Genomic DNA, 57,159 nt, shown 5'->3' on the forward strand with positions numbered 1-57,159 from the left:
ACCGGCGGCGTGCACCCGGGATCGTCCGGCGGCAACTCCGGGTCGTACTCACACACCGGCGGCGTGCACCCGGGATCGTCCGGCGGCAACTCCGGGTCGTACTCACACACCGGCGGCGCCACACACCCCTGCGGGCGGGTCGCGCTCGCACTCCGTCCCGCGTGGCTGTCGGTCTGCTGCCCGACATCGTCGAACCAACGGGTCATGCCGGATGAATACGAGTCGTTGACGACGTCGAACGCGAGGGTGTGGGTGCGAATGAACGCCTGACTGTCGGGGATGGCCGTGTCGAACCCGCCGTTCTCGATGGACCATCGCGCACCGCGCGCCGCGTCGGACCGAATCGTGTACGTCGCCGTCCAGCCGTCACGTACACACTCGGTGCTGACCGTGATCTCCGGGTGGTGTGCGCTCGCCACCTGGGGAGCGACGAGGGTGATCGTCAACCCGCTCAGAATGATCGCCAACGCCGCGACGATCCGCCGCAACAACGCGCGTTGCATCAAAGTACCCACTTCCGTTCGCCGTTCGAAGACACAGAAAGTGAAGGTCTTGGGGCCGCCGCCCCATTCGCCGCCTTCGCCGCCTGCAGCTCACCAGATCTAAGAGCCCCGGCGCACGCAAATCATGCGAATCTGGTTACAGATCCGTGACGATCGAGCGAACCCCGGTCCCACGAATGGTAGCCGGCGCCGCTGGGTCGCGCCCAAGCGGGGCGCGTCAGACGTAGCGGCGGACGGCGATGATGACGTTCTTCGACGGCAGCGGAGCCGTGATGACGGCGTTGCGGGTACGGCTGGCGTGCACCCAGCTCCGCGAGTCGATCGCCATCCCGACGTGGTCGATCGTGCCGTCCCAGTCGTCGTCGAGGAAGACGAGGTCGCCGGCCTGGATCGATCCGCTCCAGAAGTCGACGGCGGAGCCCTGGGTGGCCTGGGTCGCGGCATGGTGCACGAGCTCGACTCCGACCTGCGCGTAGGCGGTCAAGGTGAGGCCTGAACAGTCGAACGTCGCCGGACCCTTCGTGAAGAACACGTACGGCTTGCCGACCTGGGCGAGGGCGTACTGGAGCGCGCGACCTGCCGGGCTCGATGCCGCCTGTTCGGGCACGGCCGGCGCCGGTGCGCCCGCGGCCGCCGACGCGCCGACGGGGAGCTGGATCTCCTGTCCCGGCATGATCAAGCTGTCGACCGTCATCTCGTTGACGGCGAGCAGGGCGGCGAGACGAACGCCGTACCGTTGGGCGATGCCGACCAGCGTGTCGCCCGAAACCACGGTGTGCGCCCGCCCGCTGGGTGCGGCGGCCTCGGCGACGTCGGGGATCACGAGTGCCTGACCGGGCATGATGAGGCTCGATGCCTCGAGCCCATTGGCGGCGAGGAGCGACCGCAGCGTCACACCGTGCTCGAGTGCGATGCCCCCCAGCGTGTCGCCCTCGACGACCGTGTACGTCGTCGCCTCGGCGGCGACGGATGACGAGACACCTGCGACGGCGCCGGCGCCGATGACGGCGGCGAGCGAGACGGTGCGGAGGGTTCTGGTCCAACGTGCCACGAAAGACCTATCGGCACCGACGACGAAACTACGCAGCTGCAATTCGCGTTTGGACTGGCCGTCGTGGCCCGGACGCCGGTCCACGACCTGACAGAGTCGGAATGACATGAAGTCGTTCGGCCTGTTCTTCAGCTACTTCGCGGCGTCGATGCAGCGGCGCAACCTGCGCTTCCTCGTCGGCCTGCTCGCCGTCTTCGCCGCCCTGGTGGCGGTCTTCACCGTCGTCTTCCACCTCATCATGGACTACGAGGACCAGTCGCACAGCTGGGCGACGGGCGTCTATTGGACCTTGGTCACGATGACCACGCTCGGGTTCGGCGACATCACGTTCCAATCCGACCTCGGTCGCCTGTTCTCGGTCGTCGTCCTCCTCAGCGGCTCGCTTTTCCTCCTCGTCCTGCTCCCGTTCGCCTTCATCCAGTTCGTGTTCACGCCGTGGATGGCGATGCGGGAAGCCGCACGAGCGCCGCGGCAACTTCCCGAGGACACCAGCGGCCATGTCATCCTCACCATGCTCGGCGCCATCGAGGAGACGCTGATCCGACGAGCCGTTCACGCCGGCGTGCCGTACGTCGTGATCGCCGGCGCGCTCGAAGAGGCGCTCCAGCTGCACGACCGCGGCTACAGCGTGCTGTTCGGTGAGGTCGACCACCCCGACACGTACGCCTCGGCCCGCGTCAACAATGCCGCGCTCGTCGTCGCCACGCGGGGCGACATGGCCAACACCAACATCACCTTCACGGTCCGCGAACTGGCGCCCGGCGTGCCGATCGTGGCCACGGCCAACGACGTCGCGGCGATCGACAACCTCGAGCTGGCCGGCGCCGACAAGGTGCTGCGGCTCGGTGACATGCTCGGCGAGTCGATGGCCGACCGGGCGTTGCACCCGGGTCGCGCCCACGTCATCGGGCGCTTCGCCGGCCTCCGGATCGCCGAGGCCACGACCGCCGGTACCGACCTCGTCGGGAGCACGCTCGCCGCCGTACGGCTGCGCGAGCAGACGGGGACCGGCGTGCTCGGCGTGTGGCAGCGGGGCAGGTACACCACCGCCCTGGCCGACACCGTGCTCGGAGAGTCCGACCTGCTGCTCCTCGCCGGCACGCCGGAGCAGCTGGCCCGCTACGACGCGGCACACGCTCCGCCGCCGACCGAGCCGGCCGGCACCATCATCATCGGCGGCGGACGGGTGGGCCGCGCCGCCGGCGCCCTCCTCGCCGAGGCGGGCGTGGAGTACCGCATCGTCGAGCAGCGACCGGAACGCATCCGCGACCCCGACACGTACGTGCTCGGCGACGCGTCGGAGCTCGACGTGCTCGAGCGGGCGGGGATCGCCGACGCCGCCACGGTGATCGTGACCACCCACGACGACGACGTGAACGTGTACCTGTCGATCTACTGCCGGCGGCTGCGCGACGACCTTCGCATCATCGCCCGGGCGATCCACGACCGCAACGTCAGCACGCTGTATCGCGCCGGGGCCGACTCGGTCCTGTCGTACGCGTCGATCGGCGCCACGGCGATCTGGAACCACCTGTATCCGAACGACCTCGTGCTGCTCGCCGACGGTCTCAGCGCCTTCCGCCGCCCCACACCGCCGGCCCTCGCCGGGCGCACGCTCGCCGACAGCAACCTCGGCCGCGACACCGGCTGCAACCTCGTCGGGATCCGTCTCGACAGCGAGGTGATCGGCAACCCGGAACCATCCACGGTGCTGCCGGCGAACGGCGAGCTCGTGCTCATCGGCGATGCCGACGCCGAAGCCCGGTTCTCGGCGCGGTATCCACCACCCCGCCGCCGGTGGAGCAATCCCATCCGCAGCCGCACTCGCTGACGGCCGCTGACGGCCGCGGGGCGAGCTCATCCGAGTATGGAGGGTCCCGGATCGGGACCCTCCATACTCGGATGACGTTCAGTACTCGGATGGGCGAACGGTGGTCAGGACTCGCTGGTCTCGGAGCTGTCGGTGGCGACGGTGTCGGCCGCATCCGACGAGTCGGTCGCATCCGACGAGCCGGACTCCCCAGCTGCGGTCTCGGCGGTGATCAGCTCGCCCTCGACCGTGATGATCTGGCTGGCCGGAGCCTCGCCGGCCGAGCACGCCTCGATCGTCTCGACGGCGGTCGCCGCGATGCCGGGCCAGTCCTGGCGCACGGTGGCCACCCAGTTCTCGCCCTTGGCCACCTCGGCGACGGCGAAGTCCTGACCGTCGACGCCCGTGACGATCACCTCGGTCCGGCCGGTCTCCTGCGTCGCCTGGAAGGCGCCGAGCGCCGACGCGTCCCACGCCACCCAGATGCCGTCGATCTCGCCCTCGGGGTACTTCGACAGCAGGTCCTGCACCGTGGTCTTGGCGAAGCCGGTGGAGTCGGCGGGGTCGCCCTGGATGTCCTCGATGATCTCGATGCCGGCCTCCTCGAACAGCGCGCGGGCGGCCTGAGCCCGCAGGCGCACCGGCTCGAACGGGTCGAAGTGGATGATGACGATCCGGCCCTCGCCGCCGATGGCATCGATCATGACCTGGGCGCTCGTCTCGCCGAGGAACTCGTTGTCCGACGTGATGTTGGCCGTGATGCCGTCGGCCGCCCCGGCGTCGAGGCCGAAGACGGGGATCTGGGCGCTGGTGGTCGCGGCCAGGCCGGCGCCGAACTCGAGCGGGTCGCCCATGCCGAGGACGATCGCGTCGGCACCCTGAGCGAGAGCGTTCTCCATCTCGCTGTTGACCGCGGCCAGGTCGCCACGGGTGTCGACCATGGTCACGTTGAATCCCGCCGCCTCGGCGTCGCCGGTGAACGCGTCGACGACCTCCTTGGTGGCCGGCTGGTCGGAGTAGTACGGCGAGACGATGGCGATGTCGGTGATCTCGTTCTGGCACACGGCGGGGTCGACGGCCCCACCGCCGGCGGCGGCCGTGTCCGACGGCTCCGTGCCCGCTGCCGCGCCGGTCGCTCCGGCGACCGTGGCGAGGGCGAGAACGGCGAACGGTGCGGTGGTCCGCACGATCGAACGGCGAGTGGTCATGTCAGTTCTCCCTGAGAAGTCGAAAGTTCAGTCGTCAAAGTGCAATCGATCAAGGTGCAATCGATAGAGGTGTGTCGATGTGTGCGCCGCCGTCCCAGCCGTCCATCCAACGGGTTCAGACGATCGGCTCCCCCCGGGCCCGGCTGGACTCGGCCAGCGAAGTCAGGAGCGGCGACATCGTAGGCACCAGGGCGTCGAAAATAGAAGCGATGTGGTCATGAATCGACCGGCGGACCGTGTCGGGTGCCGTCGGCGCGCCGACCGGCTGGATGGTCACCGTGTCCACACCGAGGGCGACGTGCGCGGCGGTGACCGCCCCCAGCACCGCCGCGTGCTCGACTGCGACGGGGGTGACGAGACACCCGGTGACGTCGGCGATCGCCTGACGAAGGGCCGGCGAACGCGACGCGCCGCCGCACACGACGAGTTCGTCGCTGCCCGGCGCCACCTGCCCGAGGAGGTCGCGCACGGCATGGGCGAGACCTTCCACCACGGCGGCCGCGATGGTGGCCGTGGTCGTGGCCCGACGGGCACCGACGAGCATCCCGGTGGCCTCCGGCACTCCCCTGGCCCCGTCGAGGTAGGGCACGAACAGCACACCCTCGGCAGCCGCGCACGTGGACGCCGCCATCGCCTCGAGATCGGCGATGGCGGCGCCGCCCAAGAGCTGCTCGCGGGCCCAGTCGAGGGCGGCTCCGGCGACCGACATCTGCGCAGCCGCCATCCACGAGTCCGGGCCGAGGCCAGGCAGCACGATCACGCCGGCGGTCCGCCGCGGCACCGCGGTCGATGCGGCGACCCATCCCGACGAGCCGAGGTACGCGTAGGGCCGCTCCAACGCCAACCCGCACACGCCGATCGTGGTCGCCGCGGCGTCACCGTTGGCGTGCACCACCGGGGTCCCCACGGCCACGCCGAGGGCCGCCGCACCGGCCGCCGACACCTCGCCGGCCACGTCGGTCGCGGCGACCAACGACGGCAGGGGCACGCCGAGACGTTCGACGACGGGCGGCCACCACCGCCCGGCATCGACGTCGTACAGGCCGGTGGTGGCGGCCGTGCTCGGATCGCACGCGGCGACGCCGGTCAGCCGCATGACCACGAATCCGGCCGCGCCGAACAGCACCCGCCGGGTTCGCTCCGCCACGTCGGGCTCATGGGTGGTCAGCCAACGCCACTTCGCCGCAACATGAGACGGGTCGGGCGCCGCGCCGATCGCCGTGTCCCACGCCGGCCCCAGGTCGGAGACCAGAGCGGCGTGCTCGACGGTTGCCCGTACGTCGCTGTAGAGGATCGCCGGTCGGGTGGCGGCACCGGAGGCGTCGACGCACACGAGATCCTGCATCTGGCCGGTCACGGCGACGGCGTCGACGCCGATCGAGCCCGGCCCGCACCCGACGCTGCCGGCGACGGCGGCGGCGGCCCTCCGGGTGGCCGCCCACCAGTCCTCCGGGTCCTGCTCGGCCCATCCGGGGTGCGGGCTGCTCAGGAGGTAGGACTCCTCGGCGGCGGCCACGACGTCGCCGTCGTCGACGAGCGCCACCTTGACCGCCGACGTGCCGACGTCGACGGCGAGCACGCGTGTCATCGGGTGCTCATCGAGACGTCCGAAGGCGGGACACGGCGAGCGGCAGCACGGCGAGGAGGATGGCGAAACCGAGGATCACGGTCTGCAGGTAGGAGTTGATGCTGGTGTAGTTCAGGCCGTTCTCGAGGACGCGCAGGAGCACGACGCCGAGCATCGTCCCGGGAAGGTTGGGCAGCCCGTTGCGGAACATCGCCATGCCGAGGAACACGGCGGCGATCGACGTCAGCATCCACGGGTTCGGCGCCGTCAGGTTGGCGGTGGCGTTGTTCGCCGACTGGAGGATCCCGGCCGCGGCAGCGGTGACGCCGCAGATGGCGAACGCCAGCAGCCGCATCCGGGGCACGTTGATGCCGGCGTAGCGGGCAGCGTCGGGGTTGCCGCCGACGGCGTACATCTTGCGGCCGAGCGGGGTCTGGTCGAGCAGGAACCAGATCACGGCGGCGACGGCGAGGGCGAAGAGCACGCGGTTGGGGATGCCGAGCACCTGACCGCGTGCGACGGCGGCGAAGTTGTCCTGCACCAGGCTGTACACGGGAGACCCGTCGACGCGGAACGACGCCACATTGGCGAAGATCAACGACGTCGCCAGCGTGGCGATGAAGGCGAGGATGCCGAGACGGGCCACGAGCAGGCCGTTGAACACACCGCCGAGCAGGCCGATGAACAGGCCGAGGAGGATGGCGAGCAGCACGTTGGACGGGTCGTGCGGGTCGCCGTCGAGGGTGGTGGTCGACACGAGCACGCCGGTCGACACGGATGCGAGCGCGGCCAGTCCGCTCACCGAGAGGTCGAACTCGCCGACGACCATCACGACCGTCTGGCCGGCGGCGACGATGCCGACGAACGCCACCGCACCGAGGACGTTGTTGACGAGATTGACCTTCGACAGGTAGCGGTCGCCGTACAGGGCGCCGAAGATGGCGACCATCGCGAGGAGGGCGAGCGGTCCCGCGAACGGCCGCAGTCGGGTGAGAGTCATGAGGCCTTTCTGCCGTAGCAGGCGAGGAGGAGGTCGTGTTCGGTGGTGGTGGCGGTGGCGAACGTGCCCGTCGAGGCGCCCTCGTGCATGACGAGGATGCGATGGGTCAGACCGAGCAGCTCGGGCAGCTCCGAGCTCACCACGACGACAGCGGCGCCGGCGGCGGCGCGCTCCTCGATCAACCGGTAGATCTGGCTCTTGGTGGCCACGTCGACGCCGCGCGTGGGCTCGTCGAGCAGCAGCACGTCCGGGTGGAGAGCGAGGAACTTGGCCAGCACGACCTTCTGCTGGTTGCCGCCCGAGAGCGTGAGCACCGGCTGAGTGAGCGACCGGTAGCGCAGGTCGAGCTGCTCGGCGAGGCGAGTGGCGTGGCGGCGGCTCCGCGCCCGTGACATCACCGCACCGGCGAGGCGCCCGGCACCGCCCCGACCGGCGCCGTACGTGTGCCGGGCCACGGTGGTGAGGTTGACGTTGCGCTCGATGTCGCTCGGCACGAGACCCGACGTCCTGCGTTCCTGGGGCACGAGCGCCACGCCTCGGCGGTGTCCGGCGCGCACACTGCGCGGGGCGAGCGGTTCCCCGTGGAGGTCGATCGTCCCTCCGGCACGGGGTTGCACACCGGCGATCATGCGCAGGATCTCGCTGCGACCCGAGCCGGCCAGACCGGCGATGCCGAGCACCTCCCCGGCGCGCACCTCGAAACCGACGTCGGTGACGCGCGGCCCCGAGAGCCGTTCCACGCGGAGCACGACGTCGCCTGGCTCGGCCGCCTTGGGCGGAAAGATCGCGTCGATCGGCCGGCCGGCCATGGCCGCGACGAGACCGTCGACGCTGGCATCGGCGATATCACCCTCGGCGACGAGTTGACCGTTGCGCATCACCGAGTAGGTGTCGCACACCTCGAGCACCTCCTCGAGCCGGTGCGACACGTACAAGATGGCCACCCCGAGGGCCCGCATGCGTCGCATGGCATCGAACAGGAGGCGGGACTCGGCGTCGGTGAGGGCCGCCGTGGGTTCGTCGAGGATGAGCAGCCGGCTGTCGTGCGACAGGGCCCGGGCGAGCGCCGTCATCGTCCGCCCGACCGGGCTCAGCGAGGACACGTCGGCCCTGACGTCGATCGTCACGCCGAGGTCGTCGAACAGCTTGCGGGCGCGGGCGTGCAGAGCGCGCCAGCGGATGGCACCGAGGCGGGTGGGCACGTCGTGGCCGAGCAGTGCGTTCTCGGCGACGGACAATCCGGGGACGATGGACAGCTCCTGGTACAGCGTCGAGATGCCGTGGGCCATCGCCGAGCGCGGATCGTCGAGGTGCAGGGGATCGCCGTCGATCTCGACGTGGGCGTCGTCGGGCCGCACGACGCCGGAGAGGATCTTGATCACCGTCGACTTGCCGGCGCCGTTCTCGCCGAGCAGGGCGCGCACCTCGCCGGCCTCGATCGTCAGGTCGACACCGTCGACCACCGTCACTCCCCCGTACGACTTGGTCAGCCCGCGGGCGACCAGACGCGGCGGAGCCGCGCTCATCACGCCGCTCGCCACGGAAGGATCCACCGCCGACATCGCTGACTAGTTTGGTCGGGGTTTCGGACAATCGCGAAAGTCGGTGCCGAACTCCGCGCGGGCGGACACCCGACCGACCGGTAGAGGCCCGAACCAACAACGGCATGCATGGCCGGAACACACGACCCGGCCTACATGGCCGGAACGCACGACCCGGCCTACATGGCCGGAACGCACGACCCGGCCTGCGTGGCCTGAACGCAAATCAACAGAGAGGCGAACAAGGACATGGCGGCGTACTGCGGCATCGACGTCGGCACGCAGGGTTCCAAGGCGGGCGTGTATCTCGACGACGGGACGTGCGTGGGCGAGGGGTACGCCGAGCACGCCTTCCACCACCTCCGCCCCGGCTGGGTGGAGATGGACCCCCACCAGATCGTCGACGCCACCGTCACCGCCGTCGGCCGGGCGGTGACCGCGGCGGCCGGCGCCGGCGTCGCCGCGACGGGCGTCGCCGCGGTGGCGCTGTCGGGGATCCTGTGCGGCCCGGTGTTCGTGGACGACGACTGGCAGCCGGTGCGCCCGCTGATCCCCTTCCTCGACGTCCGGGCGACCGACGAGGTGGCCTGGCTGGCCAACGACGTCGAGCCGCGCTGGGTGACCGAGTCGGCCAACGCCACGCTCGACACCTACGTGATGCCGGCGGTGTACGAGTGGATCCGCCGCCACGAGCCCGACGTGAGCCGGCGCATCCGCAAGGTTCTGTCGCTGGCGCCGTTTGTCGGCGGCTGCCTCGCCGGACTGTCGGCGCGGGACGCCTACACCGATCCCTCGCACCTGTCGGGCTGGATCATCGGCTGGGATGCCGCCGCGGGCCGTCCGTCGCCGGCCCAGCTCGACAGCCTCGGCATCCCGCTCGACCTCGCCCCGGAGGTCCGCGCGCCATGGGACGTGATCGGCACGCTGACGCCCGCAATGGCCACGCGCACCGGTCTGGCAGCCGGTACGCCGGTCTGTGCCGGGGCCGGCGACGTGATGCAGTCCAACCTCGGCGCCGGCCTCACCAGGCCGGGTCTGGCGAGCGATGTCGCCGGAACGGCGTCGATCCTCACCGTCGGCGTGACGGCACCCACCCCGGCGATCACCGCCGTGCCGGGGATGCTGTACTCCCTGGCCACGATCCCCGGCCAGGGCCTCTACTGGGGCTACGTGAAGGCCGGTGGCCTGTCGCTGCGCTGGTTCCGCGACAACGTGCTCGGCCGGGTCGGCGACGACGCGATGTACGTGGAGGGCGATGGCCTCGCCGCCGACGTCGGACCCGGCGCCGACGGCGTGCTCTTCACGCCGTACCTGTCGGGCGGCAATCCCGACAACCCCGACGCCGCCGGCATGTTCCTCGGCATGACCGCGGCGACGACGCTCGGCACGCTGTGGCGCTCGATGCTCGAGGCGATCGCGTTCGAGTACGCCGACTTCCTCGAGGTCTTCGCCGCCAACGGCATCGACGTCACCGAGGTCCGGGCGGTCGGTGGCGGTGCCCGCAGCCCACTGTGGAACCAGATCAAGACCGACGTCGTCGGCGTGCCGTGGCGGGTCCCGTCCCGCCAGGACGGTGCCGTGCTCGCCGACGCGGCCGTCGCCGCCATCGCCGCCGGCGGTGGTGCGGGCGACGAGTTGTCACGCGTCGTCACGTCGTGGGTGGACACCGGCGGAGCCGGCGGGGGCGCCGTCGACCCGGTGGCCCACGCCCGCTACCGGCAGGTGCGTGACGCCCGCCGCTCCCTCCTCACCGGGCCGCTGCGCGAGTCCTTCGCCACCCTCGCCCCATTGCGCACGGCGTGACCGTTCCGCCCTTCTCCGGTGGTTTGGCGCCGACCGGCGCCGACGGGGCACAGTGAAGCGATGTCACTGAAGGCCGTCGTGCTCGACATCGAGGGCACCACCTCGTCCACCGGGTTCGTCCACGAGACGCTCTACCCCTACAGCGCCGAGCGCTTCGCCAACTGGATCGCCGCCCACGCCGACGATCCCGACGTCGCCGCCCAGGTCGATGCCGTCCGGGAGCTCGCCGGCGAGCCCGACGCCGACCTCGACCGGGTCGTGTGGTGGCTCCACCACTGGCTGTCGCGCGATGAGAAGATCACCCCGCTCAAGGCCTTCCAGGGCTGGATCTGGGCCGAGGGGTTCGCCGCCGGCGAACTCGTCTCGCACTTCTTCGATGACTCGATCCCGGCGATGCGCCGCTGGCACGCCGCCGGGCTCGTGCTCTACATCTTCTCCTCGGGCTCGGTGAGCGCGCAGAAGGCGTGGTTCGGCAATTCGCCCGACGGCGACCTGCTGCCGCTGCTCACCGACCACTTCGACACCGAGAACACCGGGCCCAAGCGGCAGGCGTCGTCGTACGAGGCGATCTCGACATCGATCGGCGTGGCGCCGTGCGAGACGGTGTTCCTCTCCGACCTCGTCGCCGAGCTCGACGCCGCCAGGGAGGCGGGCTGGCACACGGTGGGGGTCCGGCGGACTGGTGACCAGTACTACGACCAGGGCGTCGGCGACCACCTCGCGATCCACTCGTTCGACGAGCTCGACCTGTCCGGTGACGCCCCCGCCGCTCGCTGACCGCTACGACCTCGTCGTCGTCGGCGCCGGCATCACCGGCGTGCAGGTCGCACGCGAGGCCAGCCTGCGCGGGTTCGGAGTGCTCTTGGTCGACAAGGGCGACTTCGGGTCGGGGACGAGCTCGGCGACCACCAAATACCTGCACGGCGGCATCCGCTACCTCGAGCAGTACGACGTCGCCGTCGTCCGGGAGAGCCTTCGAGAACGACGCATCGCCGCCCTCGCCGCGCCGCACCTGGTGCGCCGTACCCGCTTCCTCCTTCCCGCCTGGTCGTGGTCCAAGCCGGGCGCGCTCAAGCTCGGCGCCGGGGCCGCCCTCTACGACGCCCTGTCCCTCAACCGCAACCGCGACGCGCCGTCCGGCCTCCGCATCGACCGCTCCCGCTGGCTCGGCCGCGACGACGTGCTGCGCGCCGTGCCCTGGCTCGAACCTGGCGAGCTGCGCGGCGCGGTGGCGATCACCGAGGTGCTCAACATCCACCCCGAGCGCCTGCTGCTGGAGTTCCTCCGCGACGCGATCGCCCTCGGCGCCACGGCCCGGAACCACACGGAGGTCACCGGCTTCTCCACGCGGCGTCGGGCCGACGGCAGCCTGGAGGTCCGTGGCGTCCAGTTGCGCGGCACCATCGACGGCACCGCCAGCTCCGTCGAGGCCGGAGCGGTCGTCAACGCCGGTGGTCCGTGGATGGGGACGGTGCTCGACCGGCTCGCCGGCGGCGTTCGTCGCTTCGGCCCCACGGTCTCGCCGTCGAAGGGCGTCCACCTCCTCACCCGACCGTCACCGGACGCGACGGCGGTGACCGACGCCGTGATGGCGCGGGCCCGCACCGGTCGGCACGTCGTGGTGTCGCCCTGGATGGGCCGCGAACTGATCGGCCCCACCGACACCCCCGTGGCGGACTCGCCCGACGACGTCGCCGCCGACGACGGCGACGTCGACTCGCTGCTCGACATCGTCAACTCGTGCCGCGCACCATCATCCCGGCTCACGCACGAGGACGTCGACGACGTCACCGTCGGCATCCGTCCCCTCGTCGCCGATCCGTCCGACGGCGACGGGCGCAGGAGCTACACGGCCAGCAGGCGGCATCGGATCTATGACCACACCGAGGACGGCGTCGCCGGACTCTGGTCGATCGCCGGCGGCAAGTGGACCACGGGCCGGGGTATCGCCGAGGACATGGTCGATCGGCTGGCCGGTGCCAGGGCCGGTCGCCGCTCACCGACACGGCGCCGTCCGGCTCCCAGCGCGGCCGGCTGGGCTGCCGAGCCATCGGAGGTGTTCCGCATCGCCTCCGCTCACCGACCCGGCGTCGCGCTCCCCGGCCCGGTCCGCGAGCACCTCGCCCGCCTCTACGGCACCCGCGCCACCGACGTGATCGATCTCGTGGCCGACGAGCCCCGCCTCGCCGAGCCGGTCTCCGACCGCGCCGGTCAGCGTGACATCGCCGCCCAGGTCGTCGTCGCCGTGACCGACGAGGACGCCCGCACGCTTGCCGACATCGTCGACCGACGATTGGTGCTCGGCACGCTCGGTCGTGTCACGATCGACGACCTGCAGCGCGTGGCCGCCGTCGCCGCGCCGCTGCTCGGATGGGCCGGCGACGGAGCCCCGGCCGCGGCTGCCGAGTTCGAACGACGCGAGCGTCGTCGGGCGCGGTGGGCGGCAGTGTCAGGCTGACGCCACCGGGTCGGTCACAGCGGTGCGCCCGGCGCGGCCGCGGGTGGCGCTGCGACCGATGAGCGCACGGATCAGACCGGCCGCCACCGCCGTGCTCACCAGCAGCCAGGCGACCGCCTGGTACACGGGACTGCCGGCGTCGGTGCCGGCGAGCGCCCCGTGCACCACGGCGCACCACACCAGCACGGCGCTCAGCGAGTGGAGACGGCGCCACAGTCGCTTCGGGAGCCGCTTCATGAGGAGCGACGAGACGTGCACGACCACGAGGATCCACATCGCGACGACGCCGAACGTCACGGCGACCGGCCGCCACGTCGAGGCCATCGGCACGAGCACCTCGATCGGCCCGAAATGCACGAAGTCGTCGGCGACGAGGGCGAGCACGTGAATCGCCGTGCCCACCACGACCAGCGAGCTCAGCCACCTGTGCATCGCCAGCAGCCACGCGGGGCGGTCGTGCGGCTTCATCGCTCGCGTCGCCAGCAGCACCCCGAGGACCAAGGCGGCCACGAGCAGCACCAGCGTCATCACGCCCGCAGCCCGCGCCAGATACCACCACACTTGCTCGTTCATCACGAGGCGACCCCGATGCCGCGAGGACACCGCAGGGCGCGCCACGCGGCGTTGGCGACGAGCCGTCCGTCAGCTCGAACGGCGAGCACAGCGGCCTCGCCCACGAGCCGGTCGCGGCTGGCGAACCCGTCGACGAGGATCGCCGTGGCCAGTACCTCCGCATCGGCGGCCGCACGGGTCGCCACCGAGACCTGCACGATGTCCGGAGCCGCGACCCTGCTGACCGGGCACCCGGTGCGTGGGTCGACGACCGGACGGCCGCGGTGCCCGACGCCGCCGGGTGCGGGTCCCGTTCCCGACGTGGCGAGTCCCCCGTCGGCGATCGCCACGTGGTCGATCACTCCGTCCCAGCCGGGAGCTCGCACGGCGATCACGCTTGGGGAGACCACCCGCAGGTCGCCACCGACGACGACACGCACGCCGGTCGCTCCCCAGGCCAGCAGATCGGCCGCCACGAGGTCGGCGGCGAGACCCTTGCCGATTGCTCCGCCATCGAGCTGCACCCCGGCGGGGAGGCGGATGCGCAGGCCGTCGGCGTCGACGATCGTCTCGTCGATCCAGTCCGACCGACCGTTCGTGTGATCGAGCGTGGTCGTCGCCTCGCCGTCCCGCCCGGACCACCACCTTGCCGGGCCCAGGCCGATGACTCCCGTCAGCAGCGTCGGATCGAAGGAACCCGCCGTTGCCCGCACCCCGCTGGCCATCGCGCCGAGCAGCACCACCGTCGACGGGTCGACGACCACCGGTCGACCGTCGGCGCGGTTGAGGCGCGAGATGTCGCTGTGCGGGAGGAATCGGCTCCAACACCGCTCGAGGTGCCGCAGCCGATCGAGAGCGGCGGCGGCGAGCCGGTCGCCGCGGCCGCGAGGGGCCGCCACCGTGATCTGCCCGCGGCAACCCATCACCCGCCCACGAACCGTCGACACCGCTACGCGGCTCGGCTCGAACGTCATCGCGATCGCTCGGTCACGACATCGGCGATCGGCGGTGACGTCGACGAGGCGACAGCGGTCGTCACGGGAACCGGTGCCGAACCGCCGGGCGGGCTGGTGCTCGCCATCACGCTCAACGGGACGGCGGTCGGCGGCGGAACGGCGGATGGGGCGACGGTCGACACGACCCCTGAGCCCGCGGTCGGACCGGGTTCCAGGTCCGCGGGCGGCGGAGACGGCCGGGCGGTGATGCCGAAGTAGCCGACGAGGCCGAACGTGATCACGCCCGACGCCCCGAGCGTGACGTAGCGGGCGACCTCGGCGGGGCGGCGAGTGGCTGGACGGGGACGCGGATCGTCAGTCATCGCCACCGCCGTGACCGCTGCTGCCACTCCCGCTGCCGCTGTCCTCGTCCCCACTGCCCCTGCCACTGCCGCTGCTGCTGTCGTCGTCGCTTGCATCGTCGTCGCCTCTGTCGTCGTCGCTCGTGTCGTCGTCGGTGCGCACGGTCACGACGACGACGCCGCGCACGAGGCTCGCTTCGAATCGCACGTCGCCGCCCGCCGTCGAGCGCAGGCGGATCTCCACCGACGTCGAGTCCTCCTGCTCGGCCCGGTCGACCTCCCATCCCGGGTGCGGCGCGACCGACACGATCGTGAGAACACCACCGGCCGTGTCGAGGATCGCCGTCGCCGCGTCACCGAGACGGAACGTCTGCTGGGTCGTCGATCCCGATGTCGTCGCGCCGGTCCCGACCGGGGCCGTCGTGGTGGTGGAGGGTGCCGCCGTCAGAGGTGTGGTCGGCACGATCGCCGCCGTGGCCGCCGTCGTGGAGGGAGCGGTGGTCGTCGCGCCCGTCTCCACCGGCGGGGCGGTCGGGGCCGGCAGCGTGAGGTCCGCCTCGCCGGGACCGGACGTCGTGGGCGAGACCAGCGGCGCCGTCACGGGAGGTGCTGCGCTCTGCCGCAACACCTCGGAGTTGACCACTGCCGCCGCCGTACCGGCGACCAGCACGCCGCCCACGGAGAGGATCATCGCGAGGCGTGCCTGCATGGCCTCACGGTAGGCAGCCCTGATCCGGCGGTCGGCCAGTGATCATCCAAGATTCGTCCAAGATCTCCGCCGGAGGGCACCCTGCCGGTGATCACGGCGGCGTCGCCGAGCAGAATGAGAGCGTGAAGCTCCTGCTCGTCGAGGACGACCGGGCCATCGCGCGGTCCCTCACCGAGGGCCTGACTGCCGACGGCCACCACGTCGAGCACGTGTCCACCGGTCTGGACGCGATCGCCACGGTCACGCACGGCGACCACCAGATGATCCTGCTCGACCTCGGCCTGCCCGACCTCGACGGCCGCGACGTGTGCCGCGAGATCCGCCGCGTCTCGTCCGTGCCGATCATCATGATCACCGCTCGCGGCGACGAGCTGGATCGGGTGCTCGGCCTCGAGCTCGGGGCCGACGACTACGTCACCAAGCCGTTCAGCATGCGGGAGGTGCTGGCCCGCATCCGGGCCGTCGCCCGCCGAACGATTCCGTCGCCGACCGACTCCACGTCCTCGGCCCCGACGGCCGCAGCAACGCCCGGGACCGAGGAGTCCGTCCAGGCCATCGGGCCGCTTACGATCGACCGGCGGACACGGCGCGTCCACCTCGACGGCACCACCGTCGAGCTCACGGCCAAGGAGTTCGACGTGCTCGCCTGCCTCGCCGACGACCCCGGCGCGGTGCGGACGCGCACCGAGATTCTCGAGCAGGTGTGGGACATGAACTGGTTCGGACCGACGAAGACCGTGGACGCCCACGTCGCCGCCCTCCGCAAGAAGCTCGGCGATCATCGCTGGATCGACGCGGTGCGCGGTGTCGGATTCCGGCTCGAGGTGCCCCCGGGGGTCGACGACGGATCGACGGACTCGACACCGTGAGGTCGCTGTGAGGTGGCGGCTGCTCGCCGCGTTGCTCGGCGTCGTCGCGATCATGCTCGTCGCCCAGGATGTGCCGCTCGTGTCTCACCTCCGTCGCGTCGAGCGCGATCGCGAGCTCACCGACCTCGAACGGGACGCGTTCATCATCGCCGGCCAGGCCGCCACGGCGCTGCGGCTGGCCGACGATCCGGCCGCGGCCGATGACGCCGTCAGCCTGCAGTTCGATGCCCTCGTGGGCTCGATCGAGAACCACACGTCGGTGTTCGATCGCGACGTCGTGGTGGTCGACAGCGACGGCACGGTCGTCGCCAGCGCCGGCGGCGACGAGATCCCGGCCGGTGCCGATCTCAGCGCCGACGCCGACATCGCGGCGGCGCTCGGATTGACGCCGGCGGCGGGAGACGACGACGATGTCGTCTCGGTCGCCGTGCCGGTCCTCGACGGGGCGGCGGCGGTCGGTGCCGTTCGGCTGTCGTCACCGGCGTCGGTCATCGACACCCGGGCGAACCGTCGCGCCCGGGGCCTCGTCTGGGTCGCCGTGATCTCGCTCGGGGCCGCGGTGGTGGTCGGTCTGTTGCTCTCCAGCACCGTCACCCGTCCCCTGCGCCGGCTCCAACGATCGACCGAGCGGGTCTCGTCGGGCGACTTCGACGCCCGCGTCGACGAGTCCGAGGGCCCGGCGGAGATTCGGCAACTGGCCCGTTCGTTCAACGCCATGACCGAACGCATCGCCCGCTCCGTGGAGGAGCAGCGGTCGTTCGCCGGCGACGCGTCGCACCAGCTGCGCACGCCCCTGACGGCGCTCCGGCTGCAGCTGGAACGCACGACGGCCCTCGTCGGCACCGACCCGGACGGCGCCCTGCGGAACCTCGAAGCGGCCGCCGACGAGATCGCCCGGTTGCAGCGGATGATCGACGGTCTCCTCCTGCTCTCCCGGTCCGACGACCACGACACGACCGACCTCGTCGCCGTGCGGGTCGACGAGCTGGTGGCCGAGCGAGTTGCCGTGTGGGGGCCGCTGGCCGAGGAACACGGCGTCGAGGTGACCTCCTGGGTCGCCGGGCCGGCCACGGCGACGGCCCTGCCGGGAGCGGTCGAGCAGATCGTCGACAACTACCTCGACAACGCCATCGCCGTGGCTCCGGAGGGAACGGCCGTCGAGGTGGTCGTCGACGTCGGCACGACACGTGAGCGACCGACGTCGGTGACGGTGCACGTGCTCGACCGTGGCCCGGGTCTGACCGACGACCAGCTCGCCGAGGCGTTCCGCCGCTTCTGGCGGGCACCGGACAACCGCCATGACGGCACGGGCCTCGGACTGGCGATCGTCGCCCAGCTGGCAGCATCGAGCGGCGGAACCGTGGCGCTCGAACGACGCCCGGGCGGCGGCATCGACGCCTGGGTCCGCCTCCCCGCCGCGTAACTGACGGGATGCGCTCGCCCCCGTCGCTCCGAGATAGTGCCAGGCACTATCTCGGAGCGACCTGCCGGGATCATCCCGTCAGGTTGCGGGGCAGGGGGTCAATCGTCGCCGCCATGGTCGTCGTGGTCGTCGTCGCCACCGCCGGGCCCGCGGTCGCCACCGTGATCGTCGATGGTCGTGACGGTGGAACCACCCGACGGTGTCGTGACCACCGTGCTCGAGGTCCGATCGTCGTCATCGTCGTCGCGGTCACCGCCGTGGTCGTCCACGGTCGTCACGGTCGAGCCACTGCCGGGCGTCGTCACCGCCGAACCAACGCCCGGCGTCACTGCCGAACCACCGCCCGGCGTCGTGGCCGCCGGTCCCGAACCCATGCCCGGCGTCGTCACCGACGGGCCGTCGTCGTCCGGGCGAATCGTCGCGACGGGCACGCCATCCACGATCGCCGCATCGAATCGGACCCGATCGATCGGGGACTCGAGCCGGAGCTCGAACGTTCCGTCGTCGTCCTGCTCGAATTCGACGATCGCCCAACCCGGATGCGGTGCGAGGGCGACGACCTGGAGCCGACCGTTCACCGTGTCGACGATCACGGTGGCCGCCTCGCCGATGACGAAGCGTTGCTGCGTCGGTGCTCCGGGCACCGGTTCTCCGACCACGACGGCCTCCCCCGGCAGGGTCAGCACCGGGCCCGGGACCGACGCCGATGTCGGGACCGAGGAGGAGGAGGAGGAGGAACCCGGCGTGGACGAGCCGGTCGACGCCGGCTGGACGATTCCCGGCAACGACGCGGGGAGGCCGGGTGAGGCGGCATTCACCGCCGCCGACGCCGAGCCGGCGGTCAAGACACCGCCGAGAGAGAGGAGCAGGATCGTTCGTGTACGCATGCCGGCGACGGTATGGATCGCCCGTCGCAGCCTCGGCGCACGCAGATCCAAGGAACGTCGAAGTTCCGTCGCAGAGTCTGCGGGCGCGCCCCTCACCGACCCGGGGTCACGGCAGGTCGACGTCGACCCAGACGGCGGCGTGATCGGACGCGGCGTGCCGCGCCGACGTGATCTCGTCGAAGATCGGCCACGAGGGCTTGCGCTTGGTGGTCGGTGCACCCCACAGCCCGTCGCGGAACACCCCGCCCGCCGTGGCCCGCAACGCCAGCTCGGGAGACAGGAAGACGTAGTCGAGCCGGTTGCGCAGCGAGCACGTCTGCCACGACCCCGGCTTGCCTCCAGCGTCGAACACGGAGAGCGAGTAGCAGTCCACGAGCGCCAGGTCCGGCCGGTACAGCGGCTCGAGCGACGGCGCGACGCCATCAGGGGCCGTCGGCCCCTGATTGAGATCGCCGACGATGGCGACGAACCGGGCGCCCGACATGCGCAGCCGCCGGTAGATGTCGACCACCCGCTCGCACTGCCGGCGGCGCAGCGGCCCGGGGTCGCCGTCGGTCCACGACTGCGACTTGAAGTGGTTGACGATCACCCACAGCGGCTCGCCGGTGGGCCCTGTGTCGATCTCGTACACCGGGGCGTCACGCGAGAACAGGCGTCGGTCACGCCGGGCAGGATTGGGATGACCGGTGTCGCGCTCGTCCACGTGCGAGGTCACGCTCCGGATCGGGAACGGGGCCGTCGTGAGCAACCCGACGTCGATGCTGCGGCGGTCGTTGCCGTCGACGATCATCACGTGGCGGAAGCGGTCATGCAGCATCACGGTGTTGAAGTCGACGAGCGCCGGGCGCGCTTCCGCCTCGATCACGGCCAGGACGTCGGGGGCCAGGGTCTCGATGACCTTGGCCGTCATCCGCACGGCCAGTTCGTCGACCGGCTCGACCACCAGCTCCAGCCAGCCGATCCAATCGGCCCGCCCGGTGGCCACGATCTCCATGCCCGTCGCCGCCCTCACGACGAGGAAGTCACCGCGGTTTTCGCGCAGGACGGCGAACGCCGCGTCCTGGTTGCGGTTCAACACGACGCGTCCGTCGGGCGCGGTCACCGCGACGCCCAGCGTGAGGAGGTCGCCGATCATCGCCGCCTTGTCGGCGTCGCTGTACACGAGCTGTTGGGCGAGCCGGTTGAACCGCTCGAACGCCGCCAGCCGCATCGTGCTGTCCGGGGACGCCGGATCGAGCGCGCGGGCCCGAGCGAAGAGGTTCTCCACGTTGAACGACGCCAGTCGCACCTCCGGAGTGTCGCATGACACGCCGCGGGCCGCCTGCGAATTCGGGGTGGGGCTTCGCCGCCGCCCGCACCGCTGGGTATCGTGGGCGGCGAACGAGGGGGAGTAGCTCTCAATCCGTCGGTCGACATGCTGGCTTCGAGGGAAGTCCGGTCGGCGGGCCCGCACGTGCGGGCGAGCGAGACCTTCGGCCGAACGACCTTGCGTCGCGGCCGGGGTCGTTGCTCTGGTCGGGTCGCAATGTCCCGATCAGAAAGCCACACCATGTCGCTACGAGAACTGCTCCGGGCCTTCGGCACGGTGTTCCCGGCCGAGCTGCCGGACAAGACGATGATCGCCACGATCGTCCTCGTCGCGAGGTATCGCCGGCCCCTGTGGGTGTGGGTCGGAGCCGTCGCCGCGTTCTCGGTCCATGTCACTGTCGCCGTCGCTGCGGGCAGCGCGATCGGCCTGCTTCCCGACGCCGTGGTCGACGCCGTCGTCGCGACGCTGTTCGCGGGCGGCGCGGTGATGCTCTTCCGGGCGGCTCGCAACAGCGACGACGAGGCCACCGCCAGAGAGCTCGCCGTGATGGCCACCCCGCGCGCCGCGGTGATCGGTAGCTTCGGCCTCGTCGTCCTCGCCGAGTGGGGCGACCTCACCCAACTCGCCACGGCAGGGCTCGCGGCGCGCAGCGACTCGCCGCTGGCGACGGGAATCGGTGCCCTGCTGGCGCTGGCCTCGGTGGCTGCGCTCGCCGCGACGTTCGGTCGCCAGCTCGTCGCCCGCATCCCGATCAGCAAGATCAACTACATCGCCTCGGCCGTCTTCGCCGGCCTCGCGGTCTGGACGTTGATCGAGCTGATCGCCTGATCGGTGAGTTCAGTGCTCACCGGGACCGAGCTCGATGCTCGGGTCGAACAGCATCATGTGGGGGCCGGCGGGACCCCTGGTGGTGGCCCGCTCGACATCGGTGAAGCTCACCCATGCGCTCCCGTCGGGGTCCGATGCCGTGAGCTCCCCCGACGTCGCCGCCTCGAACAGCCAGATCCCGTAATCGCTGTTGCGCGGCTCACCGAAGTCGGGGTCGTTGTCCCACGGCGTCAGCAACGAGTTCGAGACGTACAGGCGGCTATCGTCCGGGCTCAGGCGCAGCATGTTGGGATGCGGCACGGCCACGGTCGAGCGGAGCTGCGGCTGGAGCGGGTCGCTGATGTCGAACCGCTGCACGGTGTTGCCGAACCAGTTCGACACGTACAGCGACATGCCGTCGTAGGACACGAGCAGGTCGACCGGTAGCTCCAAGCCGTCGTCGGTTCCGAGCACCTCCTGGAACTCGAAGTCTCCGTCTGCGTCGTCGTCGTGGGCGTACCAGACGGTGCTGGTGCCGGGCGTGTTGATGAACGCCCGCCGCACCCCTTCCCCTGGCAGGAAGCGCACTTCGAGGGCACCACTGTTGACGCCCAGGCTGGCGGTCTGGACGACGGTCTCGCTCTGCACGTCCCAGACCGCCACCTCGTCACCGAGGCATGTGGGCTCGATGCCGGCGGCGCAGAGCGCCGGTGACCCGAACGTCGTGCTGATCGCCACCTCGGCGTCGGGCGACATCGCGAAGTCGTACATGAAGGTCGGACCGGCAGTGCCCGCCTGCCGCTCCGGTCCGGGGCCGAAGTAGCCGACGAAGTCGCCCGTACGGTCGTCGATCTCGACGATGCCGCCGGGTTGGGTGGTGTCGTTGGCGGCACCGATCATCGGGGCCAACACCCTGCCGTGCATGGCCATGACGCCGTGGGGAACGGCGTAACCGCTGTCGGCGACGAGATCCTCGTTGACGGCGCCGAGCGTCATCGTCGATCCGTCGCTGCCGATGTCGAAGACGTGGATCCGGTTCGAGAAGAGCCCGGGCACGATGAGCCGGCTCTGATCGGCCGAGTAGCCGAAGTGGTGGAGCTCGTCGCCGACGTTCGGCATGTCGACCCGGTTGACGATCTGGCCGAAGTCGGGGTGTTGTGGGTCGGCGCCGATCACGGCGACGAAGTCGGGATCGTTCTCGCTCTGGGCGATCGTGCTGACGTAGAGAAAGCGCTCGTGTACGGGCTCGCCGTGCGCCGCCGCACGCTGCGTCGCTGCTGCGAGCGCAGCCGGGGCCAGGGCGACCGCTGCCAGCGCCAGGCGGATGGTGGATCGAGTGATGATCATCGTGTGACTCCTCCTTCGTTGCGGCCCCACCGCACGACCTCTCGGTCGATCGACCGATTCAACGAGATTGCACCGGTCCGCTCGATCCGTCAAGCGCTTATTTGGTGCTTGACGGGCCGATCGAGCGCGACCAGACTCGGGTCGGTCGAACGATCGAATCGGAGGCGGCAGAATGGAGACGTGCGTAGCCGAGGCTCGGCACCCGGACACGGCCGCGGTGATCCTCGACGCGGCGCGTCGCTGTCTGCTCGCCGAGGGCTACGCGGCCACGTCCACGCGCAAGGTGGCGAGCGAAGCCGGCGTCCCGCTGTCACAGGTGCACTACCACTTCGGCTCCAAGGGCGGGCTGATGCTCGCGGTGCTCGCGGCCGAGGACCGTCGGCGACTCGACCGTCAGTCGGCGATGTACTCGGCGGCTGAACCGCTGTGGAAGCGCTACGAGCAGGCGTGCGACTTCCTCGAGGACGACCTCGACTCGGGCTACGTGCGCGTGCTCCAGGAGATGATCGCCGCCGGGTGGTCCACGCCGGCGATCGCCGAGAAGGTGCGCGGGATGCAGCAAGGGTGGTTCGACCTGCTCACCGACGTTGCCTCGGAAGCGGCCGAGCGGCTCGGTGGGCTCGGCCCGTTCACACCTCGCGAGGTCGCGACCCTCATCGGCATCGCCTTCATCGGCGGCGAGGCCGAGATGCTGCTCGGCTTCGACCGGCAGCAGATGCCGGTTCGCGCCGCGCTGCGCCGCGTCGGCCAGATGATCCGCGCCCTCGAGGACCGAGCGTGAAGGCCCGTTCCGCCGACGAGTCCGGCGTCGTCGATCGGGACGGCGTGCGCATCCACTGGGACCGCTACGGCGACGGGCCGTCGACGATCCTGCTGCTGCCGACCTGGTCGATCATCCACTCCGAGTTCTGGAAGGCCCAGGTGGGCTACCTCGCTCGGCACCTGCGCGTCGTCACGTTCGACGGCCGCGGTTGCGGTCGTTCCGGCCGGCCGGCCGATCCGGCGGCGTACACCTGCGACGACTTCGCGCTCGACGCGGTCGCCGTGCTCGATGCAGCCGGCGTCGACCGGGCAGTCGCCGTCGGCTTGTCACTCGGAGCCGCGTACGGCGTGGCCCTCGCCGCCGAGCACCCACCTCGGGTGTCCGGACTGGTGGCGATCGGTCCCGGCCTGGCGCTCGCCCCCGGTCACGCCGAGCGCGACGTTCCATTCGACGAAGCGCTCGAGCGCAGCGACGGCTGGGCGAAGGACAACCTCTGGTACTGGCGGCGCGGTCCAGCCGAGTACCTCGACTTCCTCGAGTTCTTCGCCGCCCAGATGTACCCCGAGCCGCACTCGACGAAGGCGATCGAGGACTTCGTCGGCTGGGGCCTCGACGTCGAGCCCGAGACGCTGATCGCCGCCACGACCGGACTGGCTGCCGGACGGCCGGTGGCGCCCCGGTGCTCGCTCGTGCGCTGCCCTGTCCTCGTCGTGCACGGCGACGCCGACCGCATGGTGCCGCTCACCATCGGGCACCGGATGGCCGAGCTGACGGGCGGCCGCCTCGTCACCATCGCCGGTGGCGGACACGGGCCGATGCACCGCGATCCCGTCGTTGTCAACCGACTGATCAAGGACTTCGCCACATCGATCGAACCGGCGACCAGGCGACCCGCGCACCGCACATGGGTGCGCGCCGCCCAGCGCCCGCGTCGGGCGCTCTACCTCTCGTCGTCGATCGGTCTGGGGCACGTGCTGCGCGACGTCGCGATCGCCAACGAGTTGCGGCGTCTCCAGCCCGACCTGCAGATCGACTGGCTCGCTCAGCATCCCGTCACCAGCGTGCTCGTCGACCGGGGCGAGCACGTTCATCCGGCGTCGGCGTGGCTCGCCAACGAATCGGAGCACATGCAGTGCGAGGCGGACGGGGCGGACGAGCACGACCTTCACGTCTTCCAGGCGATCCGCAACATGGACGAGATCCTCGTCAACAACTTCATGGTCTTCAACGACGTGGTGACCGAGGGGCACTACGACGTCGTGATCGGCGACGAGGCGTGGGACGTCGACCACTTCCTCCACGAGAACCCCGAACTGAAGCACTTCGAGTTCGCCTGGATGACCGACTTCGTCGGCTGGCTCCCCATGCCCGACGGCGGTGAGCGGGAGTCGTTCCTCACCGCTGACTACAACGCCGAGATGATCGAGCAGCGCGCGCGGTACCGACGCCTGCGCGATCGCTCGATCTTCGTCGGCGACCCCGACGACATCGTGCCCGACACGTTCGGCCCCGGCTTACCGGCCATCCGCGAGTGGACCGAGGCAAACTTCGAGTTCGCCGGTTACATCACCGGGTTCGAGCAGATGCGGGTTGGCGATCGTGACGCTCTGCGTGACGAGCTCGGCTACCGATCGGACGAGCGCGTCTGCATCGTCACCGTTGGCGGCTCGGGAGTGGGTGGCGATCTCCTGCGCCGCGTGATCGACGCCATTCCGGCGACACGGCGACTCGTCGACGACGTGCGATTCGTGATCGTGTGCGGCCCGCGCATCGACCCGGCCTCGTTGCCGCGGCGCAAGGGAGTGTCGTACCGCTCGTACGTGCCGAACCTCCATCGGCACCTCGCCGCTTGCGACCTCGCCGTCGTGCAGGGCGGACTGACCACGTGCATGGAGCTGACGGCGCACCAACGACCGTTCGTCTACGTGCCGCTTCGCCACCACTTCGAGCAGAACTTCCACGTGCACCACCGGCTTCAGCGCTACGGAGCCGGGCGGCGTTGCGACTACGACGAGGCGTCCGACCCCGACGGGCTGGCCAAGGTGATCGCCGACGAGATCGGTCGGGAGGTCGACTACCTGCCCGTCGACACCTCGGGCGCAGCGCGTGCCGCGGCGTCGATCGCCGAACTGGTGGCCTGATCGTGCGGGCGCGGGCGCCGGATGCATCCGGATTCGTCAGGCGCGGCGACGTCGAGGTGTGGTGGGAACGGTTCGGGATCGGAGATCCGGCACTGTTGTTCATGGGCGCCGACACGATCGTCCACTCGCACATGTGGAAGGCGCAGCTGCCGTGGTTCTCCCGGCGGAATCTCGTGGTGGCGTTCGACCCGGTGGGCAACGGCCGCAGCAGTCGCAGCCTCGATCCAGCTGCCTACGCTGAGAGCGAGGTGCTCGCCTTCGCGCTCGCCGTGCTCGACGCCGCCGGCGTCGGGCAGGCGGTGGCCATCGGGGTCTGCACCGGCGCGGGACTCTCGCTCCAGCTCGCCGCCGGACGGCCCGACCGCGTGTGCGGCGTCGTCGCCATCAACCCCGGGATGCTGCTCGCCCCGATGCAGGAGCACCACGGATGGTCGACGTTCGACGACGTGCTCGCCGACGAGGACGGGTGGCACAAGGAGAACCGCCACTCGTGGGCGCGCGACTGGCCGGGCTACGCCCGCTTCTTCTTCGACCAGATGCTGCCGGAGCCGCACTCCACGAAACAGCACGAGGACGCGGTCGCCTGGGCCTGCTCCACGACCGCCGATGTGATGCTCGCCGGCGAGGAGTGCGGGGCGCCGACGCGTCGCGCTCCGGAGGAGGCGGCGGTGGAGCTGTGCCGCCAGGTCCGGTGCCCGGTCCTGGTGATCAACGGCGACCGCGACATGTGTCAGGACCCAGAGCGCAGCCGCCGCGTCGCCGAACTGACCGGTGGTGATCTCGTCGTGTTCGAAGGCTCCGGGCACCTGCCCCACGCGCGCGACCCGGTCCGCGTCAACCTCGAGATCGACGGCTTCCTGCGCCGGCTTGCGAGCCGTACTAATGGTCTGTCGTCGAGTTGGTGAGGTGGATCGCGCCGCTGGGCTCGTCGCTGGCAAGACGCGAGGACGAAGGATTACACCCAGTCCTTCGAGGACGAGCAACGCAGCCAGCGGCGGATCCAGCAAGCGAGACACCCTTAACAATCCGGCGACAGACCACTAGCTTGGGGTGATGGGCGCCGACCTGCCGGGGGGCACTGGGCTCGATCGACGTGCGGTCGCGTGGGGGCTCGTGGGCGTGGTCATCACCATGGCCGTCACGTTCGTCGGCTCGGACCGGCTGGTCTGGTTCGACGCCGCCCTGATCGGCTACCTGTACGGCGTCATCTTCATGGTGTTCGGCGTGATCTACCGCTACCGGGTGTGGGTCCGCCGGCCGCCGACGGCGATGCTCAACCGCCGCGGATGGGAGGCGTTCCGCCGGCGTCTCGGTCGCAACGTCGCAGCGGCGCCGAGGCTCGTCGCATCGAAGCTCGTCGGCCAGACCTTCATCCGTCATCGCTCGCGGTCGCGATGGGCGGCCCATCAGCTGGTGTTCTGGGGGTGCATCCTCGCCGCCGCAGTGACGTTCCCGCTGACGCTCGGCCTCCTGCACTTCGAGAGCGTGGGCCAGCGCGGGGACCGCTACCAGGTGTTCCTGTCCCGCGTGGGCACGATCGAGTTCGACGCCGAATCCGTGATCGGGTGGTTCATGTACCACGCCCTCGACGTCGCCGCCGTCCTCGTGCTCGCTGGCGTCTTCATCTTCCTCCATCGGCGTCTTCGTGAGCCCGGGGCGCTCGCCACCGAGCGCAGCGGCGACTTCCTCGCTCTGGTCGGGCTCTTCGCCGTCTCGGTCACCGGGCTGTTCCTCACCGTGTCCAGCCTCTGGCTCGACGGCCGGTTCTACGCCGCGCTGAGCACGATCCACGCCCTCACGGTGATCCTCGGGCTGATGTACCTGCCGTTCGGCAAGTTCTTCCACATCTTCCAGCGCCCGGCAAACGTCGGCGTGGCCTACTACAAGCAGGCCAACGAGGAGGGTGCCCAGGCCGTGTGCCGCCGATGCGGCAGGGAGTTCGCCGGGGTGCAGCACGTCGCCGATCTCCAGGTGGTGCTCGCCCAACTCGGCTTCGACTACGGGGCGGACGGCCAGGCCGGAGGTTCCGGCAGCGGCAGCTTTCAGGACACGTGCCCGCGCTGCCGGCGGGCTCAGGTCGCGCTGGCTCAATCGGCTCGGGTGAGCGGGTTCGGCTGATGGCGCGACTCCCGGTGACCGAGGCTGAGCTCGTCGCGCGCTACGGACCGCACCTCAACCAGGCACCGCCGGGCGGCTGGGAGTCCGAGGGCGAGTACGACCGCATCGTCGACACCCACTGCTGCTTCTGCGGTCAACAGTGCGGCATCAGGCTCAAGGTGCGCGACGACGAGGTGACCGGGTTCGAGCCTCGCTACGACTTCCCGTTCAACGAGGGCAAGCTCTGCCCCAAGGGCGTCAAGCGCTACCTCCAGGGCAGCCATCCCGACCGGCTCCTCACGCCGATGCGGCGCGACGAGTCGGCGCCCGGCGGCTTCCGCCCGATCGGCTGGGACGAGGCCCTCGACACCGTCGTCGGCGAGATCCGTCGCATCCAGGACCGCTACGGGCCCGACTCGTTCGCCATGCTGTCGGGCGTCTCGCTGACCAACGAGAAGAGCTACCTCATCGGCAAGTTCGCCCGCCTCGCCCTCGGCACCGCCAACCTCGACTACAACGGCCGCTACTGCATGGTGTCCGCCGGCGCCGGCAACAAGAAGGCACTCGGCATCGACCGCAACCCCAACCCGTGGAGCGACATCCCCCTCGCCGACGTGCTCTGGACCGCCGGCACCAACATCGCCGAGACGTTCCCCATCACCACGAGCTACATCTGGCGGGCCCGCGATCGCGGTGCCCGTCAGATCGTGCAGGACCCGCGAGTCGTCCCGCATGCCCGCACCGCCGATCTCTACCTGCCCGTCCGGCCGGGCACCGACTCGGCCCTGTTCGGCGCCGTGCTGCACCAGCTGATCCGTCACGACTGGCTCGACCACGAGTTCATCGAGCAGCACACCAACGGTTTCGACGAGGCCGCGGCGGCTGTCGCCGACATGACCCCGGCCTGGGCCTCGGGCATCACCGGCGTTCCCGCGGCCCGCATCGAACAGGCGGCCGAGTGGTGGGGCACGGCAGCAACCGGAATGCTCCTGCACGCGCGCGGCATCGAACAGCAGAGCAAGGGCACCGAGAACGTACTCGCCGCCATCAACCTCGGTCTCGCCACCGGCAAGTTCGGCAAGCCCGGCTGTGGCGTGTCGACGATCACCGGACAGGGCAACGGTCAAGGCGGGCGCGAGCACGGCCACAAGTGCGACCAGCTGCCCGGCAACCGAGACATCACCAACCCCGAGCACCGCGCCTACATCGCGTCGGTCTGGGGGTGCGATGTCGACGAGATCCCCGGCAAGGGCGTCCCCGCGCTGGCGATCATCGAGGCGATCCACGAGGGCCGGATCAAGGGACTCCTCACCATCTGCTTCAACCCGGTCGTGTCCTCGCCCGACACCGCGTTCACCCGTGAAGCGCTGAGCAAGCTCGAGTTCATGTCGACCATCGACTTCTTCCTCTCGGAGACGGCCGCGTACGCCGACATCGTGTTGGCCGGCTCACTGCACGAGGAGGACGAAGGCACCTCGACGAGCGGCGAGGGCCGGATCATCAAGATCAACGCCGCCGTCACTCCGCCCGGCGACGCTCGGCGCGACTGGGAGATCCTTCTCGACATCGCCCGCCGCCTCGGTCGCGGCAAGTACTTCGACTACGCCGGCACCCGCGACATCTTCGAGGAGCTCCGCGTCGCCTCGGCCGGCGGCACCGCCGACTACAGCGGCGCCACGTGGGAGCGCGTCGAGGCCGAGCAGGGGCTGTTCTGGCCGGTCACCGGCGACGGCCATCCGGGCACCCCGAGGCTGTACGAGGGCGGCCGGTTCGCCTTTCCCGACGGGCGCGCCCGGTTCAACGCCGTCCCCTACCGGCCCCCGGCCGAGGAGGTCGACGACGAGTACCCGATCTGGCTGACGACCGGGCGCGTGGTCAGCCAGTACCTCTCGGGCACCCAGACGCGCCGCATCGCCGCGCTGGTCGCCCAGTACCCCGAACCCCTCTGCGAGATGCACCCGCGGCTCGCCGACGGTCTCGGCATCGCCGACGGCGACCTCGTCACCGTGTCATCGCGGCGCGGATCGATCACCCTGCCGGCGCGCGTGGTCGCCACGATCCGCCCCGACACCGTCTTCATCCCCTACCACTGGGGCGGCGACCGCGCCGCCAACCAGCTGACCAACCGAGTGGTCGACCCCACGTCGTCGATGCCCGAGTTCAAGGTGGCTGCCGTGAACATCAGGCCGGCGGGTGGCCAGGCCGCCACCGTCGACGAACGCGACCTCGAGATCAGCGACGCCGGCGCGGCGATCAGAACGAGTGGACGACGGGAGGATCGGCAATGACCATCGCGAGGTACGGCATCGACGATCGGCCGATGTTCGTCATCGACCAGAGCCGCTGCATCGGCTGCGAAGCGTGCGTGCAGGCGTGCATGGAGTGCGGCACCCACCGCGGGCGGTCGCTCATCCACCTCGACACCATCGATCGCGCCGAGACCACGCAGACCGCACCGATGGTGTGCATGCACTGCGAGGACCCGACGTGTGCCCAGGTGTGCCCGGCCGACGCGATCAAACAGAACGAGGACGGCGTGGTGCAGTCGGCACTCAAACCCCGCTGCATCGGCTGCTCCAACTGCGTGCTGGCCTGTCCGTTCGGTGTGCCCAAGTACTACGCGCGCGTCGACCAGATGATGAAGTGCGACATGTGCACCGACCGCACGTCCGAGGGGCTGAAGCCGATGTGCGCGTCGGTGTGCCCGAGCGAGGCGCTGTGGTACGGCACCCTCGAGGAGTTCGAGGACCAGCGCACCGGTTCGCTCCTGCGCAACTTCCGATTCGGCCGGCAAGAGGTGCGGACCAAGGTGTTCACGGTCGTCGACGACCTCGATGCGGGACCCGTCGACGTGATGGGCCCGGCCCGGTCGTCGTGGCTCGACGACCCGTTCGGTCTCGAGGCGTCGGGGGACGAGACGTGAGCGGTGTGTGATGACCGAAGAAGTGAGGATCGACCCGCCGACGATGGGGAAGCCGGTCTGGCGGCGCGACTTCCCGTATGAGACAGCGGGCGAGGAAGAGGTCACGCGCCGGGAGTTCGCCCGGTATCTCGTGCTCGGCACCGGCGCCCTGGCCGTCGGCAACGTCGGCCTGGCCGCGTGGACACAGCTGCGCAGCATCAACACCGGTGATCCCCGGTCGATCGTGGCGCTCGCCGACGTCGCGGTCGGTGACACCCACCTGTTCCGCTACCCCTCCGACGCCGACCCGGCCGTGCTGTTGCGCGTCGACGACGAGACGGTGGTGGCCTTCAGCCAGAAGTGCACGCATCTCGGGTGTGTCGTGTACTACGAGGCCGATGCCGAGCGCTGGCACTGCCCCTGTCACGAGGGCAACTTCGAGGCGCTCGACGGCGCCGTCATCTCCGGCCCACCCACCCGACCTCTCGGACGCATCGACGTCGAGGTGCGCGACGACGGGATGATCTGGGCCCTCGGCCGAAGCGACGAGGACTAGCGGTCATGCGAACGTCGCCGAGCAGACACCGATCGTCGTCGGCCGTCGTCGTCTACGTGATCGTGCTGATGGCGATGCAGGTGTTCCTCGTCACCGTCGCCGCCGAGGCGTTCCTCGACGACGACGAGGGCCTGGCCTGGGCCACCGCAGCGGTGTCGGTGGTGCTGTTCGGCGGAGCCGCGGCCTTCCTCCGCCACCTCCGCCCGTGACGATCGACCCGCCCCCGGCGGACCGACCATCGCCGATCGCCACGCTCTTCCCCGGCTACTTCGCCCTGGTGATGTCCACGGGCATCGTCGCGGTCGCCGCGTCGCAGCAGGACATCGACTGGCTGGCCGAGATCCTCTACGTGATCGCCGTCGGTGCCTTCATGGCGCTGGTGGTGCTCCACGTGCTGCGGCTCGCCCGTCACTGGGATCGCTTCGTCGCCGACCTCACCGACCACGCCAAGGGGTTCTCGTTCCTCACCGCCGTCGCCGCCACCAACGTCGTGGCGGCGGCGTCGATCGTCGTCCACCAGTGGTGGGGACTGGCGTGGGGCCTGTGGTGGGCGAGCCTCGGGCTGTGGGCGGGTCTCCTCTACCCCACGCTCATCGCCGTGGTCATCGGGCGATCGAAGCCCGGCCTGGAGACCGGCATCAACGGCACGTGGTTCCTGCTCACGGTGTCGACCGAGTCGATCGCCGTCGTCGCCGGGTTGCTCCTCGCGCGCTCGGGGAGTGACGTGCTCGCCTTCGTCGCCCTCGCGGCGTTCGTCCTCGGCGGGGTGCTGTACGTGATCGTGATGACGATGGTGTTCCTGCGCTGGACGTTCCAGCCGCTCGACCCCGCCGAGGCCGACCCGCCGGCGTGGATCGCGGCCGGCGCCGTTGCCATCACCACCCTCGCCGGCTCCAACCTCCTGCTCGCCGCGCAGCAGGGTGTCGAACGCCTCGACCGCCTGTCGGCGGTGCTCGAGGCGGGCGCCGTCACCGCATGGGTCACGTCGACGTTCTGGTTCCCGCTGATGATCGCCATCGGCGTGTGGCGTCACATCGTGCGTCGCGTGCCGCTGCGGTACCACCCGAGCTTCTGGGCGATGGTGTTCCCGCTCGGCATGTACGGCGCGGCCACGTTCCGCATGCTCGCCGCCGTCGATCTCACCGACCTCGACTGGCTGCCGAAGCTGGTGCTGGCCGTCGCCCTGCTGGCCTGGGCCGTGACGTTCACGGGAATGCTCCGCCACCTCCTCGGGCGTGGCGGGAATGCCCCATCGGTTGATCGCCGGAGTCGGTAGCTTCCCCCGGATGCGTTCTCGCCGTTCCGCCTCCATCTTGTTGCTCACCGCCGGACTCGCAGTCGGTGCCGCCGCCTGCGGCGACGACTCCAATCAGGAGTCGGGCCCAGCGACCACCGAGGTCGCGGCGGTCGCCACCACCATCTCCGTCACGGACGCACCCGCCGAGCCGGCAACGACCACCGAGCCCGAGGCGACCAGCGAGCCCGCGACGACCAGCGGGCCGGGATCGACCGCGCCGGACACGACCACCGAGCCCGAGACAACCGCCGGGCCGGAGACGGCGGCGCCGGCCACCGACGACCCGAGCAACACCGAAGAGATGACCGAGACCGACACGACAGACGCCGACACGACCGACACCGACACGACCGACACCGACACGACCGACACCGACACGACCGACACCGACACGACCGACACCGACACGACCGACACTGGCACGACTGCGGTCGCCGACGTCTGCGACTTCGTGGGAGACGACGCGGCGTCGGAAGCCACCGGGCTGACGCTGACCGGCGCGACGGCGGACGGCAACGAGGTCCGCAGCGTGTGCACCTTCTCCCCCGCCGACAACGACGGCGTCGGCATCACGATCGGTCTGCAGAGCGGCAGCCGGTTCGACGACAAGGCCGAGATCTCCGAGGAGGCCGTCGGCCCCGGCGTCGAGGTCGACGATCTCGGCGACCAGGCGCTGTGGTTCTACGACGACGAGGAAGACCTCGGCGGGACCCTCGTCGCCGTCGGCGACCTGACGATCGACGTGACGATCCAAGGACTCGACGGCGAAGCCGCGACGCGCGACGCCGCCAACGCCCTCGCCGCCCTGGTGGTCGAGGGGCTCTGACCGACCAGCGCCGCCGCCGGCGGCCGGAAGTCACGTCGGGTCGAGGCGCCGTCTGCTTCCGTCCCGGGGAGGCCGGCGACCGACTCAGTCCTCGTCGACGACGTGGGCCTGGATGTGCGAGCCCTCGGCGTCGAGCCAGCCCTTGGAGGCGGCGTAGGCGACCATGCCGTCGAGCCCGCTGCGCCAGGTGCCGTCGGCCGGGCCGGCGGCCCGGAGCCGCGCGACGCTGATCATCACGTCTCCCGTCGCTGCGGGCCTGCCCCAGCCGTGCGTTGCCAGCACCGCGCCCACGTCGGCCCCATCACGCCGAACCACGTCGAACCGATCGAACTCGTGCGGACTCTCCAGCGTGACACCGTCGGTGCCGACCACGACATGCATGCCTCGACCCTATGCGCGATGAGCGATGAGGCCGCAGGACGGCCTCATCGCTCATCGCGGGCGGGTCAGCCCGGCTTGGGAGCGACGGCGATCATCGGGTCGGCAGCCGACACGGTGACCGTCGCCGTCGAGTCGGCGATCTCCTCGGCGAGGCTGCGCACCTCGCCTCGGAACGAGCGCTCCGAGTCCGGCTCGATCTCGAGGAACTCGGTCGGCAGACCGATCTCGTCGAGCAGAGCGATGAACGGCTCGGGGTCGAGCTCCTCGACGTTGACCATCGTCTTGGCATCCCACGTGCCGTCGGCGATCAGCAGGGCGGCGGCCACCGGCGGTACGCCGGCCGTGTAGCTGATGCCCTGCGACTCGACCTCGGCGTACGCGGCGGCGTGGTCCGAGACCTGATAGATGAACAGCTCGCGCCGCTCACCGTCCTTGGTGCCGGCGACGATGTCGCCGATGCACGTCTTGCCGGTGTAGTTCGGCGCCAGGCTCTGCGGGTCGGGAAGCACCGCCTTGACCATCTGCAATGGAACGCCCTCGCCGCCGCCCGGCAGGGGGACCGGCTCGTGATTGAGCAGCCCGAGCGTGCGCAGGACGGTGAAGACGTTGATGTAGTGGTCGCCGAACCCCATCCAGAAGCGGATACTGCGGGCGTCGATGTTCTTGAACAGCGAGTGCAACTCGTCGTGGCCGTTCAGGTACACGGGCTGCTCGCCGACCACCGGGAAGTCGAACGTGCGCTTGACCGTGTGCGTCGGAAACTCCTGCCACTGCCGGTCGATCCATGTCCACACCTTGACGAACTCGCGGAAGTTGATCTCGGGATCGAAGTTGGTGGCGAAGTACCGACCGTGACGCCCGGCGTTGACGTCGAGGATGTCGATCGTGTCGATCGTGTCGAAGTACTTCTTCTGCGCCAGCGCGGCATAGGCGTTCACCACACCGGGGTCGAAGCCGGCGCCGAGGATGGCCGTGACGCCGGCCTCGGCGCACCGCTCGCGCTTGGGCCACTCGTAGTTCTCGTACCACGGCGGGTCCTCGCACACCTCGTCGGGATCCTCGTGGATCGCCGTGTCGATGTAGGCGGCACCCGTCTCGAGACAGGCGTCGAGCACGGACATGTTGACGAACGCCGAACCGAGGTTGACGACGATCTGCGAGTTCGTCTCGCGGATCAGCGCGGCGGTCGCCGCCACGTCGAGGGCATCGAGCTGGCGCGCATGAAGCAGGCGCGACTCGTCGGCCACGTGGCCCATTCGCTTGACGCTGTCGATGATGGCGTCGCACTTCGACTTCGTGCGCGAGGCGATGCAGATGTCGCCGAGCACGTCGTTGTGCATCGCCGCCTTGTGCGCCGCCACGTGGGCGACGCCTCCAGCGCCGATGATCAGCACGTTCTGCTTCACGGATTCCCTCCTCACAGGGGTTGACGGCCGGCGGTGCCGGCCCGGGGGTTGGCGGCCGCGACGGGAGTCACGACAGCGTTCGTTTGAAGTCCTCGTAGGTGAACTGGCGGACGACGTCGATCGCGCCGTCGAGGCGCCTGACAACGATCGACGGCATGCGGAGACCGTTGAACCACGTCGCCTTGACCATCGTGTACCCGGCGGCGTCGGCGAAGCGCACCTCGTCGCCCACGCGCAGTGGGGTCGCCAGGCGGTGCTCGCCGAACTCGTCGCCCGCCAGGCACGTCCTGCCGGCGATCGTCACGAGGTGGTCGCCGTCCGCCGGCTCGGCCACTCGCGGGCGGGTGCCGTAGATGAGGTGATCGAGCATGTGCGCCTCGAGCGAGGCGTCGACCACGGCGATGGTGGCGTCGTTGTGGACGACGTCGAGCACCGTCGTGACCAGCTCGGCGCACGCCGTGATCGCCGCTTCTCCGGGCTCGAGGTAGATCTGCACGCCGTGGCGCTCGCCGATACGGCGGAGCAAGTCGACGAACAGGTCGCGTGGATAGTCCTCGGCGGTGAACGCGATGCCGCCGCCGAGGCTCACCCAATCGAGCCGGTCGAGCAGCCATCCGTACCGGTCGGCGATCACGCCGACAGCCGCCGCGAGGGCGGCGAAGTCGTCGTTCTCACAGTTGAAGTGGAACATCGCCCCGTCGATCAGCGGGGCGACCTCCCGGAGTTCGGCGTCGTCGACCACGCCGAGGCGCGAGTGCGGGCGCGCCGGATCGGCGAGGTCGAAGTGCGAGTAGCTGACCCCAGGGTTGACCCGCAGTCCGACGGGCACGTCACCGACAGCGGCGCGGTGGGCGCGCAGCTGGGCGACGGAGTTGAAGATGACCTTGTCGGCGATCCCGCTGACGGCGGCGATCTCGTCGCTGTCCCAGGCGACGCTGTAGGCGTGCACCTCTTTGCCCGAACCGGGCCCGCCGAACTCCTCGTGACCGAGGCGCGCTTCGTAGTACGAGCTGCTCGTGGTTCCGTCGAGGTAGCGGCTCATCAGGTCGAAAACGCCCCAGGTGGAGAAGCACTTGAGCGCCAGGACCGACCGGGCGCCCGACTCCTCCCGGACGCGAGCGATCACCTCGAGGTTCCGTTCCAGTCGACACTCGTCGATCAGGTAGTAGGGCGTGCGGATGCCCCGGGAAGCACTGGAGGATTCGACCACAAGGAACGTGCGACGCTATCAGCGCCTTGCGTCGTCACGGCGTCGTCCCGGTGGCGCGCGACCGACGAACGGCCGAACGTCACGCGGCGCCGGCGGGGCAGCCGGCGTCGGGCGATGCGAAGCAGCCGACGAGGTGCCCCGGCTCGATCTCGACGAGAGCCCTCGACTCCGGCGCGGCGGCCGCGTGCACCGGGCAGCCGTCGGGGGCGTGGCCGCCCTCGTCCGGCTCGTCGGACCACTTCCGGTCGAGCCGTGGGACGGACGCGACGAGCCGGCGGCTGTAGGGGTGCTGCGGGTTGCCGAGCACCCGGTCGGTCGGGCCGAGCTCGACCACGCGGCCGAGGTGCATGATCATCGTGCGTTCGCTGATGTAGTTGCCGAGCGCCAGGTCGTGGGTGACGAAGAGGACGCCGAGCCCTTTGGCCTTGAGGTCGGCGAGCAGGTTGAGCACGTCGATGCGCGTCGACGCGTCGAGCATGCTGATGATCTCGTCGGCCACCAGCAGCTGGACCTCGAGCAGCAGGGCGCGGGCGATGAGCATGCGCTGGAGCTGTCCCCCCGACAACTGGTGCGGGTATTTGCCGAGCACCTGCCGGGGGTCGAGCCGCACGTCGGCCAGGGCACGCTCCACCCTGGTGTCCCACTCCGCCGTCGGGAGACGGCGGAAGTACTGACCGCGCACCATCGAGAACACCCGATCGGCCCGGAAGACGGGGTTGTACGTGCTGAAGGGGTCCTGGAACACACCCTGTACGCGGCGGTAGTACTCCTTCAGCTCGCCGCCCCGCCACGACGAGATGTCGGTCCCGTCAACGGTGATCCTCCCCTCGCTCACCGGCAGCAGGCGCAACACCATCCGCCCGATGGTGGACTTGCCGCTGCCGCTCTCGCCGATGATCGACAGCACCTCGCCGGGGGCGAGACCGAACGAGACGTCCGCCACGGCGACCTTCTCGGCCCGTCCGAACGCGCCCAGCCGGAACCGTTTCCACACGTGTTCGACCGCCAGCATCACACCACCTTCCAACATGCCACCGAGTGTCCTGGGCCGACCTCGACGAACGGAGGCTCCTTCTCGCACTCGGCAGTGGCCAGCGGGCAGCGGTCACGGAAGCGGCATCCCGGAGCCGGATCGATCAGCATGGGTGGGCTGCCGGCGATGCCCTGCAGTCGTGCGTCCGCGTACCGAGCACCCACCTCCGGCAACGACGACACGAGCAGCTTGGTGTACGGGTGCCGGGGGGCGTTCACCACGGTGTCGGCCGATGCCTTCTCGGCGAGCTTGCCGGCATACATCACCAGGATCGTGTCGGCGATCTGGTACACGAGCGAGAGGTCGTGGGTCACGACGATCATCGACCTCACGTAGCCCCGGTCGCGGAACTCCACGAGCATCGACGCCACCGCCCGCTGCGTCGACACGTCGAGCGCGGACGTCACCTCGTCGGCGATCAGCAGCGACGGATCGAGCAACGTCGACACGACCAGCACCATGCGCTGCTTCATGCCGCCCGACAGCTCGAACGGGTACCGCTTGAGCACCCCGGCCGGTAACCCGACGAGCTCGAGCCGCCGCAGCAGTTCGTGGGAGTAGTCCCCGTAACGGAGTCCCCGAGCATCCAGCAGATCGCGGATGAGATGGCCGATGCGCCGGATCGGGTTGAGGGCGCTCATCGCATACTGCGGGACGACGGAGATCTCACCGAAGCGAAAGCGGTTCATCGCCGCGTCGTCGCCGATCGGCAGCTCGACGCCATCGAGCTCGGCACGGCCGCCGATGTACTGCATCCGACCATCCAGGCGGATGAGGCTCTTGCCGAGCGTCGATTTCCCCGAGCCCGACTCGCCGGCGAGCCCCATGATCTCGCCGTCGTCGACGCCGAACGTCACGCCGTCGAGCGCCTTCACCGCGCCCGACGTCGTGCGGTAGTGCACCCGCAGGTCGTCGACGTTCAGGGCCATCGCGGTCCGGTCCTCACTTCTCGCGCAGCTTGGGGTTGAACACCTCGTCGAGGCCGACGTTCATCACGTACGCCGCGCCGACGATGGCGGCGATGCCGGCGCCGGGCGGGACGAACCACCACCACATGCCGAGCGTCTGAGCGCTCCACGACACCGCCTCGTTGAGCATCCAGCCGAGCGACACCGTGTTCGCCGGCCCGAGCCCCAGGAAGTCGAGCGTGGCGGCGAACAGCACGGCGCCACCGAACGAGAGGATGAACACCAGCAGCAGGTACGAGCTCATGTTGGGCGCGATCTCGCGACGCACGATCTGCATCGGGCGCATGCCGGTGAGACGGGCGAGGTCGACGAAGTCGCGCGTTCGCAACGACAACGTCTGGGCGCGCACCGCCCTCGCCACCCACGGCCAGTTGAACAGGCCGATGACCACCGACTGGACGAGCAACGAGTTGATGCCGAGGTAGGCCGAGATCACGATCAGCACGACGAAGACGGGCAGGACCAGCACCACGTTGGTCAGCATGTTGAGCAGCTCGTCGACGAGACCGCCCCGGTATCCGGCGACGAAGCCGATCGCCATGCCGACCAGCGCGCCGATTCCCCCGGCCACCACGCCGACGGCGAAGCTCGCCCGCAGGCCGTTGGCGAACATCACGAAGACGTCCTGACCGAACATCGTCGTGCCGAACCAGTACTCGCCGGACGGGCGTTGGGCGGTCGGCCCGACGAAGTCGCGCGGATCGTCGTCGGTGAACAGCGGCGACACGAGACCGAGCACGAGCAACGAGAGGATCACGAGCGCTCCCCCGAGCACCTTCTTGTTCCTCAACCCGAAATACAAGGTCTCCTTCATTGCGTTCCCCCTTGGAGTCCGGTGCGGGTGCGGGGGTCGACGATCACGTAGGCGATGTCGATGAGGAAGTTGGCGATCAGGACCCCGATCACCACGAAGAGGAGCACGCCCTGGAGGAGGAAGAAGTCCGAGCGCTGGATCGCCTGGAGGATGAGGTAGCCGAGCCCGGGATAGGCGAACACCACCTCGGTCACGATGTTGCCGGCGACGATCACGCCGAGCTGCAGGGCGAGCCCGGTCAGCTGGGGCAGGAGTGAGTTCCTGAAGGCGTATCGACGCACGAGGCGGTTCGGCGCACCGAGGGCGTACAGGTAGTTGGCGTAGTCGGTCTCGAGCTCGTAGATCACCAGGTTGCGCATACCGATCGCCCAGCCGCCGACCAGGACGAGGAACAACGACAAGAAGGGCAGGAACCAGTGCGACAGCACGCTGCCGACGAACATCCACGACCATTGCGGCACGAGCGTCTGGTCGTAGCCGAAGGCGGTCGGGAAGGCGCCCCACACCACGCCGAGCGCCCACGACAGCAGGATCGCCATCCACACGTACGGCGTGGCCGTCAACAGGTACGACAGGGGCAAGACGGTGTTGTCGAGCGAGCGCCGCCGGGCGGCCGCCGCGCCGAGCTTGTTGCCGACGTACCAGCTGAGCAGGATCGCCGGCAGGAGCAGGCCGATGGAGTACGGCAAGGCCGCGGTGATCAGCTCGCCGACCGGCTTCGGGAAGGCGAAGACGCTGATGCCGAAGTTCCCCTGGAACAGCTCGCCCCAGTAGTTGAGGTACTGCCGCCACAACGGGAGGTCGAAGCCGAAGACGCGGTTGTAGTACTCCTCCATGGCACGGAACGACTCGGCCTGCTGCACGCCCCCCTGGCGGGCCACCATCGAGCTGATCGGGTCGCCGGGCATCAGCCGTGGGATCAACCACGACAGCGTGACGGCGACGACGAACGTCACGGCGTAGATCATCGCCTTGCGGCGGAAGTAGCGGCCCACGCGGCTCCTCGGCTTCGGGTCTCGACGTCCGGACGACGATGCGGCGGCCCACGGTCCCCTGACGCGCCGCGCCCGGGGGCGCGACGCGTCGGGGGGGACCGCCGATCGGTCAGCTCACCGGCTCCACCTGGGTGAGCCAGTAGATGGCCCCCTTCTCCCAGAAGTTGCTCCAGGTGGTCGGGAACGGCGCACCGTCACCCGTGGGCCAGTTGGTCCAGTGCTCGTTGCTCACCTGCGACCAGAGGCCGTTGTACCACATCGGAATCGCCGGCATCTCGGTGAGGGCGATCTCCTGGAGTCGCGACAGGGGCTCCTGGATCGCCGGGTCCGTCACCGCCGTGCGGCCGAGCAACTGGGTCAGCTCCCAGGCCTCGTCGTTGGTGTACCGCGCGAAGTTGGCGTTCGACTGCGTGTCCTGCACCGGCAGTCGGAACAGGTAGTCGTAGTACGTCCACGGCGTGTTCTGGAGGTCGTTCCAGTTGTTCATCACGAGATCGAAGTCGCCGCTGTTGCGCCGCTCGTCCACCTCCTGGGACGACGGTGTCTCGGACTCCACCCGGATCCCGGCCTGCGCCGCGCTGTCGGCGATCACCTGGGCCGCCTGGTTCCAATCGGTCCAACCGGCCGGCGTGATGAGGCTCAGCGAGATCGCCTCGCCCTCGGGTGTCTCGACGAACCCGTCACCGTCCGTGTCGACGTAGCCGGCCGCCTCGAGCTCGGCCGCCGCCGCCTCGGGGTCGAACGAGAAGCCGTTGGCGGCGACGACATCGGCGTCGACGAACCGGTCCCACGACGGGAGCAGTCCCGTCGGGTTGGCGGGACGGACGATCCCGCCGTACACGTTCGACGCGATCAGCTCGGTGTCGATCGACCCGGCGAGGGCCCGCCGGAACGCGGCATCGTCGAGCGGCGGCGTGTTCGTGTTGGGGATCAGCATCGCCGTGTTGGCCGAGAGCATGTACGGCTCTTCGGGGTAGAAGGTGGTGATGCCGAAGTCGCCGTTGACGAGCTGCTGGATCCCGGGCAGGAAGTTGTTGCTCATGTCGACGTCACCGCGCGAGATCAGGCCGAGGGCCACCTCGTTGCTGGGATTCACCAGGTCGATGATGTAACGCGGCTTCATCTCGAGGCCGAGGGCCTCGATGCCCCACCAGTCGTCGTTGCGCTCCCAGACCATGCGGGTCTCGGTGGTGCTGTGGTACCGGTAGGCGCCCGAGCCGATCGGATTGTCGCTGTTGGCGTACGTGCCGAGCTCGTCGAGCGGGATGTCGGCCCACAGGTGCTGGGGAACGATCTGGTTGGAGGTGAGGAAGTTGTCCCACTCGCCGGCACGCGGGTCGGAGAACGTGAACACGACCGTGGTGTCGTCCACGGCCTCGACGGACTCGAGGTAGGTCCACACGTTGGTGAACTTGACGGCCTCCTCGTGGCCGAGCTCGAGGGTGAACGCCACGTCGGCCGCCGTGAGCGGCTCCCCGTCCTGCCACGTGAGGCCGGCTCGCAGCTTCAGTTCGTACGTGTCCTCGGCGGTCCATGAACCGCTCTCGGCCAGCCACGGCTCGAGCTCGAGCGTCCACGGGTTGAACAGGAACAAGGTCTCGTAGAGGAGACCGCGTACGCCCATCGCCTGGCCACCGCCCTGCAGCGGGTTCCAGGACGAGGGCGGACCCCATTGGGTGCCGCTGGTGATCAACGACTCGTTGCGAGGGAACTGGCCGTCGGCCGACTGCGGCGACGCCGACGACGCGGTGGTGACACCGCTGATCGTGGTGGCGGCGACGAGCACCGACGCGACGAGGAGGGAGCGGCGCCGGGCCGGGCGCCGGGGAGCGGAAGAAGTGACTGCGGCCGTCCGGCCGCGGATCCGTAGCATGATCTGGTTCTCCTTGGATGCTGGCTGGTTGATTGGTTGGCGATCCGGGAGTCCGGGTCGGGGAGTTGCCGCTCCCCGACCCCCCGAACCGGTGGTCGGCGCCTGTGTGTTGATGTGGTGGTGCGGGATGCTGATGCGGTGTGATGGTGCGGGGCCTCCTACGGTGGATGCCCCGGCCGGTCGGACGACTGCGCGACGATCAGTTCCGGATCGATCACGATGCGCCCCTTGGGCGGCGAGCCGTCGATGCGGGCGACGAGCTCGTCGACGGCAGCGGTGGCGATCTCTCCGAACGGCTGACGCACGGACGTGACGGTGATCTCCACCACGTCGGCGTCGCTGGCCGTGCCGTCGAAGCCGACCACGGCGACGTCGTCGGGCACGGCCAGACCGGCGTGGGTCAGCGCCTTGATCACGCCCAGCGCCATCTCGTCGTTGGCGGCCACCACGCCGTCGGGGCGTTGGCGCCCTCGCATCGTGGCGATGCGCTCGCCCGCCTTGACTCCGCTGACGCGGCCGAAGTCTCCCTCGATGACCAGCCGCTCGTCGAGTCGGACGCGCCGCCGGTCATGCGCAGCGCGGAACCCGGCCAGACGCAGCTGGGCGTCCACCCGTTCGAGCGGTCCGGTGACGGTGGCCAACCGCCGGCACCCCTGGTCGAAGAGGTGCTCGGTGAGCCGCACGCTGGCGAGCTCGTTCTCGACGTCGACGACGTCGACGTCGGTCCGGGTCGGGTGACTCCCGATGAGCACGGTGGGGAGCTCGGCGTTGAGCAGCTCCTCGACCCACCCCTCGCCGGCGGCGACGGCGCTGACGATGACCCCGTCGATCAGCCCGTCGCGCAGGATGTGGCGGACGGCGCGTCCGGGACCCTCACCGTCGAGGATCAGCATCAGCCCCTGGTCGGCCTCGGTGGCCGCCCGGGCGACGGCGTGGATCATCGCCGCGCCGTAGGGATCGACGCGGAGGTCGGCGCTCGGGATCACGAGACCGATCACCGACGACCGGCCGGTCGCCAGGTTGCGGGCTGCCCGGTTGGGGCGATAGCCGAGCGAGGCGGCGAGGTGGGTCACGCGTTCGCGGATCTCGGGGCGTACCCCGGCCCGCTGGTTGAGGGCGCGCGACGCGGACGCCCGTGAGACGCCTGCGAGGCGAGCGAGGTCATCGAGCGTGACCGCGGATCCCCCGTCCGATTGACCTTCTCCCACTGGCACGATCTCCCCCTGCGCGCTTGTGTTGGAAGCGGTTTCACGGTAGACCATGCGCTGACCGGAGGTCAACGGTCCGGTCACTCTTTGCTGTCGACCTGGGGGAACGCGTCGACGCAGCACCGGAAAGGACGATCACGACATGACCTCAGCGAGTACCAGTGCAATCGCTTCCACCCGACCAGGAACTCGCCGCTTCCCGGCCACGTTCCGCTGGGGATCGGCGACGTCGGCCTACCAGATCGAGGGCGCGGTCGCCGCCGACGGGCGCGGGGAGAGCATCTGGGACCGCTTCTGCGCCACGCCCGGCGCGATCGCCGACGGGTCCAGCGGCGCCGAGGCCTGCGACCACTACCGCCGCTGGGCCGACGACATCGCGCTGATGCGCGACCTCGGGCTGCAGGCGTACCGGTTCTCGATCGCGTGGCCGCGGATCGTCCCGGACGGTGTCGGCGCGATCAACCAGCGTGGGCTCGATTTCTACGAACGTCTCGTCGACGGGTTGCTGGCCGCGGGCATCGAGCCGGCGCCGACGCTCTATCACTGGGATCTGCCCCAAGCGCTGCAGGACCGCGGCGGCTGGACCGTGCGGGCGACCGCCGAGGCCTTCGCCGACTACGCCTCCGTGGTGCTCGAACGTCTCGGCGACCGGGTGCCGCGGTGGATGACGCTCAACGAGCCTTTCGTGTCGGCCAACCACGGCTACGTCACGGGCGAGCACGCTCCCGGGATCCGCGACGAGCGGGCCGGCCTGGCCGCGGCGCACCACCTGCTCGTCGGTCACGGGTTGGCGCTGGGACGTATCCGCGACCTGGCCCCCACGGCCCAGGCCGGCATCGTGCTCAACTTCACGCCGGTCGTGCCCGCCAGCGACGAGCCGGCCGACGTCGCGGCAGCCGAGCTCGTCGACGGGGTGGAGAACCGGTGGTACGTCGAGCCGCTCGCCGGCCTCGGCTACCCCGCCGACACCCGGGAGCGGTTGGGCTGGGACGGCGGCGAGATCCTCGACGGCGACCTCGAGCTCATCGCCGGGCGGATCGACGCCCTCGGCGTGAACTTCTACTCGCGCAGCGTCGCCAGCGCCGACCGGGAGGCGACCGACGAACGCGCCGTCCCGCGCACGTCGATGGGCTGGGAGATCCACCCGCCGTCGCTCGGCGGCCTGCTCCGCCGGCTGCACGAGCACTATGGCTTCTCCCGCTACGTGATCACGGAGAACGGCGCGGCGATGCCCGACGAGGAGCGTTCCGACGACGGTCGCGTCGCCGACCACGACCGTATCCGCTACGTCGCCGCCCATCTCGCCGAGGTGCACGACGCCATCGGCGAGGGCATCCCCGTGGAGGGGTACTTCGTCTGGTCGCTGCTCGACAACTTCGAGTGGGCCCACGGGTACGGGCCACGGTTCGGGCTCGTCGAGGTCGAGCCGGGGAGCCTGCGGCGCGTCCCCAAGGCGAGTGCCGAGTGGTACCGCGAGGTGTGTCACACCGGAGTCGTCGCCGACCCCCTCTGATCCCACTCGCCCCGCCGACGAAAATCTGGGGCGGGATCGTGCCATCTCACGATCTGGGGCGGGATCGTGACGGAATTCGTCACGATCCCGCCCCAGGTCCCGGTCAGCGCACGCCGAGGTGGCCGGCCGACCACCACACGGGTGGGGTCGGCGGCGTTGCGACGAGCGCGTCCCGTCCGCCACGGTCGTCGGTACCGCCGAGCACCAGCTCGGCGCGCTCGCCGGGCAGCAGCGTGAGGAGCTGGAGATCGGCCTGCCACCCTGGCGCCACGCGGTCGACCTCGACCACGAGGTCGCGCACGAACGACCGCGCCGTCACCGTGGCGACCGACCGCGTGGGTTCGTCACCGCCCCACGCCACGTCGATCGCCGGCGCCGGGTAACGCAGCTCGCGGTCCGGGCGCCAGAACCACCACGCCCGCTGCGGTCCACCGGCAACGGCGAGCGCCTCGCCGGTCGGGTCGCCGGAGACCGACACCCGCGCGGGCAGTTCCCACGACGCCAGCGACCACGGCCCGACCTCCACCTCCCCCTCGGCGGTCGCCGCCGCGTCGCCCCCGAAGCCGATCCGCGACGCCACCAGGCGGGCCGACCACGGCTCGGCCGTGTCGTTGACGGCGAAGGCGACCAGCCGGTCGCCGCGCGGTTGGATCGTGACCAGCCGCGGCGCATAGGCGTCGCGCAGCGCATACCAGGCTGGCTTGCGGCCCCCGCCCGAGTCGACGACCGCCCAGCTGGTCACCGGCCAGCAGTCGTTGAGCTGCCACCAGATCGTGCCCATGCAGTGACCACGCAGCGCCCGGAAGTGCTCGATGCCTGTGCGCACGGCGCGGGCCTGGTTGAGACGGGTGGCGTACAGCCAGGCGTCGATCCCGTCGGGGACGACGAAGTGATGGGCGAGGCCCCGCTCGAGTTTGCCGTTGCCGTCGGCTGCCTTCTGGTGGTGCAGCATTCCGGGCGAGTCCGGGGTGAGGGGCTCGTCGCTGATCGACCCGCGCAGGGTCGACCACGTGGGCGGCGCCTGCCAACCGAACTCCGCGACGAAGCGGGGCGTGCGGTCGCGATAGCGGCCGTGGTCGAGGCGATTCCACACCTCCCACTCGTGGATGCAGCCGCTGGCGTCGGCGTTGGGGGCGACGGATGTGGTTCCGGAGTACGGACTTCCCGGCCAGTACGGGCGGCCCGGATCGACCTCGGTGACGACCCGCGGCAGGAGTTCGAAGTAGAAGCCGGCGCCCCAGGACCGATCGCCGAGCGTGTCCTGCCACCCCCAGTCGACGTGGCCCCAGAGGTTCTCGTTGTTGCCGTTCCACAGCACGAGGCTCGGGTGCGACATCAGACGCTCGACCTGCTCTCGCGCCTCCGCCTCGACTTCCGTGGCGAGGAGATGTTCGGGGTACGCCGCGCAGGCGAACAGGAAGTCCTGCCACACGAGCAGGCCGACCTCGTCGCAGCGGTCGTAGAAGTCCTCGTGCTCGTAGAGCCCACCGCCCCAGACCCGCACCATGTCGACGTTGGCGGCAACTGCGTCGTCGAGGCGCTCGCGGTAGCGTTCCGCCGTGATGCGACTGGGGAACGGATCATCGGGGATCCAGTTCACTCCCCGGGCGAAGATCGGCTCGCCGTTGACGACGAACGTGAACGCCGCACCGGTGGCGTCCGGCGTCGTGTCGAGCTCGACCGTGCGGAACCCGACACGCCGCGACCACCGCCCCAGGTCCGTGCCGCCGTCGTCACGCAGCCGGATCTCCAGCAGGTATCGCGGCTGGTCGCCGCGGCCGGCCGGCCACCAGCGCCGGACGATGCCACCGTCGAGGCCGACGGAGAAGTCCGTCCCGTCCTCGCCGAGACGGGCAAGGCGCTCGGCGACCACCTCACCGTCGGGGTCGGTGAGCGTCGCAGTCACGGTGAGCGGGCAGGGCCAGCCGGCCCGCTCGACACGGCCGGCGACGTCGATCGTGCCGCGATCGACGGCGTCCACCGTCACGCGCGGTCGCACCGCGGCGAGCCGAGCGGCGTCCCAGGCTTCGACGGCGACCGGCTTCCAGATCCCGGCGGTCGTCAGCCACGGGCCCCAGTCCCAGCCCCAGCTGCACGCCATCTTGCGGACGTAGTTGAAGGGACGCCCGAAGCTCGCTGTCGGCCACTCCCCTTCCCGTGCCCGTGCCGCCTCGGCGTAGCGGGTCGCCGACCGGAACGTCACCGTCAGTTCGTGGTCCCGTTCCGGGTCCAGCAGGGTCCCGACGTCGAAGCGATACGAGCGGTGCATGTTGGCCGTGCGGGCCACCTCGACCCCGTCGACGGCGATCTCGGCCAGCGTGTCGAGCCCCTGGAAGACGAGGTCGATGCGATCCCGACCGACGGGCAGGGTCCCGGCATGGATCATCGTGCGGTACGACCAGTCGGCGTCGGCGACCCACGCGACGTCGAGCTCGTTGCGATCGAGGAAGGGATCGGCGATGACCCCGGCGGCCAGCAGGTCGGTGTGGACGCAACCGGGGACCGTCGCCGGGATGTCGTCGGCCGTCGGGTCGTCGGCCCTCCGAACCGTCCAGCCGTTCCCGAGCCCGATCGACCGCGGTTCCCGTGTGGTGGTCACCCGGCGATCCAATCGGCTGGGCGGCGGCCTGTCAATCGTCGGGCTCGTCCGTCGGGCCGGGCTACGCCGTGAGGTGGACGGCGCGGCGAGGACGGGCGCGGTCTCAGGCCGGCTCGAGCGGGCGGGGCGCGTGGATGCCGGCGAGCGTGGGGTCGACGATGTGGACGAGCTCGACGCGCATGCCGTCGGGGTCGGTGAACCAGACGGCGTGGAACGCTCCGAGGTCCTCGACCGCGCCGTCGGTGGCGCCGCGCTCGACGAGCCGCCGGCGGGCCTGGGCGAATCGTTCGCCGTCGGCCGCGGTGAGGGCGAGGTGATCGAGATGCCCGCGGGCGAACATGTCCGGGATCGCCGCCGCGTGGGGATTGCCCACGAGCTCGGCCGGGTGTAGCCACGAGTGGGGCCCGGTACGGAGAATGGCGTGACGGAACGCCGGGGTGGCCTCCTCGAAGACCACCTCGAGCTCGAACACCTCGCGGTAGAAGGCGACGAACCGGTCGAGGTCCTCGGTGAGGACGGCGATGTGATTGACGCCGGAGATCATCGGCCTGCTCCTCTCGATGGGCGGGGTTCGGCGGACTCGGACGGCGACAGCAGCTGACCGATCGCCGTGGCGACGGCGTCCGCTGCTGTGGTCCCGTCCCACTCCCAGAAGTCGCGGAGCGCCTGCCACACCGGTGCCGTGCCGAGAATCTGCACCACGGCGGCGACCTGGTCGCGACGCTTCGGGTCGAGGTCGGGCCGGGCGTCCACGACGACTGCTCGAGCCGCGGCGCGACGTTCGTCGGCCGCGGCGAGCCGGGCCCGACGGCCGTCCTCGCTGGCCAGCAGCTCGTCGACGACCGGGGACACCGTGTCGAAGCCCGGGAAGACCTGCCGGACCATCGCCGTCATCTCCTCAGCGGTGGTGGGCAGCGAACCGGAGAAGCCGGCCTGCCGGTTGGCCCACGCGTACACCGCAGCCATGAGCGCCTGCCGGTTCGGGAAGTGCCGGTACACGGTGCGCTCAGGCACGCCGGCGGCACGGGCCACGGCGGCGAACGTGACGTCTTCACCGTCGCGGAGCAATGCGGCGACCCCGTCCAGCACCCGTTCGCGAACGACGTCGTGGCGGGCGGTTCGGAGTGAGGACGAGGTCATGACAGTTACACTGTCATTTTGGCAGTCGCACTGTCAAGTACTCCGGTCTGTCAAGGGATGGAACTACTTGCTGTTCGGATTGCCTACCTCTACGGTCGGCACGTGATGATTCGATCCGGAACGCGCACCTGGCTGGTCGCCGCCGCGACGGCCGGCTCCGTCGTCCTCACCGTCCCCTCGTCGGGCACGGCGGGAGCAGCGACCGCGACCGCAACGATGACGTCGTCGACCGGAGCTGCCGACGCCGAACGCATCGTCGTGCTCGGCGAGGAGGACGTACTCGGGGACCTGCTGGCCCTCGGCATCGTTCCGATCGCTGCCACAGCGAGCGTTCCCGACGCCGGGTTCCACGCACTCGATGGCTACGACACGTCGACAATCGAGCCGTTGCCTGTCGATCTGAGCTTCGAGCGCCTTGCCGGGCTCGACCCGGACCTGATCGTCACCCTCCAGTTCTGGCTCGACCAGGTGCCCGACGGCACGCTCGAGTCGGTCGCGCCGGTCGTCGTCGTGCCCGACGGCCTCGACAGTGCGTCGCAGGTCACGTTCCTCGGCGAGCAGTTCCGAGCACGCCGCGAGGCTGCGGCGCTCACCACGGAGTTGAAGCACGCTCAGGCCGAAGCCGCCGCAACACTGGAGGGCGTCGAGGTGACGGTCGCCGCGATCTATCCGGGGCCGACCCCGGCCGTCTTCGTCGACGGTCCGTGGGTGGTCCCTCAGGTGTTGATCGACGCCGGCGGCTCGTCGGACCTCGGAGAGGCGACGCGATGACCGATCGCTCCATCCCTCTGTACGGCACCGTCGTCGAGACGGTGCGGCTGGCTCCCCGCCTCGTCCGGGTCGTCCTCGGCGATCCGGGACTCGGCCCCTACGTCCCGAGCGACTTCACGGACCAGTACGTGAATGCTTTGTTTCTCCCATGTGGAGCTCCGTACACGCCGCCGTTCGACCTCGAGGAGGCCCGCACGCTGCCGGCAGAGGAGCGCCCGCTCGGTCGCCGGTACACGATCCGTTGGTGGGATCCCGAACACCGCCGGCTGGCGATCGACTTCGTCGTCCACGGCGACGTCGGGCGAGCGGGGCGATGGGCGGCCAACGCCCGGCCAGGCGACCGGCTGCAGTTCATCGGCCCCCACGGGTCATATGCGCCGTCGACGACCGCCGACTGGCACCTGCTGGCCGGCGACGAGAGCGCCTTGCCGGCGATCGCCGCCGCGCTGGAGCAGATCCGGTCCGGGGTCCCGGTGTTGGCGTTCCTGGTGGTCGACGCTCCCGGCCACGAGATCGAACTCGACTGCCCGGGCGACCTGCGGGTCGACTGGGTGCACCGCGAGTCGTCGCCCGGCGTCGATGCCGTGGTCGCACCGATCGCGGGGGCGGTGTTTCCCGCTGGCACGCCCGACGTCTTCGTCCACGGCGAGGCTGCCGAGGTGCGCGCCGTCCGCCGCCACCTCCTCACCGAGCGCGGCATCGCGCGCGACGGCACGTCCATCTCGCCCTACTGGCGTCGGGGCATGGACGACGAGGCCTGGCGCGAGGTCAAACGCGAGTGGGTCGCCGAGGTCGCCCGCGACGCTTGACACACGCCTGCGCCTCTCGTCCAGGGGCATCCGACGTCGGCCGAGGACCCCGGTGGGGCGGCGGTCGGCCGCCGCCCCACCCGGACCGATCAGCGGGTGGCCGGCAGCGTGGGCGGCGGCGGCACGCTCGTGCTGGAGGCGACGATCGTCGTCGTCGGGTCGACCACCGTGGTCGATGTCGTGGCCGGCGTCGTGGTGGTAGTGGTCGGGGCGCTGATCAGGATCGTCACCGTTGCCACCTCGAGCGGCGCACCGGCGGGGGCGCGGAATCCGGCACGCCGCAGGGTGGGCGGCTGGATCTGCTCGACGGTGTAGGTGAACGTGTCGACACCGGTGAAGCCGGCGTTCGGCGTGTAGTCGAACGACCCGTCACCGTTGAACGCCAGCGTCCCGTTGGCCGTCGTCGACACGAGCTCGAGCGGGTTCTCACACAGCTCGGGATCGTTGGCCGCCACCCCGGGGGCCGCCACCGCCAGCGGCGTGTCGAGTGCCGTCTCGTAGTCGTCGTCGGCGAGATCGACGATGCACGGCAGGGGCGCCACGTAGATGTTGATCGTGGCCGACACTTCGGTCTCGTCGATCGTGTACGGGATGGTGACGTCGCCGGTGAAGCCGGCCTCGGGAACGAACGAGAACGCGCCTGCTCCCCCGAGGATGAACGTCCCCGAACTGGCCGCCCCGAAGGTCACGCCGTTGCCGCACAGCTCATCGTTGATGAGATAGCCGGAGGCCGGCACGTCGAGCTGCACGTCCTGCGTGGTGAAGTAGAAGTCGTCGACAGCGGAGGGCTCGCAGGGAGGAAGCCGGGGATCGGCGGCACTCGCGCTCGGCGAAGTGGCGACGATGCCTCCGAGCACCACCGCAGCGAGGGCAGCAGGACGCGCGAGACGGGACGGGATGAAGTACATGACTCTCCTGACATTGCAGCCGGAATCGGCGGATGGACCGGTCAACCGCTCGGGGCGCCACGGGACCCACGACCGTGCCGAGCGGCCGCACAGTAGGAGAGCGGTCGGCCTGGATGCGGCGAATTACCGCGCGAGGGCGGCGACCAACCCGGCGGGGTCGTCGACCGCGACGCGGAGCACGGCGAGGCGCACGGGCACGAAGCCGACCTTGGCTCGCACGGGAAGATCCAGCTCGATGCGAACGAGACCCCCCGACGAACCATTGACCAACCACGTGCCACGCCATCCGTGCACGCCCCAGCCGAGCACACGATCGCCGTCCTCGACGGCCGAGCGGATCGACGACACGGGGATCGTCGCCCGGAAGGCCCAACCCATGCGCACCTCGACCGCGTCGGCTCCGACATCGACGTAGCTGACCCGCGGTCCCATCCCGAGCAACGCCATGGCCTTGTTGACTCCAGTGAAGCGAATGGGGAATCGTGCCGTCGACATCGGCCGAGAGGATACGGGCCGCAGATCTCACGAGCACTTGCCCATCATCTGCACATCTGTATATTCTTTCACATGTGCGCCCTGCGAAGCTGGCCCTCGACCTCCCGGTGCTGCTTCCCGACGCGCTCGACGGCCGCGACCGCTGCGTCGAGCGGTTGTCCGACACCCTTCGCGAGGCCAACGGACTCGACGAGGTCCACGTGGTCGCGGCGGCCGACGGCCACCCCGCCCGCCTCTGCCTCCATTACGACCCGGCGGCCACCAGTCTCACCCGGATCCGCACCCTCGCCGAGAGGAGCGGGGCCACGATCACCGATCGCTACCGCCACCTGCTCTGGACCGTCACGGGCATCTCGCACGTCCGCCGGGCGCGCACGGTCGCCGAGACGCTGCGACGAGCCACCGGCGTGATCGAGGCCGACGTGACCCCCGGCCTCGTCCGCCTCGAGTTCGACAGCACCCTCACCGACATCGAGGCCCTGCGCGGCCAGCTCTCCGACCTCGACGTCCAGCTCGCCGACCGCGCCCGCGCCACGACCGACGACGATCCCGGCCACGACGAGCACGGTGACCACGATCATCGGCACGGGCGTCGAGAGCTGTGGTTCGCGATCGCCGCGTCGACGGTGTGGCTGGCGGGATTCCTCCTGGAGCACCTGACCGACGTGGGCGACGACGCCCTCACGGCGCTGTTCGCCATCGCCGGCGTCCTCGGCGGCTGGTTTGCCGTGCGGGAGGCGGCCACCGCCGTGCGCAACGGCCGCTTCGAGATCGACTTCCTCATGCTCGTCGCCGCGGCCGGGGCGGCGTCGATCGGCAGGTGGGAGGAGGGCGCGCTCCTGCTCGCGCTGTTCAGTCTCGGCCACGCCCTCGAAGGAGTCGCCCTCGGCCGGGCGCGCGCCGCCATCGCCGCCCTCGCCGAGCTCACGCCCAGCACCGCGATCGTCCGCCGACTGGGCGCCGAGCACACCGTTGCCGTCGACGACCTCCAGCTCGGCGATCTCGTCGTCGTCCGGCCCCACGCCCGGATCCCGGCCGACGGGTTCGTCGTCGCCGGCACGTCCAGCGTCGATCAATCGGCGCTCACGGGCGAGTCCATTCCGGTGGACAAGCAGCCCGTCGCCGACGTGGAACGGGCCGCCGCCGCGCCCGACGACGTCACGGCGGCGTCGCGGCTCTACTCGGGCACGATGAACGGCTCAGGCCCGCTCGATCTGCAGGTCACGCGCCGAGCCGCCGACTCGACGTTGGCGAAACTCGCCACGTTGGTGCGCGACGCCGAGACGCAGGGCTCGCCGACGCAGCGCTTCACGGACCGGTTCGAGCGGGTCTTCGTCCCGTTCGTCCTCGCCACCGTCGTCGCGGTGCTGTTCGCCGGGCGCGCGCTCGGGTCGTCGTGGACCGACGCGCTGTACCGGTCGATGGCGGTGCTCGTCGCCGCCGGCCCCTGTGCCCTGGCCATCGCCACGCCGAGCGCCGTGCTCGCCGCCGTCGCCCGTGCGGGCCAGCTCGGCGTGCTGGTCAAGGGTGGTGGACCGCTCGAGCATCTCGGAACGCTCCGTGCCGTCGCCTTCGACAAGACGGGCACCCTGACCGAGGGCCGACCCCGTCTCGTCGACGTCGTCGCGGCAGCCGGCATCGACCCCGAGCGCTTGCTCGCCGTCGCCGTCGCCGTCGAGTCCCACAGCGATCATCCACTCGCCGCCGCGGTCCGCCGCGACGGCGGCGCGCGCCTCGGCGGCATCCCGCTCCCCCGCGTCGAGCGCGTCGTGTCGATCACCGGCCGCGGCGTGACGGGCGTCGTCGACGGCGCACCGGCGACCGTCGGCAGCGTCGCCCTGCTCGATGCCCAGGGACACCTCGACGCGGACATCGCCCGCACGGCGTCACAGCTCCAGGCGGACGGCCGCACGATCATCGTCGTCGCCCACGGGAGCCGGACGCTCGGCGTCCTCGGCCTGATGGACACGCCACGTGACGACGCCGCAGCATCGGTCGCCGCACTCGCCGGCGTCGGGATCCACCGGACCGTCATGCTGTCGGGCGACCATCAACGGGTCGCCGACTCGATCGCGCGGTGCGTCGGCATCGACGAGGCGTGGGGCGACCTGATGCCCGAGGACAAGGTGACGGCCATCACCCGGCTGCGGGAGGAGGAGGGCAAGGTGGCGATGGTGGGCGACGGTGTCAACGACGCCCCCGCCCTCGCTCATGCCACCGTCGGGATCGCGATGGGCGCCGCCGGATCCGACATCGCCCTGGAGACGGCGGACATCGCGCTCATGGGCGACGACCTCAGCCGCCTCGCGACGGTGGTCGGGCTGAGCCGTCGGGCCAGCCGTATCATCCGTCAGAACCTCGTGCTCAGCGTCGGCATGGTCGCCTTCCTCGTCCCGGCCACCATCGCCGGCGCCGTCGGCATCGGGCCGGCCGTGGTGTTGCACGAGGGCTCGACGCTGATCGTTGTCGCCAACGCGCTTCGTCTCCTTGCGTTCCGACCACCGGCGTCTCCACTGTCGCCGAGGAGGTCGCCGCGAGCCTGACGCCGGCCGGGCGTCCGGGGCCTCACTCCCGAACGGCTCCTTCGAGCATGCCGCGGATGAAGTGGCGCTGCAGGAAGACGTAGAGCAACACGACCGGGAGGGCGACGATCACCGATCCGGCGGCCAGCAGCGCCGTGCCCTGCGTGTACTGGCCCTGGAAGAACGCCAGGCCGAGCGGCGCCGTCCGCACCGTCCCCTTCGGTGACATGACGAGCGGGATGAGGAACTCGTTCCACGTCCACATGAACACCAGCAACACGAGGGTGAGGATCGCCGGTCTCCCGATGGGCACGAGGATGCGCCACAGGATGCGCATCGAGCCGGCCCCGTCGATGCGCGCGGCGTCGATGAGCGATGGGTTCGCCGTCCGGAAGTACGTGCGCATCCAGTACGTGCCGAAGGCGATCGACATGGCGATCTGCGGCAGCGCCACGCCCCACACGGTGTTGGTGAGGCGGAGCTCCCGCAGATCGAAGTAGAGCGGCACGACGATCGCCTCTGTCGGGACCATGATGCCGAGGAGGAACAGGTAGAAGAGGAACGTCGCGCCCCGGAACCGCATCGTGCCGAGGGCGTAGCCGGCGAGGATCGACACCAACACCGACACCGACACCACGAGGGCCGAGACCACCACCGACGTCACCATGTACCGCCCGAACCGGCCGAGCTCCCATGCTTCGACGAAGTTGTCGGGGTGGATGACGCCGCCCGACCGGCGGGCCTCGGCGTCCCGGGGGCCGAGCGCGTACTTGAAGATCACGCCGACGGGTCCGAGGACGATCAGCGAGAACAGGATCAGCACGACGTAGTTGACCGCGCGCTCGAACGACGACACCCTCATCGCCGATTGCCGATCAGGTTGACGACGGCATTGATCGCGAACACGACGAGCGTCAGGACGATCCCGATGGCCGCCGCACTCCCCACCTCACCGAGCTCGAACGCCCGGCGGTACACCTCGTAGCTCGGCACAGTTGTCGACGTGCCGGGACCACCGCTCGTGGTGACGTAGACGAGATCGAACGTCTTCAGAGCGGCGACGATCGTCAGTGTGAGGGCGACGGTGACCTCGCCGCGCACCGACGGCAAGGTGATCGCGAAGAACTCGCGCACGAACCCGGCGCCGTCGAGACGGGCCGCCTCGTACAGCTCCTTGGGGACCTTGCTCATACCGGCCATCAGCAGCACGGTCACGAGCCCGGTCGACACCCACGTGCCGACGAGGCCGACCGCCGGCAAGGTCCACGTGTAGTCGCCGAGCCACGGTCGGGCGAAACGATCGAGGCCGACGAGGCGGAGCAGCGTGTTCAACGGTCCGTCGGGCGCATAGATCTGGCGCCACGTGACAGCGACCACCACCATGGCGATCACCTGCGGCAGGAAGATGACCGACCGGAAGAACCCGAGGCCTCGCACGTGGGAGCGGGAGAGGAACGCGGCGAGCACGAGGCCGATGACCACCGGCAGGATCGAGAAGAAGAAGATCAGCACGAAGGCGTGGCGGAACGCCTCGTGCAGGCGGTCGTCGTGGAGGATGTCGCGGTAGTTGTCGAGCCCGGCGAACGTGGCGTCGCCGAGGCCATCCCACTCGAAGAACGAGTACCTGGCCGCTCGACCGAGCGGCCACAGCATGAACGCCCCGTACAGCACCAGGGCGGGCGCCACATAGGCGTAGGGGGCGAATCGGAACCGGCGACCGGGGCGGGGCAGGCGCCGCGCGCCCGCCCCGCCCCCGGTCGTCGCAGTCGAATCAGTCATCGCCGGCGATGAACGCCGCGTAGTCCTCCTCGAGGGTCGCCGTGAAGTCCTCGGGTGACGTCCGGCCGTCGATCAGCTCCTGCAGAGCCGCTCCGATCGTCTCGGAGAACGTCGGCGTGGCGTAGTCGAGGTAGGGCAAGAGGCTGCCGTTCTCGGTGACGTCGCCGAACACGCCGAAGACGTCGGCCAACACGCCCGACTCCGGGGCCAGTTCGGCCGTGCGGTTCACCGGGAGGTTGCCCGTCTCCGTGAGCACCTCCATCGCCTCGTCACTCGTGATGAAGTCGATGTACGCGGCGGCGACATCCGGGTTCTCGGCCTCGGACGTGATCGCGAACGGGATGCCGATCCCGCCCGTGGTCGCCGGCGTGCCCGCCGCCGTGTTCGGCAGGAAGAACCCGACGTCGTCACCCATCGCGTCGCCAAGGTCGGCGGCGAGCCACGATCCGCCGATGAGGAAGACGCCGTCGCCCGACGTCAACGACTGCCAGGCGGCGTCGTAGTCGGTGCCGTTGGCGCCCTCGTTGAAGTAGCCCGCCTCAGCCCACCCCTGCAATGCCGCGGCCGCCTCGACGTTCTCGGGGGTCTCCCAGCTCGACCCCGGGTTGCCGAGACCGAGGTTGACGATGTCGGCGGCATCGACGTGGTTGCCCTGCACCGGACCGAACACGTGGAGTGCCGGCCACTGCTCGATGTTGCCGAGCAGCAGGGGCGTCTCGCCGGCCTCGGCGGCTGCCGCGAGGGCCTCGTCGAACGCAGCCCAGTCGGCCGGCAGCTCGAGGCCGAGGTCGGCGAGCTTCTGCTTGGAGTAGAAGACCCCGACCACCTCGCCGACCTGAGCCAGGCCGTAGAGACTGCCGTCACCGAACACCACGGCGTCGTCGCTGTAGGTCGAGTACTGCAGCACCGTCGGCGAGTAGCGGTCGAACCAGCCGAACGCCTCGGCGTAGTCGTCGAGCGGAAGGAGCAGGCCGGCCTCGACGAAGCGGCCCATCATGTTGCGGCCGTTGTTGGCCTGGACCACGTCCGGTGCGTCGGCGTCCGTCAGCGCCAGGCGCAACGTCGTCTCGAGATCCTCGAAGGCCTGGGAGTGCCGCTCGATGGTGACGTTGGGGTAGGCCTCCATGAATGCCGCGTTGAGCTGCTCCATCTGCTCGTTCTGGCCGCCCCGGACCTCCTGGTCCCACACGGTGAGCGTGACCTCGCCGGCGGCGGCGATGTCAGGGACGTCTCCGCCGGCACCGCTCGTGTCGTCGGGCGTGGTCGCGGCGACGATGCCGGACGCCGACGCGGTGAACGCGACGGCGGCGAGCAGCGCGCTGACCCTGGCGGTTCGTTTCATGATGTGCCTTCCTCTCGTGACGGTCGTTGACCGGAACTCCCCGACCGTAGACCCACCGCCCGGCTCGGTACACCTCCCTCGATCGTCTCCTCAGTCGTCGGCACCGGGCAGGTGCCGCCAGAGGGCGGCGAACTGCGGACGAAGGCGCGAGAGCTCGGCCAGGTGGGCCGCGCTGAGCGCGGCCAGTTTGTCCTCCCCCCGGGCGGTCAGCCGCACGCGGACCATCCGGTGGTCCGTCTCGTCGGCGAACCGCTCGACGAATCCGGCACGCTCGGTGCGGTCGACGAGGCCGACGACGCTGTGGTGGCGAAGCAGGAGGTGGTCGGCGAGCTCGCCGATCGACGGCGGCTCGCCGTGTCCCCGGACGGCGAGGAGCAGCTGGTGTTGAGGGGCGGTCAAGCCGACCTCGGTGGCCTGTGATTCGCTCCAGCGGAGGAAGCGCCGCAGCCCGTCGCGGAACTCCAGCAAGCGGACGAAGTCGTCGTCACTGAGGCGGGCCGGGTTCGAGGAAGTCATATCGTACTACGATATTATCGTTCCACGATGGTTCATGGAATGTCGTCGCCCCAGAAGTCGTCGCGTCTGCTGCTGCTCACCGTCCTCGCCGCGGCGCTGGGGATCGCCGGTGGCGGGGCCGCCTGGGTGCTCGTTCATCTCATCCAGTTGATCA

Annotated in this window: 52 protein-coding genes and 1 pseudogene (1 of these 53 only partly in view); 22 read left to right on the top strand and 31 right to left on the bottom strand. The window is 70.2% G+C overall.

Annotated features, from left to right (window positions below; genetic code table 11):
* Window positions 1–503: pseudogene (locus DN771_RS09045) on the bottom strand (hypothetical protein); the annotation flags it as partial.
* A 217-nt stretch (window positions 504–720) separates the two neighbouring features.
* Entirely contained in the window at window positions 721–1,554 is an 834-nt protein-coding gene (locus DN771_RS09050) for a C40 family peptidase (RefSeq protein ID WP_162941732.1), read from the bottom strand.
* A gap of 106 nt (window positions 1,555–1,660) precedes the next feature.
* Here DN771_RS09050 and DN771_RS09055 point away from each other — a divergent pair, with 106 nt between their 5' ends.
* Window positions 1,661–3,385, top strand: coding sequence for a potassium channel family protein (locus DN771_RS09055; RefSeq protein WP_116997049.1), 1,725 nt, complete (start codon window positions 1,661–1,663; stop codon window positions 3,383–3,385).
* A gap of 104 nt (window positions 3,386–3,489) precedes the next feature.
* On the opposite strand, the gene DN771_RS09060 is transcribed toward DN771_RS09055, so the two are convergent.
* The 4 genes from DN771_RS09060 to DN771_RS09075 all read right to left on the bottom strand — a co-directional run bounded on the left by DN771_RS09060 (window position 3,490) and on the right by DN771_RS09075 (window position 8,665).
* The gene (locus DN771_RS09060) at window positions 3,490–4,572 is read right to left on the bottom strand and encodes a substrate-binding domain-containing protein (protein ID WP_116997050.1); all 1,083 of its coding nucleotides are present in this window, start codon (window positions 4,570–4,572) and stop codon (window positions 3,490–3,492) included.
* Window positions 4,573–4,687: 115 nt separating this feature from the next.
* Window positions 4,688–6,160 (bottom strand): FGGY family carbohydrate kinase, encoded by a 1,473-nt coding sequence (locus tag DN771_RS09065; RefSeq protein ID WP_116997051.1) that lies wholly within the window; start codon window positions 6,158–6,160, stop codon window positions 4,688–4,690.
* 7 nt (window positions 6,161–6,167) lie between these two features.
* Complete coding sequence (locus DN771_RS09070; protein WP_116997052.1) at window positions 6,168–7,139, bottom strand: ABC transporter permease; 972 nt, start codon at window positions 7,137–7,139, stop codon at window positions 6,168–6,170.
* Window positions 7,136–8,665: a sugar ABC transporter ATP-binding protein gene (locus DN771_RS09075; protein ID WP_162941733.1), complete on the bottom strand. Its 1,530-nt coding sequence runs from the start codon at window positions 8,663–8,665 to the stop codon at window positions 7,136–7,138. The genes DN771_RS09070 and DN771_RS09075 overlap by 4 nt, the downstream gene beginning before the upstream one ends.
* 264 nt (window positions 8,666–8,929) lie before the next feature.
* Between DN771_RS09075 and DN771_RS09085 the strand changes: the two genes are divergently transcribed.
* From DN771_RS09085 to DN771_RS09095, 3 genes are read left to right on the top strand one after another with little or no spacing between them, the layout of a single operon-like run.
* Entirely contained in the window at window positions 8,930–10,483 is a 1,554-nt protein-coding gene (locus tag DN771_RS09085; RefSeq protein WP_116997054.1) for an FGGY-family carbohydrate kinase, read from the top strand.
* A gap of 60 nt (window positions 10,484–10,543) precedes the next feature.
* Window positions 10,544–11,260 (top strand): acireductone synthase, encoded by a 717-nt coding sequence (gene mtnC, locus DN771_RS09090; RefSeq protein WP_116997055.1) that lies wholly within the window; start codon window positions 10,544–10,546, stop codon window positions 11,258–11,260.
* On the top strand, window positions 11,238–12,941 hold the full coding sequence (locus DN771_RS09095; protein WP_162941734.1) for a glycerol-3-phosphate dehydrogenase/oxidase: 1,704 nt from the start codon (window positions 11,238–11,240) through the stop codon (window positions 12,939–12,941). Before mtnC ends, DN771_RS09095 begins: the two co-directional genes overlap by 23 nt.
* Here the strand turns inward: DN771_RS09095 and DN771_RS09100 are convergent.
* The 4 genes from DN771_RS09100 to DN771_RS09115 are packed head-to-tail and all read right to left on the bottom strand — an operon-like array spanning window position 12,933 to window position 15,499.
* On the bottom strand, window positions 12,933–13,514 hold the full coding sequence (locus tag DN771_RS09100) for a ferric reductase-like transmembrane domain-containing protein (RefSeq protein ID WP_162941735.1): 582 nt from the start codon (window positions 13,512–13,514) through the stop codon (window positions 12,933–12,935). The genes DN771_RS09095 and DN771_RS09100 overlap by 9 nt on opposite strands.
* A complete protein-coding gene (locus tag DN771_RS09105; protein ID WP_116997058.1) occupies window positions 13,514–14,467 on the bottom strand; it encodes an FAD:protein FMN transferase in 954 nt (317 codons plus the stop codon). Before DN771_RS09105 ends, DN771_RS09100 begins: the two co-directional genes overlap by 1 nt.
* Window positions 14,464–14,811 carry a hypothetical protein gene (locus DN771_RS09110; protein ID WP_162941736.1) on the bottom strand — a complete coding sequence of 116 codons (348 nt, stop codon included), beginning with the start codon at window positions 14,809–14,811 and terminating at the stop codon, window positions 14,464–14,466. Before DN771_RS09110 ends, DN771_RS09105 begins: the two co-directional genes overlap by 4 nt.
* Window positions 14,804–15,499 (bottom strand): hypothetical protein, encoded by a 696-nt coding sequence (locus DN771_RS09115; RefSeq protein ID WP_116997060.1) that lies wholly within the window; start codon window positions 15,497–15,499, stop codon window positions 14,804–14,806. Before DN771_RS09115 ends, DN771_RS09110 begins: the two co-directional genes overlap by 8 nt.
* Before the next feature lie 122 nt (window positions 15,500–15,621).
* Between DN771_RS09115 and DN771_RS09120 the strand changes: the two genes are divergently transcribed.
* Entirely contained in the window at window positions 15,622–16,368 is a 747-nt protein-coding gene (locus DN771_RS09120) for a response regulator transcription factor (protein WP_116997254.1), read from the top strand.
* Between the two features lie 7 nt (window positions 16,369–16,375).
* Window positions 16,376–17,791 (top strand): sensor histidine kinase, encoded by a 1,416-nt coding sequence (locus DN771_RS09125; RefSeq protein ID WP_116997061.1) that lies wholly within the window; start codon window positions 16,376–16,378, stop codon window positions 17,789–17,791.
* Window positions 17,792–17,889: 98 nt separating this feature from the next.
* On the opposite strand, the gene DN771_RS09130 is transcribed toward DN771_RS09125, so the two are convergent.
* Both DN771_RS09130 and DN771_RS09135 read right to left on the bottom strand, forming a co-directional pair.
* A complete protein-coding gene (locus DN771_RS09130; protein WP_116997062.1) occupies window positions 17,890–18,678 on the bottom strand; it encodes a hypothetical protein in 789 nt (262 codons plus the stop codon).
* Between the two features lie 106 nt (window positions 18,679–18,784).
* Entirely contained in the window at window positions 18,785–19,966 is a 1,182-nt protein-coding gene (locus DN771_RS09135) for an endonuclease/exonuclease/phosphatase family protein (RefSeq protein WP_116997063.1), read from the bottom strand.
* Window positions 19,967–20,203: 237 nt separating this feature from the next.
* On the opposite strand from DN771_RS09135, the gene DN771_RS09140 reads away from it, so the two are divergent.
* A complete protein-coding gene (locus DN771_RS09140) occupies window positions 20,204–20,815 on the top strand; it encodes a TMEM165/GDT1 family protein (protein WP_205528498.1) in 612 nt (203 codons plus the stop codon).
* 9 nt (window positions 20,816–20,824) lie between these two features.
* On the opposite strand, the gene DN771_RS09145 is transcribed toward DN771_RS09140, so the two are convergent.
* Window positions 20,825–22,141, bottom strand: a complete 1,317-nt coding sequence (locus tag DN771_RS09145) for a selenium-binding protein SBP56-related protein (RefSeq protein ID WP_116997065.1) — start codon at window positions 22,139–22,141, stop codon at window positions 20,825–20,827.
* A 172-nt stretch (window positions 22,142–22,313) separates the two neighbouring features.
* On the opposite strand from DN771_RS09145, the gene DN771_RS09150 reads away from it, so the two are divergent.
* The 10 genes from DN771_RS09150 (at window position 22,314) to DN771_RS29415 (ending at window position 32,723) form a co-directional block, all read left to right on the top strand.
* Complete coding sequence (locus tag DN771_RS09150; protein ID WP_116997066.1) at window positions 22,314–22,922, top strand: TetR/AcrR family transcriptional regulator; 609 nt, start codon at window positions 22,314–22,316, stop codon at window positions 22,920–22,922.
* Window positions 22,919–25,045, top strand: coding sequence for an alpha/beta fold hydrolase (locus DN771_RS09155; RefSeq protein WP_116997067.1), 2,127 nt, complete (start codon window positions 22,919–22,921; stop codon window positions 25,043–25,045). The genes DN771_RS09150 and DN771_RS09155 overlap by 4 nt, the downstream gene beginning before the upstream one ends.
* A gap of 2 nt (window positions 25,046–25,047) precedes the next feature.
* Window positions 25,048–25,950, top strand: a complete 903-nt coding sequence (locus DN771_RS09160; RefSeq protein ID WP_116997068.1) for an alpha/beta fold hydrolase — start codon at window positions 25,048–25,050, stop codon at window positions 25,948–25,950.
* A gap of 148 nt (window positions 25,951–26,098) precedes the next feature.
* Window positions 26,099–27,163: an MFS transporter gene (locus tag DN771_RS09165; RefSeq protein ID WP_116997069.1), complete on the top strand. Its 1,065-nt coding sequence runs from the start codon at window positions 26,099–26,101 to the stop codon at window positions 27,161–27,163.
* Entirely contained in the window at window positions 27,163–29,430 is a 2,268-nt protein-coding gene (locus DN771_RS09170) for a molybdopterin oxidoreductase family protein (protein ID WP_116997070.1), read from the top strand. Before DN771_RS09165 ends, DN771_RS09170 begins: the two co-directional genes overlap by 1 nt.
* The gene (locus DN771_RS09175) at window positions 29,427–30,065 is read left to right on the top strand and encodes a 4Fe-4S dicluster domain-containing protein (RefSeq protein WP_227462296.1); all 639 of its coding nucleotides are present in this window, start codon (window positions 29,427–29,429) and stop codon (window positions 30,063–30,065) included. Before DN771_RS09170 ends, DN771_RS09175 begins: the two co-directional genes overlap by 4 nt.
* Before the next feature lie 10 nt (window positions 30,066–30,075).
* Entirely contained in the window at window positions 30,076–30,600 is a 525-nt protein-coding gene (locus DN771_RS09180; RefSeq protein ID WP_116997071.1) for a ubiquinol-cytochrome c reductase iron-sulfur subunit, read from the top strand.
* A gap of 5 nt (window positions 30,601–30,605) precedes the next feature.
* Window positions 30,606–30,809, top strand: coding sequence for a DUF6755 family protein (locus DN771_RS09185; RefSeq protein ID WP_116997072.1), 204 nt, complete (start codon window positions 30,606–30,608; stop codon window positions 30,807–30,809).
* A complete protein-coding gene (locus DN771_RS09190; protein ID WP_116997073.1) occupies window positions 30,806–31,876 on the top strand; it encodes a tellurite resistance/C4-dicarboxylate transporter family protein in 1,071 nt (356 codons plus the stop codon). The genes DN771_RS09185 and DN771_RS09190 overlap by 4 nt, the downstream gene beginning before the upstream one ends.
* A 10-nt stretch (window positions 31,877–31,886) precedes the next feature.
* Complete coding sequence (locus tag DN771_RS29415) at window positions 31,887–32,723, top strand: hypothetical protein (RefSeq protein ID WP_162941731.1); 837 nt, start codon at window positions 31,887–31,889, stop codon at window positions 32,721–32,723.
* 84 nt (window positions 32,724–32,807) lie between these two features.
* On the opposite strand, the gene DN771_RS09200 is transcribed toward DN771_RS29415, so the two are convergent.
* The 9 genes from DN771_RS09200 to DN771_RS09240 form a co-directional block, all read right to left on the bottom strand.
* Window positions 32,808–33,104 (bottom strand): hypothetical protein, encoded by a 297-nt coding sequence (locus tag DN771_RS09200; protein WP_116997075.1) that lies wholly within the window; start codon window positions 33,102–33,104, stop codon window positions 32,808–32,810.
* A 65-nt stretch (window positions 33,105–33,169) separates the two neighbouring features.
* The gene (locus DN771_RS09205) at window positions 33,170–34,510 is read right to left on the bottom strand and encodes a saccharopine dehydrogenase family protein (protein WP_116997076.1); all 1,341 of its coding nucleotides are present in this window, start codon (window positions 34,508–34,510) and stop codon (window positions 33,170–33,172) included.
* Window positions 34,511–34,577: 67 nt separating this feature from the next.
* A complete protein-coding gene (locus DN771_RS09210; RefSeq protein WP_205528499.1) occupies window positions 34,578–35,720 on the bottom strand; it encodes a carboxynorspermidine decarboxylase in 1,143 nt (380 codons plus the stop codon).
* Between the two features lie 79 nt (window positions 35,721–35,799).
* Window positions 35,800–36,732, bottom strand: a complete 933-nt coding sequence (locus tag DN771_RS09215) for an ABC transporter ATP-binding protein (protein WP_116997077.1) — start codon at window positions 36,730–36,732, stop codon at window positions 35,800–35,802.
* Window positions 36,732–37,682 (bottom strand): ABC transporter ATP-binding protein, encoded by a 951-nt coding sequence (locus tag DN771_RS09220; protein WP_116997078.1) that lies wholly within the window; start codon window positions 37,680–37,682, stop codon window positions 36,732–36,734. Before DN771_RS09220 ends, DN771_RS09215 begins: the two co-directional genes overlap by 1 nt.
* Before the next feature lie 13 nt (window positions 37,683–37,695).
* On the bottom strand, window positions 37,696–38,535 hold the full coding sequence (locus DN771_RS09225) for an ABC transporter permease (protein WP_116997079.1): 840 nt from the start codon (window positions 38,533–38,535) through the stop codon (window positions 37,696–37,698).
* The gene (locus DN771_RS09230) at window positions 38,532–39,530 is read right to left on the bottom strand and encodes an ABC transporter permease (protein WP_116997080.1); all 999 of its coding nucleotides are present in this window, start codon (window positions 39,528–39,530) and stop codon (window positions 38,532–38,534) included. Before DN771_RS09230 ends, DN771_RS09225 begins: the two co-directional genes overlap by 4 nt.
* Before the next feature lie 109 nt (window positions 39,531–39,639).
* Complete coding sequence (locus DN771_RS09235; protein ID WP_116997081.1) at window positions 39,640–41,403, bottom strand: ABC transporter substrate-binding protein; 1,764 nt, start codon at window positions 41,401–41,403, stop codon at window positions 39,640–39,642.
* 158 nt (window positions 41,404–41,561) lie between these two features.
* The gene (locus DN771_RS09240; protein WP_205528500.1) at window positions 41,562–42,617 is read right to left on the bottom strand and encodes a LacI family DNA-binding transcriptional regulator; all 1,056 of its coding nucleotides are present in this window, start codon (window positions 42,615–42,617) and stop codon (window positions 41,562–41,564) included.
* A 136-nt stretch (window positions 42,618–42,753) separates the two neighbouring features.
* Here DN771_RS09240 and DN771_RS09245 point away from each other — a divergent pair, with 136 nt between their 5' ends.
* A complete protein-coding gene (locus tag DN771_RS09245; RefSeq protein WP_116997083.1) occupies window positions 42,754–44,124 on the top strand; it encodes a GH1 family beta-glucosidase in 1,371 nt (456 codons plus the stop codon).
* A gap of 103 nt (window positions 44,125–44,227) precedes the next feature.
* Here the strand turns inward: DN771_RS09245 and DN771_RS09250 are convergent, their stop codons facing one another.
* The 3 genes from DN771_RS09250 to DN771_RS09260 all read right to left on the bottom strand — a co-directional run bounded on the left by DN771_RS09250 (window position 44,228) and on the right by DN771_RS09260 (window position 47,863).
* A complete protein-coding gene (locus tag DN771_RS09250) occupies window positions 44,228–46,723 on the bottom strand; it encodes a glycoside hydrolase family 2 protein (RefSeq protein WP_116997084.1) in 2,496 nt (831 codons plus the stop codon).
* Window positions 46,724–46,826: 103 nt separating this feature from the next.
* A complete protein-coding gene (locus DN771_RS09255; RefSeq protein ID WP_116997085.1) occupies window positions 46,827–47,267 on the bottom strand; it encodes a VOC family protein in 441 nt (146 codons plus the stop codon).
* A complete protein-coding gene (locus DN771_RS09260) occupies window positions 47,264–47,863 on the bottom strand; it encodes a TetR/AcrR family transcriptional regulator (protein ID WP_116997086.1) in 600 nt (199 codons plus the stop codon). The genes DN771_RS09255 and DN771_RS09260 overlap by 4 nt, the downstream gene beginning before the upstream one ends.
* A gap of 105 nt (window positions 47,864–47,968) precedes the next feature.
* On the opposite strand from DN771_RS09260, the gene DN771_RS09265 reads away from it, so the two are divergent.
* Together DN771_RS09265 and DN771_RS09270 are read left to right on the top strand one after the other, a co-directional pair.
* Entirely contained in the window at window positions 47,969–48,634 is a 666-nt protein-coding gene (locus tag DN771_RS09265; protein ID WP_162941738.1) for an ABC transporter substrate-binding protein, read from the top strand.
* Window positions 48,631–49,443 carry a siderophore-interacting protein gene (locus DN771_RS09270; RefSeq protein WP_116997088.1) on the top strand — a complete coding sequence of 271 codons (813 nt, stop codon included), beginning with the start codon at window positions 48,631–48,633 and terminating at the stop codon, window positions 49,441–49,443. Before DN771_RS09265 ends, DN771_RS09270 begins: the two co-directional genes overlap by 4 nt.
* A gap of 89 nt (window positions 49,444–49,532) precedes the next feature.
* On the opposite strand, the gene DN771_RS09275 is transcribed toward DN771_RS09270, so the two are convergent.
* Both DN771_RS09275 and DN771_RS09280 read right to left on the bottom strand, forming a co-directional pair.
* Window positions 49,533–50,351 carry an Ig-like domain-containing protein gene (locus DN771_RS09275; protein ID WP_116997089.1) on the bottom strand — a complete coding sequence of 273 codons (819 nt, stop codon included), beginning with the start codon at window positions 50,349–50,351 and terminating at the stop codon, window positions 49,533–49,535.
* A gap of 123 nt (window positions 50,352–50,474) precedes the next feature.
* Entirely contained in the window at window positions 50,475–50,846 is a 372-nt protein-coding gene (locus tag DN771_RS09280) for a hypothetical protein (RefSeq protein WP_205528501.1), read from the bottom strand.
* Window positions 50,847–50,920: 74 nt separating this feature from the next.
* Here DN771_RS09280 and DN771_RS09285 point away from each other — a divergent pair, with 74 nt between their 5' ends.
* Entirely contained in the window at window positions 50,921–53,389 is a 2,469-nt protein-coding gene (locus tag DN771_RS09285; RefSeq protein ID WP_116997091.1) for a heavy metal translocating P-type ATPase, read from the top strand.
* Window positions 53,390–53,411: 22 nt separating this feature from the next.
* Here the strand turns inward: DN771_RS09285 and DN771_RS09290 are convergent, their stop codons facing one another.
* From DN771_RS09290 to DN771_RS09305, 4 genes are all read right to left on the bottom strand, one after another.
* Window positions 53,412–54,230, bottom strand: a complete 819-nt coding sequence (locus DN771_RS09290) for a carbohydrate ABC transporter permease (protein WP_116997092.1) — start codon at window positions 54,228–54,230, stop codon at window positions 53,412–53,414.
* Entirely contained in the window at window positions 54,227–55,147 is a 921-nt protein-coding gene (locus tag DN771_RS09295) for a carbohydrate ABC transporter permease (RefSeq protein WP_116997093.1), read from the bottom strand. The genes DN771_RS09290 and DN771_RS09295 overlap by 4 nt, the downstream gene beginning before the upstream one ends.
* Window positions 55,140–56,489 (bottom strand): ABC transporter substrate-binding protein, encoded by a 1,350-nt coding sequence (locus DN771_RS09300; RefSeq protein WP_116997094.1) that lies wholly within the window; start codon window positions 56,487–56,489, stop codon window positions 55,140–55,142. Before DN771_RS09300 ends, DN771_RS09295 begins: the two co-directional genes overlap by 8 nt.
* Window positions 56,490–56,579: 90 nt before the next feature.
* Window positions 56,580–57,005, bottom strand: a complete 426-nt coding sequence (locus DN771_RS09305) for a MarR family winged helix-turn-helix transcriptional regulator (protein ID WP_116997095.1) — start codon at window positions 57,003–57,005, stop codon at window positions 56,580–56,582.
* Window positions 57,006–57,032: 27 nt separating this feature from the next.
* Between DN771_RS09305 and DN771_RS09310 the strand changes: the two genes are divergently transcribed.
* On the top strand, window positions 57,033–57,159 hold the 5' end (the start) of the coding sequence (locus DN771_RS09310) for a chloride channel protein (protein WP_116997096.1). Its footprint extends 1,622 nt past the window's final position; 127 of the gene's 1,749 nt are visible here — the first part of the coding sequence; its start codon is at window positions 57,033–57,035; its stop codon lies off the right edge, out of view.

It is taken from the genome of Desertimonas flava (assembly GCF_003426815.1).
Classification (GTDB): Bacteria; Actinomycetota; Acidimicrobiia; order Acidimicrobiales; family Ilumatobacteraceae; genus Desertimonas; species Desertimonas flava.

What these genes read in the sequence shown, in the direction of transcription:
- mtnC (WP_116997055.1), top strand. Translation starts at nt 10,544, where the DNA reads ATGTCACTGAAGGCCGTCGTGCTCGACATCGAGGGCACCACCTCGTCC.
- DN771_RS09175 (WP_227462296.1), top strand. Translation starts at nt 29,427, where the DNA reads ATGACCATCGCGAGGTACGGCATCGACGATCGGCCGATGTTCGTCATC.
- DN771_RS09220 (WP_116997078.1), bottom strand. Translation starts at nt 37,682, where the DNA reads ATGGCCCTGAACGTCGACGACCTGCGGGTGCACTACCGCACGACGTCG.
- DN771_RS09170 (WP_116997070.1), top strand. Translation starts at nt 27,163, where the DNA reads ATGGCGCGACTCCCGGTGACCGAGGCTGAGCTCGTCGCGCGCTACGGA.
- DN771_RS09235 (WP_116997081.1), bottom strand. Translation starts at nt 41,403, where the DNA reads ATGCTACGGATCCGCGGCCGGACGGCCGCAGTCACTTCTTCCGCTCCC.
- DN771_RS09290 (WP_116997092.1), bottom strand. Translation starts at nt 54,230, where the DNA reads ATGAGGGTGTCGTCGTTCGAGCGCGCGGTCAACTACGTCGTGCTGATC.
- DN771_RS09265 (WP_162941738.1), top strand. Translation starts at nt 47,969, where the DNA reads ATGATTCGATCCGGAACGCGCACCTGGCTGGTCGCCGCCGCGACGGCC.
- DN771_RS09270 (WP_116997088.1), top strand. Translation starts at nt 48,631, where the DNA reads ATGACCGATCGCTCCATCCCTCTGTACGGCACCGTCGTCGAGACGGTG.
- DN771_RS29415 (WP_162941731.1), top strand. Translation starts at nt 31,887, where the DNA reads ATGCGTTCTCGCCGTTCCGCCTCCATCTTGTTGCTCACCGCCGGACTC.
- DN771_RS09145 (WP_116997065.1), bottom strand. Translation starts at nt 22,141, where the DNA reads ATGATCATCACTCGATCCACCATCCGCCTGGCGCTGGCAGCGGTCGCC.
- DN771_RS09140 (WP_205528498.1), top strand. Translation starts at nt 20,204, where the DNA reads ATGTCCCGATCAGAAAGCCACACCATGTCGCTACGAGAACTGCTCCGG.
- DN771_RS09115 (WP_116997060.1), bottom strand. Translation starts at nt 15,499, where the DNA reads ATGCAGGCACGCCTCGCGATGATCCTCTCCGTGGGCGGCGTGCTGGTC.
- DN771_RS09070 (WP_116997052.1), bottom strand. Translation starts at nt 7,139, where the DNA reads ATGACTCTCACCCGACTGCGGCCGTTCGCGGGACCGCTCGCCCTCCTC.
- DN771_RS09300 (WP_116997094.1), bottom strand. Translation starts at nt 56,489, where the DNA reads ATGAAACGAACCGCCAGGGTCAGCGCGCTGCTCGCCGCCGTCGCGTTC.
- DN771_RS09085 (WP_116997054.1), top strand. Translation starts at nt 8,930, where the DNA reads ATGGCGGCGTACTGCGGCATCGACGTCGGCACGCAGGGTTCCAAGGCG.
- DN771_RS09100 (WP_162941735.1), bottom strand. Translation starts at nt 13,514, where the DNA reads ATGAACGAGCAAGTGTGGTGGTATCTGGCGCGGGCTGCGGGCGTGATG.
- DN771_RS09280 (WP_205528501.1), bottom strand. Translation starts at nt 50,846, where the DNA reads ATGTCGACGGCACGATTCCCCATTCGCTTCACTGGAGTCAACAAGGCC.
- DN771_RS09215 (WP_116997077.1), bottom strand. Translation starts at nt 36,732, where the DNA reads ATGCTGGCGGTCGAACACGTGTGGAAACGGTTCCGGCTGGGCGCGTTC.
- DN771_RS09225 (WP_116997079.1), bottom strand. Translation starts at nt 38,535, where the DNA reads ATGAAGGAGACCTTGTATTTCGGGTTGAGGAACAAGAAGGTGCTCGGG.
- DN771_RS09075 (WP_162941733.1), bottom strand. Translation starts at nt 8,665, where the DNA reads ATGAGCGCGGCTCCGCCGCGTCTGGTCGCCCGCGGGCTGACCAAGTCG.
- DN771_RS09185 (WP_116997072.1), top strand. Translation starts at nt 30,606, where the DNA reads ATGCGAACGTCGCCGAGCAGACACCGATCGTCGTCGGCCGTCGTCGTC.
- DN771_RS09165 (WP_116997069.1), top strand. Translation starts at nt 26,099, where the DNA reads ATGGGCGCCGACCTGCCGGGGGGCACTGGGCTCGATCGACGTGCGGTC.
- DN771_RS09060 (WP_116997050.1), bottom strand. Translation starts at nt 4,572, where the DNA reads ATGACCACTCGCCGTTCGATCGTGCGGACCACCGCACCGTTCGCCGTT.
- DN771_RS09055 (WP_116997049.1), top strand. Translation starts at nt 1,661, where the DNA reads ATGAAGTCGTTCGGCCTGTTCTTCAGCTACTTCGCGGCGTCGATGCAG.
- DN771_RS09110 (WP_162941736.1), bottom strand. Translation starts at nt 14,811, where the DNA reads ATGACTGACGATCCGCGTCCCCGTCCAGCCACTCGCCGCCCCGCCGAG.
- DN771_RS09295 (WP_116997093.1), bottom strand. Translation starts at nt 55,147, where the DNA reads ATGACTGATTCGACTGCGACGACCGGGGGCGGGGCGGGCGCGCGGCGC.
- DN771_RS09275 (WP_116997089.1), bottom strand. Translation starts at nt 50,351, where the DNA reads ATGTACTTCATCCCGTCCCGTCTCGCGCGTCCTGCTGCCCTCGCTGCG.
- DN771_RS09150 (WP_116997066.1), top strand. Translation starts at nt 22,314, where the DNA reads ATGGAGACGTGCGTAGCCGAGGCTCGGCACCCGGACACGGCCGCGGTG.
- DN771_RS09245 (WP_116997083.1), top strand. Translation starts at nt 42,754, where the DNA reads ATGACCTCAGCGAGTACCAGTGCAATCGCTTCCACCCGACCAGGAACT.
- DN771_RS09255 (WP_116997085.1), bottom strand. Translation starts at nt 47,267, where the DNA reads ATGATCTCCGGCGTCAATCACATCGCCGTCCTCACCGAGGACCTCGAC.
- DN771_RS09260 (WP_116997086.1), bottom strand. Translation starts at nt 47,863, where the DNA reads ATGACCTCGTCCTCACTCCGAACCGCCCGCCACGACGTCGTTCGCGAA.
- DN771_RS09305 (WP_116997095.1), bottom strand. Translation starts at nt 57,005, where the DNA reads ATGACTTCCTCGAACCCGGCCCGCCTCAGTGACGACGACTTCGTCCGC.
- DN771_RS09105 (WP_116997058.1), bottom strand. Translation starts at nt 14,467, where the DNA reads ATGACGTTCGAGCCGAGCCGCGTAGCGGTGTCGACGGTTCGTGGGCGG.
- DN771_RS09180 (WP_116997071.1), top strand. Translation starts at nt 30,076, where the DNA reads ATGACCGAAGAAGTGAGGATCGACCCGCCGACGATGGGGAAGCCGGTC.
- DN771_RS09065 (WP_116997051.1), bottom strand. Translation starts at nt 6,160, where the DNA reads ATGACACGCGTGCTCGCCGTCGACGTCGGCACGTCGGCGGTCAAGGTG.
- DN771_RS09200 (WP_116997075.1), bottom strand. Translation starts at nt 33,104, where the DNA reads ATGCATGTCGTGGTCGGCACCGACGGTGTCACGCTGGAGAGTCCGCAC.
- DN771_RS09130 (WP_116997062.1), bottom strand. Translation starts at nt 18,678, where the DNA reads ATGCGTACACGAACGATCCTGCTCCTCTCTCTCGGCGGTGTCTTGACC.